General features: G+C 57.0%; 51 protein-coding genes, 1 pseudogene and 1 riboswitch (1 of these 53 running past the window's edge). Of the genes and pseudogenes, 30 read left to right on the forward strand and 22 right to left on the reverse strand.

What is annotated here, in order from left to right; genetic code table 11:
• Positions 1–145: 145 nt before the first annotated feature.
• Entirely contained in the window at positions 146–871 is a 726-nt protein-coding gene (locus ABLV64_RS02565; protein ID WP_205608534.1) for a type 1 glutamine amidotransferase, read from the reverse strand.
• A gap of 92 nt (positions 872–963) precedes the next feature.
• Between ABLV64_RS02565 and ABLV64_RS02570 the strand changes: the two genes are divergently transcribed.
• A complete protein-coding gene (locus tag ABLV64_RS02570) occupies positions 964–1,764 on the forward strand; it encodes a helix-turn-helix transcriptional regulator (RefSeq protein ID WP_172970834.1) in 801 nt (266 codons plus the stop codon).
• Positions 1,765–2,225: 461 nt separating this feature from the next.
• On the opposite strand, the gene ABLV64_RS02575 is transcribed toward ABLV64_RS02570, so the two are convergent.
• The 3 genes from ABLV64_RS02575 to ABLV64_RS02585 form a co-directional block, all read right to left on the reverse strand.
• Positions 2,226–3,125: a hypothetical protein gene (locus ABLV64_RS02575; RefSeq protein ID WP_074447399.1), complete on the reverse strand. Its 900-nt coding sequence runs from the start codon at positions 3,123–3,125 to the stop codon at positions 2,226–2,228.
• 203 nt (positions 3,126–3,328) lie between these two features.
• The gene (locus ABLV64_RS02580; protein WP_074194074.1) at positions 3,329–3,685 is read right to left on the reverse strand and encodes an ASCH domain-containing protein; all 357 of its coding nucleotides are present in this window, start codon (positions 3,683–3,685) and stop codon (positions 3,329–3,331) included.
• 251 nt (positions 3,686–3,936) lie between these two features.
• Positions 3,937–4,872 (reverse strand): LysR family transcriptional regulator, encoded by a 936-nt coding sequence (locus ABLV64_RS02585; protein WP_002905496.1) that lies wholly within the window; start codon positions 4,870–4,872, stop codon positions 3,937–3,939.
• Positions 4,873–4,970: 98 nt separating this feature from the next.
• Between ABLV64_RS02585 and ABLV64_RS02590 the strand changes: the two genes are divergently transcribed.
• From ABLV64_RS02590 to ABLV64_RS02615, 6 genes are all read left to right on the forward strand, one after another.
• Positions 4,971–5,405 (forward strand): DMT family transporter, encoded by a 435-nt coding sequence (locus ABLV64_RS02590; RefSeq protein WP_065904294.1) that lies wholly within the window; start codon positions 4,971–4,973, stop codon positions 5,403–5,405.
• Between the two features lie 9 nt (positions 5,406–5,414).
• On the forward strand, positions 5,415–5,906 hold the full coding sequence (locus ABLV64_RS02595) for a DMT family transporter (protein ID WP_004205809.1): 492 nt from the start codon (positions 5,415–5,417) through the stop codon (positions 5,904–5,906).
• Between the two features lie 841 nt (positions 5,907–6,747).
• Positions 6,748–8,343, forward strand: a complete 1,596-nt coding sequence (locus tag ABLV64_RS02600) for a carbohydrate porin (RefSeq protein ID WP_348842943.1) — start codon at positions 6,748–6,750, stop codon at positions 8,341–8,343.
• Positions 8,344–8,614: 271 nt separating this feature from the next.
• The gene (locus ABLV64_RS02605) at positions 8,615–10,483 is read left to right on the forward strand and encodes a beta-glucoside-specific PTS transporter subunit IIABC (RefSeq protein WP_348842944.1); all 1,869 of its coding nucleotides are present in this window, start codon (positions 8,615–8,617) and stop codon (positions 10,481–10,483) included.
• 4 nt (positions 10,484–10,487) lie between these two features.
• On the forward strand, positions 10,488–11,948 hold the full coding sequence (locus ABLV64_RS02610) for a family 1 glycosylhydrolase (protein WP_186384146.1): 1,461 nt from the start codon (positions 10,488–10,490) through the stop codon (positions 11,946–11,948).
• A 23-nt stretch (positions 11,949–11,971) separates the two neighbouring features.
• Complete coding sequence (locus ABLV64_RS02615) at positions 11,972–12,805, forward strand: PRD domain-containing protein (RefSeq protein WP_004205815.1); 834 nt, start codon at positions 11,972–11,974, stop codon at positions 12,803–12,805.
• A gap of 71 nt (positions 12,806–12,876) precedes the next feature.
• Here ABLV64_RS02615 and ABLV64_RS02620 read toward each other — a convergent pair whose 3' ends face one another.
• On the reverse strand, positions 12,877–13,752 hold the full coding sequence (locus tag ABLV64_RS02620) for a LysR family transcriptional regulator (protein WP_348842945.1): 876 nt from the start codon (positions 13,750–13,752) through the stop codon (positions 12,877–12,879).
• Positions 13,753–13,881: 129 nt separating this feature from the next.
• On the opposite strand from ABLV64_RS02620, the gene gstA reads away from it, so the two are divergent.
• Positions 13,882–14,496 carry a glutathione transferase GstA gene (gene gstA, locus ABLV64_RS02625; RefSeq protein ID WP_186384145.1) on the forward strand — a complete coding sequence of 205 codons (615 nt, stop codon included), beginning with the start codon at positions 13,882–13,884 and terminating at the stop codon, positions 14,494–14,496.
• Positions 14,497–14,544: 48 nt separating this feature from the next.
• On the opposite strand, the gene ABLV64_RS02630 is transcribed toward gstA, so the two are convergent.
• The 5 genes from ABLV64_RS02630 to ABLV64_RS02650 all read right to left on the reverse strand — a co-directional run bounded on the left by ABLV64_RS02630 (position 14,545) and on the right by ABLV64_RS02650 (position 19,558).
• Complete coding sequence (locus ABLV64_RS02630; RefSeq protein ID WP_004205818.1) at positions 14,545–14,859, reverse strand: hypothetical protein; 315 nt, start codon at positions 14,857–14,859, stop codon at positions 14,545–14,547.
• Positions 14,860–15,123: 264 nt separating this feature from the next.
• Positions 15,124–16,398 carry a beta-ketoacyl-ACP synthase II gene (gene fabF / locus ABLV64_RS02635; protein WP_048324267.1) on the reverse strand — a complete coding sequence of 425 codons (1,275 nt, stop codon included), beginning with the start codon at positions 16,396–16,398 and terminating at the stop codon, positions 15,124–15,126.
• A 19-nt stretch (positions 16,399–16,417) separates the two neighbouring features.
• A complete protein-coding gene (locus tag ABLV64_RS02640) occupies positions 16,418–17,980 on the reverse strand; it encodes a DHA2 family efflux MFS transporter permease subunit (protein WP_348842946.1) in 1,563 nt (520 codons plus the stop codon).
• Positions 17,977–19,017, reverse strand: a complete 1,041-nt coding sequence (locus ABLV64_RS02645) for an HlyD family secretion protein (RefSeq protein ID WP_004205823.1) — start codon at positions 19,015–19,017, stop codon at positions 17,977–17,979. The genes ABLV64_RS02640 and ABLV64_RS02645 overlap by 4 nt, the downstream gene beginning before the upstream one ends.
• On the reverse strand, positions 19,001–19,558 hold the full coding sequence (locus ABLV64_RS02650; protein WP_032426151.1) for a helix-turn-helix domain-containing protein: 558 nt from the start codon (positions 19,556–19,558) through the stop codon (positions 19,001–19,003). Before ABLV64_RS02650 ends, ABLV64_RS02645 begins: the two co-directional genes overlap by 17 nt.
• Before the next feature lie 307 nt (positions 19,559–19,865).
• Between ABLV64_RS02650 and asd the strand changes: the two genes are divergently transcribed.
• Entirely contained in the window at positions 19,866–20,984 is a 1,119-nt protein-coding gene (asd, locus tag ABLV64_RS02655; protein WP_004205825.1) for an aspartate-semialdehyde dehydrogenase, read from the forward strand.
• Positions 20,985–21,124: 140 nt separating this feature from the next.
• Here asd and ABLV64_RS02660 read toward each other — a convergent pair whose 3' ends face one another.
• The 5 genes from ABLV64_RS02660 to hpxW form a co-directional block, all read right to left on the reverse strand.
• On the reverse strand, positions 21,125–21,547 hold the full coding sequence (locus ABLV64_RS02660) for a GNAT family N-acetyltransferase (RefSeq protein WP_032426163.1): 423 nt from the start codon (positions 21,545–21,547) through the stop codon (positions 21,125–21,127).
• A gap of 86 nt (positions 21,548–21,633) precedes the next feature.
• The gene (gene hpxZ / locus ABLV64_RS02665; RefSeq protein WP_002905421.1) at positions 21,634–22,020 is read right to left on the reverse strand and encodes an oxalurate catabolism protein HpxZ; all 387 of its coding nucleotides are present in this window, start codon (positions 22,018–22,020) and stop codon (positions 21,634–21,636) included.
• Positions 22,017–23,414: an AtzE family amidohydrolase gene (locus ABLV64_RS02670; protein WP_004151874.1), complete on the reverse strand. Its 1,398-nt coding sequence runs from the start codon at positions 23,412–23,414 to the stop codon at positions 22,017–22,019. The genes hpxZ and ABLV64_RS02670 overlap by 4 nt, the downstream gene beginning before the upstream one ends.
• Entirely contained in the window at positions 23,411–23,596 is a 186-nt protein-coding gene (gene hpxX, locus ABLV64_RS02675; protein ID WP_002905357.1) for an oxalurate catabolism protein HpxX, read from the reverse strand. The genes ABLV64_RS02670 and hpxX overlap by 4 nt, the downstream gene beginning before the upstream one ends.
• 10 nt (positions 23,597–23,606) lie before the next feature.
• On the reverse strand, positions 23,607–25,193 hold the full coding sequence (hpxW, locus tag ABLV64_RS02680) for an oxamate amidohydrolase (protein ID WP_217324872.1): 1,587 nt from the start codon (positions 25,191–25,193) through the stop codon (positions 23,607–23,609).
• Positions 25,194–25,372: 179 nt separating this feature from the next.
• Between hpxW and hpxU the strand changes: the two genes are divergently transcribed.
• The 7 genes from hpxU to hpxK all read left to right on the forward strand — a co-directional run bounded on the left by hpxU (position 25,373) and on the right by hpxK (position 31,774).
• A complete protein-coding gene (gene hpxU, locus ABLV64_RS02685; protein ID WP_004176115.1) occupies positions 25,373–26,212 on the forward strand; it encodes a MurR/RpiR family transcriptional regulator HpxU in 840 nt (279 codons plus the stop codon).
• Between the two features lie 214 nt (positions 26,213–26,426).
• Positions 26,427–27,212, forward strand: coding sequence for a transporter substrate-binding domain-containing protein (locus tag ABLV64_RS02690; protein WP_012968181.1), 786 nt, complete (start codon positions 26,427–26,429; stop codon positions 27,210–27,212).
• A 9-nt stretch (positions 27,213–27,221) separates the two neighbouring features.
• Positions 27,222–27,887 (forward strand): amino acid ABC transporter permease, encoded by a 666-nt coding sequence (locus ABLV64_RS02695; protein WP_099441758.1) that lies wholly within the window; start codon positions 27,222–27,224, stop codon positions 27,885–27,887.
• Positions 27,887–28,543, forward strand: a complete 657-nt coding sequence (locus ABLV64_RS02700) for an amino acid ABC transporter permease (RefSeq protein ID WP_002905295.1) — start codon at positions 27,887–27,889, stop codon at positions 28,541–28,543. The genes ABLV64_RS02695 and ABLV64_RS02700 overlap by 1 nt, the downstream gene beginning before the upstream one ends.
• Positions 28,524–29,261 (forward strand): amino acid ABC transporter ATP-binding protein, encoded by a 738-nt coding sequence (locus ABLV64_RS02705; RefSeq protein WP_002905293.1) that lies wholly within the window; start codon positions 28,524–28,526, stop codon positions 29,259–29,261. The genes ABLV64_RS02700 and ABLV64_RS02705 overlap by 20 nt, the downstream gene beginning before the upstream one ends.
• Before the next feature lie 15 nt (positions 29,262–29,276).
• A complete protein-coding gene (locus ABLV64_RS02710; protein WP_043519588.1) occupies positions 29,277–30,518 on the forward strand; it encodes an alanine--glyoxylate aminotransferase family protein in 1,242 nt (413 codons plus the stop codon).
• Entirely contained in the window at positions 30,515–31,774 is a 1,260-nt protein-coding gene (gene hpxK / locus ABLV64_RS02715) for an allantoate amidohydrolase (protein WP_217324875.1), read from the forward strand. Before ABLV64_RS02710 ends, hpxK begins: the two co-directional genes overlap by 4 nt.
• A 32-nt stretch (positions 31,775–31,806) precedes the next feature.
• Here hpxK and ABLV64_RS02720 read toward each other — a convergent pair whose 3' ends face one another.
• A complete protein-coding gene (locus ABLV64_RS02720) occupies positions 31,807–32,784 on the reverse strand; it encodes a nitronate monooxygenase (protein WP_217324876.1) in 978 nt (325 codons plus the stop codon).
• Between the two features lie 174 nt (positions 32,785–32,958).
• Between ABLV64_RS02720 and ABLV64_RS02725 the strand changes: the two genes are divergently transcribed.
• Both ABLV64_RS02725 and ABLV64_RS02730 read left to right on the forward strand, forming a co-directional pair.
• The gene (locus tag ABLV64_RS02725) at positions 32,959–33,864 is read left to right on the forward strand and encodes a LysR family transcriptional regulator (RefSeq protein WP_072206860.1); all 906 of its coding nucleotides are present in this window, start codon (positions 32,959–32,961) and stop codon (positions 33,862–33,864) included.
• A gap of 88 nt (positions 33,865–33,952) precedes the next feature.
• Positions 33,953–34,441 carry a hypothetical protein gene (locus ABLV64_RS02730; RefSeq protein ID WP_004205841.1) on the forward strand — a complete coding sequence of 163 codons (489 nt, stop codon included), beginning with the start codon at positions 33,953–33,955 and terminating at the stop codon, positions 34,439–34,441.
• Between the two features lie 229 nt (positions 34,442–34,670).
• Here ABLV64_RS02730 and ABLV64_RS02735 read toward each other — a convergent pair whose 3' ends face one another.
• Entirely contained in the window at positions 34,671–35,771 is a 1,101-nt protein-coding gene (locus ABLV64_RS02735) for an NADH:flavin oxidoreductase/NADH oxidase (RefSeq protein ID WP_217324877.1), read from the reverse strand.
• Positions 35,772–35,878: 107 nt separating this feature from the next.
• Complete coding sequence (locus tag ABLV64_RS02740) at positions 35,879–37,486, reverse strand: FAD-NAD(P)-binding protein (protein WP_100050858.1); 1,608 nt, start codon at positions 37,484–37,486, stop codon at positions 35,879–35,881.
• A gap of 276 nt (positions 37,487–37,762) precedes the next feature.
• Between ABLV64_RS02740 and ABLV64_RS02745 the strand changes: the two genes are divergently transcribed.
• A complete protein-coding gene (locus tag ABLV64_RS02745) occupies positions 37,763–38,995 on the forward strand; it encodes an MFS transporter (RefSeq protein WP_348842947.1) in 1,233 nt (410 codons plus the stop codon).
• A gap of 39 nt (positions 38,996–39,034) precedes the next feature.
• On the opposite strand, the gene ABLV64_RS02750 is transcribed toward ABLV64_RS02745, so the two are convergent.
• Positions 39,035–39,949 carry a DMT family transporter gene (locus tag ABLV64_RS02750; protein WP_017900280.1) on the reverse strand — a complete coding sequence of 305 codons (915 nt, stop codon included), beginning with the start codon at positions 39,947–39,949 and terminating at the stop codon, positions 39,035–39,037.
• A gap of 202 nt (positions 39,950–40,151) precedes the next feature.
• Here ABLV64_RS02750 and ABLV64_RS02755 point away from each other — a divergent pair, with 202 nt between their 5' ends.
• Entirely contained in the window at positions 40,152–41,252 is a 1,101-nt protein-coding gene (locus ABLV64_RS02755; RefSeq protein WP_130944717.1) for an iron-containing redox enzyme family protein, read from the forward strand.
• Here ABLV64_RS02755 and ABLV64_RS02760 read toward each other — a convergent pair.
• Entirely contained in the window at positions 41,228–41,806 is a 579-nt protein-coding gene (locus ABLV64_RS02760) for a TetR/AcrR family transcriptional regulator (RefSeq protein ID WP_004205853.1), read from the reverse strand. The genes ABLV64_RS02755 and ABLV64_RS02760 overlap by 25 nt on opposite strands.
• Before the next feature lie 152 nt (positions 41,807–41,958).
• On the opposite strand from ABLV64_RS02760, the gene ABLV64_RS02765 reads away from it, so the two are divergent.
• Together ABLV64_RS02765 and ABLV64_RS02770 are read left to right on the forward strand one after the other, a co-directional pair.
• Entirely contained in the window at positions 41,959–42,561 is a 603-nt protein-coding gene (locus ABLV64_RS02765) for an HAD-IB family hydrolase (RefSeq protein ID WP_023318284.1), read from the forward strand.
• 71 nt (positions 42,562–42,632) lie between these two features.
• Positions 42,633–43,169, forward strand: coding sequence for a GNAT family protein (locus tag ABLV64_RS02770; protein ID WP_017900284.1), 537 nt, complete (start codon positions 42,633–42,635; stop codon positions 43,167–43,169).
• 38 nt (positions 43,170–43,207) lie between these two features.
• Here the strand turns inward: ABLV64_RS02770 and oxlT are convergent.
• Positions 43,208–44,464, reverse strand: a pseudogene (gene oxlT, locus ABLV64_RS02775) (oxalate/formate MFS antiporter).
• Between the two features lie 701 nt (positions 44,465–45,165).
• Here oxlT and ABLV64_RS02780 point away from each other — a divergent pair.
• Entirely contained in the window at positions 45,166–45,597 is a 432-nt protein-coding gene (locus ABLV64_RS02780) for a DUF4354 family protein (RefSeq protein WP_017900286.1), read from the forward strand.
• A gap of 513 nt (positions 45,598–46,110) precedes the next feature.
• On the opposite strand, the gene ABLV64_RS02785 is transcribed toward ABLV64_RS02780, so the two are convergent.
• Positions 46,111–46,461 (reverse strand): hypothetical protein, encoded by a 351-nt coding sequence (locus tag ABLV64_RS02785; RefSeq protein WP_064183385.1) that lies wholly within the window; start codon positions 46,459–46,461, stop codon positions 46,111–46,113.
• A 540-nt stretch (positions 46,462–47,001) separates the two neighbouring features.
• A riboswitch (guanidine-I (ykkC/yxkD leader) is annotated at positions 47,002–47,100 on the forward strand.
• A gap of 56 nt (positions 47,101–47,156) precedes the next feature.
• Here ABLV64_RS02785 and ABLV64_RS02790 point away from each other — a divergent pair.
• From ABLV64_RS02790 to atzF, 7 genes are all read left to right on the forward strand, one after another.
• Positions 47,157–48,215 (forward strand): putative urea ABC transporter substrate-binding protein, encoded by a 1,059-nt coding sequence (locus tag ABLV64_RS02790; protein WP_023318281.1) that lies wholly within the window; start codon positions 47,157–47,159, stop codon positions 48,213–48,215.
• 24 nt (positions 48,216–48,239) lie between these two features.
• Positions 48,240–49,055 (forward strand): ABC transporter permease, encoded by an 816-nt coding sequence (locus tag ABLV64_RS02795; RefSeq protein WP_043519578.1) that lies wholly within the window; start codon positions 48,240–48,242, stop codon positions 49,053–49,055.
• On the forward strand, positions 49,052–49,828 hold the full coding sequence (locus ABLV64_RS02800) for an ABC transporter ATP-binding protein (RefSeq protein ID WP_004205863.1): 777 nt from the start codon (positions 49,052–49,054) through the stop codon (positions 49,826–49,828). The genes ABLV64_RS02795 and ABLV64_RS02800 overlap by 4 nt, the downstream gene beginning before the upstream one ends.
• A 4-nt stretch (positions 49,829–49,832) precedes the next feature.
• The gene (locus ABLV64_RS02805; RefSeq protein WP_065905137.1) at positions 49,833–50,561 is read left to right on the forward strand and encodes an urea amidolyase associated protein UAAP1; all 729 of its coding nucleotides are present in this window, start codon (positions 49,833–49,835) and stop codon (positions 50,559–50,561) included.
• 10 nt (positions 50,562–50,571) lie between these two features.
• Positions 50,572–51,207 carry an urea amidolyase associated protein UAAP2 gene (locus tag ABLV64_RS02810; protein ID WP_065905139.1) on the forward strand — a complete coding sequence of 212 codons (636 nt, stop codon included), beginning with the start codon at positions 50,572–50,574 and terminating at the stop codon, positions 51,205–51,207.
• 166 nt (positions 51,208–51,373) lie between these two features.
• On the forward strand, positions 51,374–54,979 hold the full coding sequence (gene uca / locus ABLV64_RS02815) for an urea carboxylase (protein ID WP_348842948.1): 3,606 nt from the start codon (positions 51,374–51,376) through the stop codon (positions 54,977–54,979).
• A protein-coding gene (gene atzF, locus ABLV64_RS02820) for an allophanate hydrolase (RefSeq protein ID WP_117263126.1) crosses the window boundary here: on the forward strand, positions 54,976–56,542 show its 5' portion. 230 nt of this gene lie beyond the right edge of the window; only the first 1,567 of its 1,797 coding nucleotides appear in the window; its start codon is at positions 54,976–54,978; its stop codon lies off the right edge, out of view. The genes uca and atzF overlap by 4 nt, the downstream gene beginning before the upstream one ends.

Below are 56,542 nucleotides of genomic sequence, written 5' to 3' on the forward strand. Positions count from 1 at the left end.
TAAGACGTGGCATTGCATGCAGAGCTAGCACTATCCGATGGCCGCTTTTCGCTCATAGCGGACCTTCAACTCAGGTAGCTTGTCTGCTCTGTGCCAGGAGCGGAGACTAAAATCAAAACCGATGACAAACTTACCGAGCATGACATTATGCTTGCGCTGCTTTGTAACGTGCTTCCAGCTTATTCAAAAAGCCAAAAAGTACTTGATTCATTTCACTGTAATCGTGCGCCCGGAGCGCTTCAGGCGTGTCAACGAAACGATATTCTGCTGCACGGCTCAGGTCTTTCTCAGAATGAGCGATCAGCCGCTCTACAACGTCCAATGTGAGCTCCATGTGGCACTGGAAACCAAAGACGCGGTCTGAATAGGCAACGATCTGCCGCGGACAGCCTTCGCTGTAAGCAATAATTTTGGCCTCTGGCGTCAAACCCGGCATATCGTTATGCCAGTGACCCACTGCCAGTGTTTTCCCAAAGTTAGAGAACATCTCATCCTTCCTGCCGTCTTCGGTCAATGTAATCGGGAATTTACCAATCTCTTTTTCCGGGCTATGAGAGAAGGGCGCGCCCAGCGCTTCACCGATTAGCTGTGAACCCAGGCAAATACCGATCACCGCCTTACCGGTTTTAACCGCGGAAGCAATCAGCGCCTGTTCCGCTTTAGCATTAAAGTGCGGGCACGCTTCAAGCGTTGTGTTCGGATCTTGCGGACCGCCCATAACGATAAGAAAATCGATGCCTACGGCGTCAGCAGGTAGCCGATCGCCTGCATAGACGCGTGAGTAAGTTACATCATGACCCTGGTTTATTGCCCAGGTTTCATATGCGCCCGGGGATTCAAAACTTTCATGTACGATAAAGTGTACACGCATGAGGTTAAGCTCCTGTAATATCTTTGATGATCAGAATGATAAGTCACGCACCCATTGCCTAAGGCTCTTCTACGGGTGGTTCCAGTTTCGATATGATAATGGCAGGGGCTAAATCTGAAATGCCAGGTAGTATAGATAAAGCGCCAAGACATGATGAGGCCACAGGCTGGTCCAGTACTGCGATAAGCTATCAGCGCGGCGAGGCAGATCCTCCCCATCATCATGTTGAGGGGCAGCTACTCTTCGCCACCAGAGGGGTTATGCTGGTGCAAACAGAGAGCGACCGGTGGGTGATCCCTCCTCAGCGGGCATTATGGCTACCGCCTTTGCATATCCATAGTTATCATCTGATTTCACAAACCGATCTGAGGGCGATCTATTTCAGCAGTAGCCTTATCGCAGAATGTACGAGCTTTACGAAGAGTCAGCAGGTGCATGTGATCACGGCTACGCCGTTAGTCAAAGAACTTATCGCTGGGCTGTTCAGTGAGGACTACGCCAGACCGAGTCAACGGAAGATAGCTTTGTTGCTTCTGGAAATTCTCAGCGAGGCTCCACCTTTAACGATGGCGCTTCCCATGCCGAATGATGAGCGATTATACAGCGCGGCCAGATCGCTACTGGTCACTCAGCGCTGGGAAGCATCGCTGAGCGAGCTGGCTTTTATGTCGGCCATGTCGGAACGGACCTTTTCCCGCTTGTTTATGAAGGATACAGGCTTTAGTTTTAGAACATGGAAGCAGAGAGCCAGAATTTGCGCTTCGTTGGATCTTCTTGCGAACGGCGTTCCAATCAAACAGGTCGCTTACCAGCTTGGTTTCTCATGCCCGGCGGCCTTTACCGCTGCTTTTCGCTGCATTTTGGGGGCAACGCCGCGCGATTATGTGCCTTAAACCGGGAAACCCTCAAAGCGGTCTTTGAGACTGTCATGGGCATATTACCAGACGCAGAAACCCTGCGAGGGTAGGCGTATCCCGCCTTTGCTGTTGAGAAAGGTAGTTTAATTTGCACCCGACACACTCTCATTGATTAAAGCACGGAGTGGAGATTACTGCGGTCCACAGTTCTGACAAACCGTGAAAGAGAAGGCCTGCGTCAAGAAAAAAGGTGTCGCGATACGTTATGAAATTACCTTATGACAGACCTTGCGGTGATTTACGGCACCGGGTGGATTCCGGACGCTGTGAACCGACTCATTGCTACGAAGCCTGATTCTGCTGTACCTCAGGCCATATGATAGCCTGCACAACAATCACATACCGCCCATTAGTGCGTCCAGGGGAGTACACCCGGGCCCTTGACGTCCCCTGTGTGCCAAAAGCGGAAGTAGGCTGAAGATAAATTAGCATTGCTGTTAGCCGTGGGTTCTGCAGATGGGTAGAAATTGATAACTTAGGATGCAAGTTCGTCCCGCTCTTTCTGCAGTTTTCATCGAGGGGATATTCTCCGGAATAATTGTGCCCATATACAAAGATAGTTCAGAATCGGAATGAGTTAATAATCGGTACAGCAGGCGTTGCGCTCGGGCTGACAATGATCGACCACGAAAAGCAGGAAGTATTACTTTGTCAGTAATACGATATCCTCTCAGAAAAGCGATGTTTCCTTTCTGGCATATTAGCAACCCGGCGCGAACGTCGTTTTCATAGATAATATATACTTCTCTCTCAGAAATATGGTCACACAACTCTTTGTCATCAACTGCTACCAAATTGTTTGCAGAAAGTTCGCGAACTGTCTGCCATGTATGCTTATAGGCATCGCCCAGAGCCTGACAACACCAGTCAAAATCTTCGTATGTCGCCACTTGCAAAGTAAGAGATTTATCATTGAATTCAGGGGGTTCAGAAAAAGAGGTGGCGTATATATACTGGTCGGGAATACCCTGTGGGAAGGACTGGCCGGGTACAAGAATGCGGACATACTGAGCTCTGAGTTGTGACCATTCCTTACTAATGAGTTCTAATGCAGTATGATTTAGGTCAGAATCCATACCTACAATATCAATAAAAGGTTTGTTAATATTTCCGCCCTGATAACGGGGGCCAGTAAGAAATTGCTTTCCATCAATTTTGAGTTTTCGTTGTAAAAAATATTCCTGACATAATCCAGTTTCTCTCCAGGGAAATCGCGCCGAGAAACTTCTGTCTGTACACCTCGATTCCTGCTCTGACAACCATTGTTTTAGCCATGAACGTAGGGTAAATTCAGGCACAGGTAGCCTGGCATATTGAGATAGCATGTAAGATAGCATAAAAAATATTTCGCCCTTGGATGTAAAAATGTTCTTTATAAACAAATCAGAATAGCTCTACTCTCATTTTATTACCAATTATAGCTGGCACGTCCGCTCCTTGCTCAATGCGGACCTTTAGCTCGATAGCTTGTCCGCTCCGCGCCAGAAGCGAACAGTGTTATCAGTGGCGATTGATAAAACGTCAGCCCGTAAACCTTGTCTCACAGCACCTCAACCACTTCAAATTCTTCTGCGATCAACTCCATATCCTCAGAAAAATGACCTTCGGAGCTGAAAAATCTCTGATGCTCTTTCTTCCAGTATTCAAGGCTTAAATCGCCTTCACCTTCTTTGCGGGCGAATGCTTCAGTCACATCACAAAAACGAACCAGCTGCATCGAAATCAGTCTGATCACGCAAACTGGAACATTCTGGCCATCAAGAATAATGTTATAACTCCCTATCCTCGGGGCAGCTTTTTCCTGCTGGTAAGAGGCAAAAGATCCGCAAGAGGCCGTTTTTATCCCTTTTTTGATCAGGTCAGCAAGCTCGTTAGCCAGCTCCGGACTGTCACCCATTTGCCAGGCATCTGCGCCGGGATACTTCTTTTTTATTTCCTCAACCTCAACCATGAAAATCCCTTCGTTATCGTCAATGAAAAGAAATGGCATACCTTTTTAACATGAGCGGTCCCAACATTATCAGCGATATCTTTCTTTAGATAGTGTGGTCCGTTTTTCGCTCAAAACGGACCTTAAGGGCATTGAACGCGTTTGCTCTGCGCCAGAAACGGCAGTTAACTTCAAGACGAACCATAAAGTCGCCTGTCTTATTCAGACTGCCAGTAAAGCGGTGAACCGAACGCGTCGATGTAGTAATCGATAATCGCCCGCACGTTCAGCGGAGGGTGGCGGGCATTCGGATAGATTGCCGCGATATGCTGTGGCTCCGTTTTTATGGACCTATCCAGCTCCGGCAGCAGTTCGATAAGTTCGCCGCTCTTTAGCCGGTCTCCAATCAGCCAGTCAGGAAACAGCACAATCCCCATCCCTCCGAGTGCGGCAATCAGCAGGGTTTCAGCATTATTCGATGACATCAGGGGTGAGACAGGGTAGTGCACCCATTCCTCACCGTGCCGGCGCAGCAGCCATTGGTTTGGTCCTGACGAACCGCGGTAGACCAGGCATTTATGCCGGGCGAGCTCTTCGGGCGATCCCAGCATGCCGTGCCGGCGGATATAATCCGGTGACGCGGCAAGATGATAGCACTGCTGGCCAAACACGCGCGCATGAAATGCGGAATCCGTCAGTACGCCAATCCGGAAAATCACGTCAGCCGGCTCACGGTGCGGATCGATGTAATCATCAGTCAGCGTAAGCTCAATGCTGAGCTTCGGATATCGCTCCGTCAGGCCCGGTAACGCGGGTGCGACATGGCGCTGTCCAAAGAATACGGGTGCGTTTATGCGGACCATTCCGGAAGGCTCAAGCGTTCTCTCGTTGAGTTCCCGCCGCGCCTCCTCCATGCTGCCAGTCATCGCTCGCGCATAGCGGATAAAAAGATGGCCGCTTTCCGTCGGGATTATCGCCCGGGTATTGCGGTAAAAAAGCTGCTGGCCGAGCACATCCTCCATCTGATGGATGACCCGCGATACCTGAGAGGCCGATATCCCTTCCCGCCGGGCCACCACAGAGAAATTCTGCGTCTCATAGACGTCTATAAAAATCAGCAGAGCGCGAATACTGATGTTCCCAAGCTCATTCATTAATGCATATCCTGCACAGGTGTTTATCTCATTATGGCATTTTTCTCATCCATATTAAGCCGTAATCTCCTCCGCCTGGACTACTGGAGATGATTGCTATGCAGCTAATATTGATTTTTATCGTCATTGCCGGGGGCATGGGACTGTCCATAGAGGCAGGATTGCTCGGACCATTGGGTGGGGAGGTCGGTGACCTCTGGGCGACCTTCAGCATATTCGGCGTGGGCGCGGCGCTGACCTTTCTGCTGATGCTTTTTTTCAGCCCGCGCAACAGCCCGTCGTTATTTGCGCAACCAGCGTGGCAGCTGCTTGGCGGCGTGCTTGGCCCGATTTACGTCATCATTCTGACCGTGGTAACGCCGGCAATCGGCATTGCCATGACGATGATCGGCATCCTGGCAGGCCAGGTGTTCAAGAGCCTGATTATTGATCACTTCGGCCTGCTCGGTACGTCGCGCCGAAAAATTGACAGTAAACGTATCATTGCGCTGATTTTCATCATTGCAGCGCTGGTTATGGTTGCACAGGGGTAAAGTAACATTATGACTATTATCATGATTCTGCTCGCCGTCGCCGGTGGCGCCATGCTGAGTATCCAGGCGGCTATCAATGGCCAGCTGGGCAGCAAGGTCGGCGTATTTAAAAGCGCGTTCCTGACATTTTCTGTCGGCGCCCTGGTGACGGGGCTGCTGATCTTCTTCTTCGAACCCAAACACCCCCTGACGCTGATGGACGTGCCTAAATGGCAGCTGCTGGGCGCAATGTTTGGCGTACCGTATATCGTCATTATGGTACTGGCCGTCCAGCGTATTGGCGCGGCAGTGGCTACGGTCGCTGTCATTTTTGGCCAGTTAACCATGAGCATGCTGATCGATAACTTCGGCTGGCTGGGCAATGCGTCGATTCCATTCTCGCTGAGCCGAATCGGCGCCATTGTCTGCCTGGGTATCGCGCTGTTCTTCATTTACTCCAGCAGTAAGTCAAACGCCGCCACGGGGAAAATCCCCCGGCAGCAGGAAAACGCTAACACATAAGCCCAGGCAGTTCAGATGATCTCTCTGAAGAGTGCCAGAAATATCCTGACACTCTTCAGGTGTTACACAGCGATGCCATGGGCATATTACAGGGACAGAAACCCGGTGCGGGTAGGGTTTATCCCGCTTTTGCTGTTGAGAAACGTCGTATAATTTGCATCCGACACGGTTTAAATTTGTAAGACATGTCACATTTTAAAAAAAATTCAAAGTAAGCTATTGTAAAACCTTCCGACAAAATATTTAAATACACAGGCAGAACGACAGGCGTGTAACTGGTAAAACAGGCAAGACCTGAGATGAGCGATGAATTTAGACCTATTCATTGTTCATCTCAGGTCTTTTTTTTGCTTCTGGGGTAGAAAATGGACTACAAAAAAAAGGCGCAGAAAATACGTAAATTGAACAGCGGGGCAAGCAATTTTGAACATATTGAACATGGTTCTACCCGACAACGGCTTAGCTTAAATGAAGAAAAACGCTGCTCCGGATAATCCAAATAGCGTCAAGCTTACTTTTATCGGGCAGGGCGGTCATTTGGGTTCATTTGTAAAAACAGAACTGTTGTGACGAGATAAGGCAAGAGAAGTCTCCGTTCACGTTGCGAATCGGCACAGTTAAAGGAGCGACAACAAGCAAATAATTTTTTTGAAACCAATTTTTCATTTCAGAATTCAATATTAATGTTAAGCATCGCTCCATTTCGCTGGAGTCAAATAGCTATGAAATGATCAGGCTAAACAGGCTTGCTTACTATATATATTCCTACCCTGGGAAGGTGAGGTATGATTTTATTTTAATAAACGCTTTACCCCTGTAATCTACATGAGAATTTTAAAATATGAACAAGACTATTCTATTTTGCCTTATCTCTGCCATGTTCAGCAATGCTTATGGACAGAGTTTAACAGTGGAAGAGAGACTGGCTTTGCTTGAAAAACAACTCCAGGAAAACACTGCAGAATTAAAAAGTACAAAAGCAGAATTAACCAGGTATAAGCAAGCTGATAAAACAAACAGAAACCCGGTCAGCTCAGCAGATGAAAAGATTCAACCAACAACAAATTCTGCCTCTTCAACTGTTGCAGTAGCATCCAGTAATAGCAACCAAACAGGTAATAGTGCCACAACTAAAGTTAATAATGATCTTACGTTGAAAGAAATTAGTGACTTTGTTAAAAACGATATTGGTTTTTCGTACAATGGCTATTTCCGTTCTGGTTGGGGAACGGCTAATCATGGATCGCCAAAAGAGTATGCTATTGGATCTCTTGGCCGTTTCGGCAATGAATATACCTCATGGTTCGATCTTCAACTCAAGCAGAAAGTGTACGACCAGGATGGTAAAACTGCACATGCTGTTGTTATGCTGGATGGTAATGTGGGTGAGCAATACAACAATGCAGTCTTTGATAAGGATACAGAGAGTAACTTACAATTTTCTGATATCTATCTCACGACGAAGGGATTTCTTAATTTTGCCCCTGAAGCTGATTTTTGGGTAGGTAAGCACTATCTGCCTAAGTATGAGATACAGATGCTTGACTGGAAAAGCGTCAGAACAGAAAGCGGAGCAGGGCTCGGTATAGAAAACTGGAAAATGGGTCCAGGCAAATTTAACGTTGCTGTAGTGCGTCAGGACCTGAACGCGCGCGCTCTTGATTATGATACATCAGGAAATTCATTACAGATCAATACGAATGCGCTTGATATACGTTATCGTGAAATTCCCTTATGGGACAAGGCAACATTAGAACTTGATGGGCGCTATAACATGGCAAACAAATCAGACGTCGTGAAGTCAGGGGAGGCTGATGGTCAGTATTATCATGTAAAAGATGCCTGGCTGGTAGGTGCGATTTTAAGGCAGAAGTTTGACGCAGGGGGTTATGACGAATTAACCCTGCAAGCTGCCAATAATTCTATTGCCAGTTCTTTTGCAAAAATTTCTGAAGCAAACCCAACATTTGGGAGTGGTGATAACTATTATGGGAATCACACAAATGGCAAGGCATTCAGAATAATTTCTCAAGGGGAATTTTATCCCACGGAAAACACTATTGTTGCACACGCACTAGTATATTCAAATGGTAATGATATATTTAGCTATGATACTGGTGCTCATACAGATTTTGAAAGTTATCGAAGTGTCATCCGTCCCGCTTATATCTGGGATAAATTCAACCAGACCGGGATAGAACTCGGATGGTTTAGACAGGATAACAAAACTCAAGAGCAGACATATAGTGAATCCGGTTACAAAACAACATTGTATCATGCACTTAAAGTTAATACATCAATCCTAACCTCAAGGCCAGAAATTCGGTTCTATACGACGTATATCCGGGCAAACCAAAACGAGATATCGAATTATACATTCAACGATAATAAAAAAGATCAATTATCTATTGGCGCTCAGGCTGAGGTGTGGTGGTGACTATCGGTTAATATAAAGGAAATATAATACAGGAAGAAAATACTCCTGGGAGGTTTTTTATATCGTGGTCATTTACGAGGATTATTATGTGATAAATGTCACATTTTGACAAAAGATGGGTTAATTTTATTGCCTGTAACTATGTATATAGTATATTGTTGGCAAATATGTAGTACAGGCGTGTAACTGGTAATGCAGGCAAGACCTGAAATTCTCCCCCATCATTTGGGGTGAGAATTTCAGGTCTTTTTTTTTGCTCATGAGGCAACTTATGGATCATCTAAATACTGGGCGTACAATTCTCAAATTAGTCGGTGGAGCAGGCAACATCGAACACATTGAACATTGCTCAACCAGATTACGATTAAGCTTGTATGACAATGCTAAAGTTGAAGTGTCTGACCTCAAAAAATTACCTGAGGTAATGGGTGTCGTGACAAATGTGCAGTGTCAGATAGTCATTGGCAAAGACGTTGTTAAAGTGTTTGATGCAATTAGATCGTTAATGGCTAATGATGCTGACGCGAAACAGAAACCAGTAACAAAGAAAAAATGGAATACATGGTTGATTGATTTTGTTATCAGTATCTTTCAACCACTCATACCTGCAATCGCAGGTGGCGGCGTGCTGAAATCCATTTTAATCATTTTGAATATGGCTGGATGGCTGACTAAAGACAGTTCGACATATCAAATTTTGGACTGCATCGGAACCGCGCCTATTTATTTTTTACCCTTACTTATCGCCATCACTACTGCGAATAAGCTTAAAGTTAATCCCTTAGTTGCATTGACTGCTGTCTCAGTCTTGTTGTTGCCCACATTTACAACCCTGGCAAAACAAGGTGCAACGTTAATGACTTTCGATATTACGAACGTCTCCTATGCAGCGCAGGTGTTTCCCGCAATTCTTTGTGTTATTTTTTATGCACAAACGGAATCTCTTTTTAATCGTTATACGCCTAATGCATTACGTGGTTTCTTATCGCCCATGTTATCGCTGGTTACGACGGTACCCGTCACATTGCTTATCCTTGGACCATTAGGTTTTGAAATGGGTTCTCTGTTAACGCATCTGATCCTTTGGATGCATGGCAAATTTGGATTCATCGCAACAGGCTTACTTGCGGGCGGGCTACCATTTATTGTAGCGGCTGGAATGCATAAACCTTTCCTACCTTATGCCATAATGTCAATGGGGCAGACAGGTAAAGAATCTTTGTATAACCCAGCTTCCTTAGCTCACAATATCGCTGAAGCAGGAGCCTGCCTTGCCGTTTCGCTAAAAAGTAAAGATAAAATGTTTAAAGGGACTGCTCTTTCCTCTGGAATATCAGCTCTGTTTGGCATTACTGAACCTGCACTTTACGGTATTACTTTACTGCATAGGCCAGTACTGATCTCCGTGATGTTGGGTGCAATGGTGGGTGGATCCTTCATGGGATTTATGATGGTCTCAGCTTATGCAATAGTAGCGCCGAGCCTTGCCAGTATCTCAATTTTTGCGTCACCGGATAATCCAACCAGTTTGATATATGCAATCATCGGTGCACTTGTTTCATTCTGCCTGGCATTTTTATCAACATTATTCTTCTGGAAAGAAAAAACGACAACGCCCCATCCAGCGGAGGACATGCCAAAATTTGAGAAGACTGAAGTCACTGCTCATCCAGTCTTAATGAATGACTTTACCTTTACCAGCCCGGTTGAAGGGAAAGTTATCCCCTTGACAGATGTCAACGACGATGTATTTTCTTCAAAAATCATGGGGGATGGTATCGCTATCGTTCCAACGGTGGGAGCACTCTATGCACCTGCCGATGGCGTAATTGAGCATGTGTTCGAAAGTGGCCATGCAGCCAGCATGATGACTACCCATGGAGTAGAGGTCATCTTTCATATTGGAATTGATACGATACAAATGAACGGTGAAGGCTTTCACCCGAAAATTACAGATGGCCAACGCGTTAAAGCGGGTGAGCTATTAATCGAATTTGATATTGATGAAATAACCAAAGCGGGTTATGACCCAGTCGTTATAATGGTTATTACCAATAGCGATCGTTTTATAATGAAGCCGTCAAACGATCATACCAATACACTCCAGCAGTTTAATATTTTTTCATTAAAAGAGGCTTAATATTATGTCGAAAACTATTCTTCCCGAGAATTTTTTATGGGGTGCAGCCATTGCAGCCAATCAGGCAGAGGGGGCATGGAACGTTGACGGCAAAGGGCCTTCCGTTGCAGATGCAGTTGCCTACAAGGCGCATTTGAGTACAAGCGACTATGCCGGCCATATGGCCGTATCTGATCAAAACGTGAGCGATGCGCTTGAGGGGAAGAATGATCACAATTACCCTAAACGCAGAGGCATCGATTTTTATCATCGTTACAAAGAAGACTTAGCGCTTTTTGCCGAAATGGGTATAAAAGTCCTGCGCGTATCAATCGCGTGGTCACGAATCTTCCCAACAGGTGAAGATGAGCAACCGAATGAAAAGGGATTACAGTTCTATGAAAATATGTTCACTGAAATGCGCAGACTTGGCATTGAACCACTGGTTACGCTCTCACATTATGAAATGCCATTAGCATTGAGTGAGAAATATAATGGCTGGGTCCACCGAAATGTTGTTGATGCGTTTGTACGCTATTCAAATGTGTGCTTTGACCGTTACAAGAATTTGGTACGCTACTGGTTAACATTCAATGAAATTGATAGCATTCATCGACATCCTTTTACGACAGCGGGTGTCCGCGAAGAGAAAAGTTTACCAGGAGAAAGCACGCAGGATATTTATCAGGCGCTGCATCATCAGTTTGTTGCTTCGGCGTTAGCGACAAGAGACTGCCACGAAAAGATACCTGGCAGCCAGGTCGGATGTATGCTTACCAAGTTAACAACTTACCCACTGACCTGTCATCCTGCTGACGTGGAAGCCACTCTGAAAAAAAATCTCGAAAACTATTTTTATTCAGATGTACAGATTAAAGGCGAATATCCACCATTAATTAAGCGGGACCTGGAACTGCGGAATATCAAGATAAAAATGCAGCCGGATGATTTGGAAACGTTACGTCGCTATACTGTAGATTTTCTTTCATTCAGCTATTATATGTCCATCACGGAATCTGTTCAGTCCGATGCAGAGCGCACGGCAGGGAATACTATCATGGGTGTAAAAAATCCACATCTACCGGCTTCTGAATGGGGATGGCAAATAGATCCTGTAGGGCTTAAAATTTCGCTGCTGGAGCTTTACGATCGATACCAAATCCCTTTATTTATTGTTGAAAACGGGTTTGGTGCAAAAGATACAGTGGTTGATGGGAAGATACATGACGATTATCGTATTAATTATTTTCGTGCGCATTTTGAGCAGATGATTGAAGCTGTCAAAGAAGGTGTCGATTTAATTGGGTATACGAGTTGGGGAACAATTGATATTATTAGTGCCGGAACATCGCAAATGACCAAACGCTATGGTTTTATTTATGTAGATCAAGATGACGAGGGGAACGGTTCATTGAATCGGTTACGCAAGGACTCCTTCTATTGGTATCGCAAGGTTATAGCGACTAACGGGACTGATTTAAGTTAATCATTGCTACCGCGGGAACTGAGATGAAAGTTAAAAAGTCCTTAAATAACAGCATGTTGCTTGCTGAAAATGACGGAAAAGAGATGATACTCTTTGGCAAAGGTATCGGTTTTAACACCAAGCCAGGGACAATTATCGACTTGCAAAGTGTAGAACAGGTCTTTATGCCTTTGGATACCCTCAAGTCGCGACATTATCTGTCACTAACGGACACAATTCCCGCGGATTTCTTTGAGATCACTCATGAAATTGTCAAGCTGGCTCAAGCTCATTACAGCGAAAAGCTTAATTCAGTTTTATTATTCACCCTCGCGGAACACTTGCATTTTGCTGTTGAACGCTGTAAAACAAATACGAATATTGCGAATAAACTGACCTGGGAAATAAAGCGGTACTATCAGAAAGAGTATAGCATTGGCGAGTTGGCAAGAGATTTGGTATCAGCTAAGTTTGCGGTGAGCCTTCCTGATGACGAGGCTGTACACATTGCTTTTCATATTATCAATGCAACTTTTCAATTTGATGAGACTAATGCACATAAGCAAGTAGAATTAGTGAACAGAATTGCTGAAATTGTTCGTTATAAACTCAATCAAAATATTGATGTGAATTCAATTCACTATGCCAGGTTTATTACGCATTTAAGATATTTCGCTGAAAGGGTATTAAATAATAGCCTTGCCACAGAAGAAACTGACGACTTCTATAATGAGTTAATTCGTTTCCATCCAAAAGCGATGGTGGTTGCTGAGGTGATTCGTGACTTTATAAAAAGCAATTACGCTATTGCTATTCCTAATGATGAACTTACCTGGTTAGGCATACATATCAGTAAACTCAGTAAATATTCAAAGTGAAATTTTGTTTGGGAACAGGAGTGAGGTTGGAGATTGATGCCATGGCGATAAGATGATTCACTCTTGAGCGCTCATCTTCGTTTACGCAGCGCATTAAGCAGCGCCTGTGTGGCATCAGAAGATGATCCGGATGGCGAACAAACCAGCCCAAATTCACGATGAATGGCCGGCGTAACTGGCACCACGCACAGGTTGCGCAATGTCTCCGGCAGGGCGGACTCCGGTACCAGCGCAACGCCCATCTCTTCGCCGACCAGTTTACAGGCGCTTATCCAGTCGCGAACCGTCACGCGGATATCAGAGAGTTGCAACCCGGCCTTTTCCATCAGGCTTTTGCCATTCACGACACAGCCCCCCGTCGCCAGAACAAAGGGCTGGTCCGCCAATGCCTTCAACGTTATGCCATCAGCTTTCGCATGCTGTGCCAGCCGATGGCTGGCGGGCAGGACCGCGACCCACGCATCCTGTCCTAATACCACCTCTGCACGTCCGGGAACGGGATTCATGACCACTCCAAGTTCAATGGTGTCTGCGGCAAGCCACGCTTCGACTTCTTCGTCAGAGCCTTCCAGCACGACAACGTCAATACCCGGATGCAGGCGCTTAAAGTCGCGCAGCAGGCCGGGCAACAAGGTAGACGTCACGGAGGGAAAACTGGCCAGCCGAATGCGCCCGCGGGTCACGTTCCGGCCCCGATCAGCCAGTTCGCGGATGGCGTTCAGCTGCGAAAGCATGTTTCTGGCATGTTCCACCACCTGCTCACCCAGGGCGGTAATCCCGATATATCGTCGCTCACGGGTAAATACCGGAAAGCCCAGAGAAGCCTCAAGCTGGGCAATGGCCTGGCTGGCGCCAGACTGGGTCATGCCTATCTCCTCGGCAGCGCGTGAGATATTGCCAGCATCCGCCACGGCTACCAGCAGGCGCCAGTGTAAAAGATTCATCATGATTATCAGTAGCTCAGCTAATAGTTCTTTTCTATATCATTAATTTTACAGTGCGATCGGCGTTAAATACAGTGTGCTGAGGATCGTTCAGGACGTTGTCCGACGGCTTTACACATTAACGGAGACGAGATGAAACTTTATTACGCGCCAGATACCTGTTCATTATCACCGCACATCGTGCTGCGCGAGCTGAACCTTGAATTTGAACTGGTGAGAGTCAACAACAGAAGCAAGATCACCGCTGATGGTCGCGACTTCCTCACCATTAACCCGAAAGGGTATGTTGCTGCGCTTGAGCTGGATGATGGGCAGATCCTCACGGAGGGGCCGGCGATGGTGCAGTACCTCGCCGATCGTAAACCCGAATACGGCCTGGCGCCGCGCGCGGGCAGCTGGGAAAGGGTGCGCCTGCAGGAATGGCTTAACTTTATCTCCAGTGAAATACACGCGGGTTCGGCGCCGCTGTTTAACTCCGCGCTGGCGGAAGATGTCAAAACGATGTTCCGGGACAAGCTATTCCGACGTTTCGATTTTCTGCAGACGACGCTCAGCGAAAAAAACTATCTGACGGGGTCATCCTTTAGCGTGGCGGATGCCTACCTCTTCACGGTGCTGGGATGGTGCAAATTCTTCGCGATCCCACTGGATCGCTGGCCAGCGCTATCGTCGTATATGGAAATAATAAATGCCCGTCCTGCTGTACAGGCGGCATTACTGGCTGAAGTGTCTCAACAGGGCAGGTAGGAGGCGACATGCGTAGAGAAGGCCGCACAAGAGAGGCGGCCTTCTGTGTCAGATTGCCAGTTCAGGCATCTGCGCCATCACAAACGCGAAAACTTTTTCCGCGTCAAGTGAGGCATAGGGCAGACTTTCAATCACCGCAATAGAACGAGCGTCGCCAACGATCCCTCTTATCTCCGCGACCTTATACTGAATATGCGGCGCAACGAGAAATCCGTCGAAAGCGGGCGCCACGCTGGCAAAATTTTCCAGGCCCACTGCGCTGACAATGAGAGGATGGCCCTTTTTTTCCGCCAGCAACTGTATCTTTTTGGCGAGAGAATTGGCGGTGTTGCCAAACAAACAACATATCAGAAGCTTTTTCATGATTTTACCTCCTGAGAATTAGTCACAGGATATGACTCGCCATGCGCATAAAATGAGCGCCGCCTCATAATTGCGTGAAGAATTCATCATGGTGTTGCTGACCTTTCTGGCAAAGATGACCGATAGCGAAGATCTTGATAAAGGTCACTGCCACGCCGTGGCGGCGCTTCGTCGTCTGCTGTGCCAGAAGAGGGAGATCATTGACTGAGTAGGGTGTCCGGGTGGAGCTCCCCCGCCAGCCCGCGCCGGCGGGGGAGTTGACGATTATTCCCAGCGTTTCAGCAGCAGGCTGGCGTTAACCCCGCCAAAGCCAAAACCGTTCGACAGCGCATAGCGCATCTTCTGCGGGCGGGCCTGCAGCGCCACCAGGTTCATGCCTGCCGCCTCTTCATCGGGGTGATGCAGGTTCAGCGTCGGCGGCACCACCTGATCACGCAGCGCCTGAATGGTGAAGATGGCCTCAATCCCGCCGGCCGCGCCTAACAGATGGCCGGTGGCGGATTTCGTCGAGGTAATGGCGACCGGATGCGCGCCAAACAGCGTTTTAATCGCCGCCAGTTCACCTTTATCACCGACCTGCGTCGAGGTGGCGTGGGCGTTGATATGGTCAATCTCGTCGACGGTCACCCCGGCCTGGCGAATAGCGGTCTCCATGGCCCGACGCGCGCCGTTCCCGTCTTCCGGGCCTGCGGTCAGGTGATAAGCATCTGCGCTGGTGCCGTAGCCGACCAGCTCGGCCAGCGGCGTGGCGCCGCGCGCCAGCGCGTGCTCCAGTGACTCGATCACGATAAGCCCCGCGCCTTCTCCCATCACAAATCCATCGCGGTCGCGGTCAAAGGGGCGGGAAGCGGCTTCCGGCTGGTCGTTGGAGGCGCTGGAGAGCGCCCTTGCCGCGGCAAACCCGGCCAGGCTAACGCGATGAATTGCCGCTTCCGCGCCGCCGCAGAGGGCAATATCCGCCTCGCCGCTGCGGATCATCCGCGCCGCATCGCCAATGGCCTGTGCACCCGCTGCGCAGGCGGTGACCGGCGCGCCGATGGGGCCCCGGAAGCCGTGAGCGATAGACACATGCCCGGCGGCCAGGTTGGCCAGAAAAGAGGGGATAGTGAACGGCGAGAGGCGACGCGGCCCGCGTTCATCGGTGGTATGTACCGCATTGGCGATCTCGCTGAAGCCGCCGATCCCGGTGGCGATCACCGTGGCGGTGCGTTCCTGTTCGGCCGCAGATGCTGGCGACCAGCCGGCCTGGGTCAGCGCTTCACGGGCGGCGACCAGCGCAAACTCGATAAAGCGATCCATCTTTTTGCGCTCTTTCGCCGGGATGGTCGCCAGTGGGTCGAAGCCGTGCAGCGGATCGCTTTCAATGGACGGCACCTGGCCGGCCACTTTGCAGGGAATATCCGCGACCAGCTGCTCGCTGAGTCTGGTGATCCCTGACTTTCCTGCCAGCAGCGACTGCCAGACGTGCTGTACGCCGCAGCCCAGCGGGCTGACAATCCCCATCCCGGTGACGACAATGCGTTTAACGGAAACGCCCATAGTTTACTCTCCTGTAGTATCAGTGTGCCGGCGGCTTTTTCATCAAGGGAACCAGCATCGCGGCAAGCAAAAAACCCATCATGATGAGGTAGAAAGCATCGGAAAAGGCCTGGGTTCGCGCCTCCCGCAGCGCCAGCGCGGAAAGATTTTTCAGCGCCGCCGTCTGCGCGGCATCCGGCGAGATCCCCTGGACGGTGAAGTTTGCCGCGCTGCGCTGAACAAAATCGCTCATCGCCAGGTTGGCGTTATTCAGATGGTCCGCCAGGCGGTTGTAGTGCAAATTGGTTCTGTCGTTAAGCACCGTGCCGCACAGGGCGATGCCGATAGCGCCTCCGAGGTTGCGCATGAGATTAAACAGCCCGGAGGCCAGCTTCAGGCGCGCGGGCGGCAGGCTGCCCAGCGTCAGGGTCACCGTTGGCGCGACGGCAAACTGCTGCGCCAGTCCACGAAACGCCTGCGGGAGCAGCAACTGGTCCGCCCCCCAGTCATGGGTTATCGGGACGAAGCTGTACATCGACACCGCAAAACCGATCAGCCCGGCCATCAGCAGCCAGCGCAGGTCAACGCGGTTGGCGAGCCACGAATAAAACGGAATAGACATGACCTGGAACAAGCCGGTGGAAAATACCGCCAGGCCGATCTCCAGCGCGCTGAAACCGCGCACGCTACCGAGATACATCGGAGTTAAATAGATGGTGGCGAAGATGCCGACGCCGGCCATAAACGAGAAATAGCAGCCGAGGCTGAAAGTTCGGTCCTGCAGGGCCCGCAGATCCATCACCGGCTGCGGATGGCGGAGGGTGCGGATAACAAAAGCCACGCCGCAGAGCAGGGCGACCCAGGCGGTGGTCGTCAGGGTCGCGTCATCAAACCAGCCCCAGCGAGGACCTTCTTCGAGGGTATATTCCAGGCAGCCGAGGGACACGGCCAGCAGCAGAATACTGAGATAGTCGGCGCCGCGCAGCAGAGTGGGGTCGGCGCTGTCTACTTTCACCAGCAGCGGCACTGCCACCGCGATGTAAATCCCCGGAACAACGTTGATAAAGAACAGCCAGTGCCAGTTGTAGTTTTCGGTGATCCAGCCGCCCACCGTCGGGCCCAGCGTCGGGGCGAGGGAGGCCAGGCCGCCGATTGTCGCCGCGGCAATGACCCGCTGTTTGCCCTGAAAAAAGGCGAAAGCGGTGGTGAACACCAGGGGGATCATCGACCCGCCCGCCAGCCCCTGCAGGGCGCGGAAGGCGATCATACTCTGGATGTTCCACGCCCAGCCGCACAGCAGGCTCATCAGTGTGAAGCCCGCCGCGGAGGCGGCAAACAGCCAGCGGGTCGACATGACCCGGGCCAGCCAGCCGGAAAGCGGGATAATAATGATCTCGGCGATCAGGTAGCTGGTTTGTACCCAGACGGTCTCATCGTCGCCCGCCGACAGGCCACCGCCGATATCCCGCAGCGAGGCGGAGACAATCTGGATGTCGATAAGGGCGATAAACATCCCCACGCACATGCTGGCGAAGGCAAAGATTTTCTTCGCCGTCGGCATCGACAGACTTTGCGGGGCGGACAGCGCCTGAGCGGTGCTCATCGAGGGCTCTTTTCATTCACGGTAACGATCACCGACAGTCCCGGGCGCAGGACGTCAAGCTTTGCCCCGTCACCTTCCAGCGCAATGCGAACCGGCACCCGCTGCACGATTTTAGTGAAATTCCCGGTCGCGTTCTCCGCCGGCAGAATGCTGAAGCGTGAGCCGGTCGCCGGCGCCAGGCTGGCGACATGGCCCTTAAAGGTATGGTTCGGCAGCACATCGGCGACGATGGTCACCGCCTGGCCGGCGCGCATATGCGCCAGCTGGTTTTCCTTGAAGTTGGCGTCAATCCACAGGCCGTGCGCGGGCACCAGGGAGAGCAGCTGCGTGCCGCTGCTGACGAAGGAGCCGGACCACGCGCGGCGGTTGCCAATCACCCCATCGAACGGCGCGCGAATGTCGGTATAGCTGAGGTTCAGCCTGGCCATCTCGAGGTTAGCCTGGGCCTGCGCCAGGGCAGCCAGGGTTTGCTGCTGGCGAGCATCCAGCACCGTCAGCTGACGTTCGGCCACGGTTTTATCCGCTTTGGCTTTCTCCTGCTCGGCATGCGCCCGGCGATAATCGGCGGAGGCGTTATCGCGGATCTGTGCGGAAATCGCGCTCGACGCGGCCAGGGCGTTATAGCGTCGGTTGTCGTTAGCCAGTTTTTCGGTTGCCGCCGTGGCGGCCAGTAACGAGGCCGTAGAGCCGGCAATGGTCGCCTGCTGTAGCTGGCGGGTAGCCTGAATATCGGCCAGCGCGGCCTGCTGCGCCGCCACTTCTCCGGCGGCTTTCGCGAGGGCGGCGCGGTAATCGCGGTCGTCAATGCGGATCAACAGGTCACCTTTTTTCACCGCCATATTGTCCTGCACCGCCAGCTGCTGGATATAGCCGGAGACTTTGCTGGAGATGGCGCTAATGTCGCCGCCAACATAGGCGTCATCGGTGGTCTGCAGAAAACGTCCGGTTTGCCACCAGTACGCGCCGTAGCTCGCTGCCGCCAGAACGGCGGAGAGGGCCGCCAGGACGAGGACGCTTTTCTTACTGGCCAGCTTCATGGTTGGCATCTCTGTAGGGTTCAGGCTGGAATTTTTGCCCGCTATCGCCTTCGCGTTTGCGCAGCAGATATTCATGACGATATTGCATCAGCGGCGAGGCTGCGGGGCCCGGCACCATGGCGTATTTACCAGGGATAATCTCTTCCCCGGTCGCTTTATCCACCATGACTGGCTCCACGCGGCGCTGGGTGGCGGTTTCCACCAGCTGCATCTGACGGCCTTCGGGAGCGAAGTGGCGGTTACCCCATTCCGCCAGCGCCAGCAATACCATGCGAAAATCGCGGCCCCGCGGGGTGAGGTGGTATTCGTAGCGCGGCGGGGTGCTGCTGTAGCAAACCTTCTCCAGCAGCCCGTCGTCGACCAGCGCCTTCAGGCGGCGCGACAGAATATTGGGCGCGACGTTGCTGCTCTTCTGGAACTCGTCAAAGCGGGTAAAGCCCGCGAACGCGTCGCGCAGGATCATGATGCTCCAGCTGTCACCGATGCGTCCCAGGCTACGGGCGATGGGGCAGGGAGCGTGGCAAAGCGGTTCATTTTTCATGGGCTGTCCAGTAACAAGGTGGCTTTTGCCAGCAAATTGACATAGTCACTATCAAAATGCAAGTAACCATTTATGGCAGCCAGGGGAGAAGCCACTGCCGTTCCGCTACGTCGTTTCTCCCTTTGAACAGTCTCCGCCGCCTTATATCTGCCTGACCGTAATAAGAGATAACTATCGCTGATGGCAGATGAAACATTTTAATAATGATAAAAATCGATGTGCTGGGTAATGACCTTTATTGGGGGATACGATATAAGGTATGGCGACACTCAAATTAACATTCTCATAACTTTTTAAGGTTAAATAAATGAAGCAGGTGGGTATTGTTGGCTGGCGGGGCATGGTTGGCTCAGTATTGTTGCAGCGCATGATCGAAGAAAATGATTTCGACGATATTTCAGCGCATTTTTTTAGTGCCTCCAGTGCGGGTGCCGCTGGCCCGGTTATTAATGGTAAAAGCGACAAACTGAAAGATGCGAATTCCCTTAGCGCCCTCGCCGAAATGGATATTATTATAACCTGTCAGGGCGGGGATTATACCAAAGCCATCTATCCTGCGTTAATTAACTCTGGCTGGCAAGGGTACTGGATTGACGCCGCTTCGGCGCTGCGGATGGATGACAACGCCTGCATTATTCTCGACCCGGTCAACCGCGATAATATCGATCGCGCGGTAAGAGCGGGAATGAAACTGTTTGTCGGCGGCAACTGCTCCATCACGCTGAGCCTGATGGGGCTGGCCGGGCTGATCAAGGCTGACCTGATTGAATGGATGAGCGTGATGACCTATCAGTCTGCCTCCGGGGCGGGCGCCAAACAGGTGCGGGAATTCATCGCGCAAAGCGCGTATATCAGTCAGCATTTATCTGCGGATGAACTGACGGCATCAGGTTCCGTGCTGCCTTTAGTCAATAAAGTGAGTGAGTTGATTAATAGCGCCGGCATGCCGGTGGAGAATTTTGGCGTCCCGCTGATGGGCAGCATCATTCCGTGGATCGACAGCGATCTTGGCGATGGAAACAGCCGCGAAGAATGGAAGGGCGAGGCGGAAACCAATAAAATTCTTGGCCTTGCGCCCGGCACCATTCCGGTCAATGGCTTATGTATTCGGGTCGGCGTAATCCGCTGCCACAGCGCTGCCATTACCCTTAAACTGAAACGTGAGGTCAGCGAAGCGGAATTTGCTGAGTTAGTGACCCATTCCCATCCGTGGGTAAACTATATCCCCAATAATAAGCAAGAGAGTGTCAGTAAATTGACCCCGGCTGCTATTAGCGGCTCGCTGCAGGTGGGTATTGGTCGCTACAAGAAAATGTCGCTAAATAATGAACCGATTTATTCAGTATTGACGGTGGGCGATCAGCTGTTATGGGGCGCGGCGGAACCTTTACGCCGCATGTTAAATATCCTGCTGGGCAAAGTGTAACTGATATTATCCGGACAAAAAGCACCTGCCTCAGGTGCTTTTGTTATATCCGGAAGGCACCCGGGCTGCATTACCGCAATATTAACGAACATGTTGCTGTTCATGCGCCGCAATCGCTCCGTTTAAAGACTTCCTGGCGGCTAAGACAAACGTTTAACGAAGCGTTTGCGGACTTCCTTATAGCCGTTAGTTTCATAAAATTGATGCGCTCTGGTTCTGTTTTCACTGCTTGAAAGCTCAATATGAGCGCATTGTTTATCGCGGGCGAGGCGCTCTGCGGCATGGAGAAGCTGGTGGCCTATCCCTGAACCCCGTGACGATTCCTCTATCACCAGCGCGGAAATTAATGCCCACAATCGGTTTTCATGTACCGGTAAGATAAAATTGATAACGACCACGCCACACACGGTGTTTTCTGCTTCAGTCACCAGCGTATGCATCATACTTTGGGGTTCAGTGATGCGTTGCGCTAAGATCGCCGTCTCCGTCTGATAGCCCAGCTGCAGAAATAGCGTTTTCAGCGCGGGGATATCTTTTGATTCAGCAGCCCTGATTAACACCATGACCATCGTCTCCTCACGTATTGATACCGGGCGGGTGCGGGCCGGTGGATAGCCACATTCCCCCGGCCCGCGTCAGTGTATGCCTCTCAGTCCATCAGACTGACCTGGGCGGCGACAATCCGCCAGCCGTAGGGAAAGCGCACCCACGTTTGCTGCTGACGCCCAAGGCGCGCGCTGCCTTCGCGGGTAAACTCGGTGCTGCATACCGCCATGTCCGCGCCAAAGGTGGTGATGGTGGTATGGCGCAGGTCGCGGGCCAGACCGGCGGCGGGGCGGGCGGCGCGAAAGGCGCGGATCGCCTCAATGCCATACAGATTTTCGCCGGCCCCCAGCCGCACGGTGCGCGGATCGTGCCAGAACAACGCGTCCAGCGCCTCGATGTTATTGCTGACCAGCGCCTCTTCATACTGATAAAACGCCGCCGTCACCTCGGCGAGGATCGCCGGGCGGTCTACATTGTCCAGATTGATCATGCTGCACTCTCCGCCACTCGGGCATCGGTAACGCCCATCGCTTCCAGCGCTCGCGCGGCGCGAAGACAGGCTTGTTCGTTAAACGGCGCGGCTATCAGCTGCAGGCCAATCGGCTTGCCGCTGGCGGTACGCAGGGGCACGGTCACCACCGGCAGCCCGAGGAAGGAGATCGGCTGGGTCAGCATACCCATGCTGGCGCGCACCGGCAGCGGCTGGCCGTTAATCACCATCTCCTCGGCGCCAATCGGCGTAGCGCTGCATGGGGTGGCCGGGGCGATCAGCACGTCGGCCTGACTGAACAGGGATTTCATCGCCTGACGGGCATGACGGCGGAAGCGCTGGGCCTGCAGATACCACGCCGAGGGGATCATCGCCCCGGCCAGCAGCCGCTCGCGGGAGTGGGGTTCAAAGCGCTCGGGCGACTGGCGAAGATCCGGCAGATATTGATTGCCGCCTTCGCTGGCGCTGATGATAAAAGCCGCCGAGCGTGCCAGGGCGGCATCCGCGAACTGCAGCTCGCTGTCGGCGCCCAGCGCGTGGGCGACCCGATCCACGGCCGCCCGGGCGTCGTCATCGCACCAGGTGGTGAAATAGCCCCCCAGCCGCGCGCAGCGCAGACCCTCCAGCTCCCGATCCAGCAGGTTGCCGGTGCGCTCGCTGGCTTTATCGGCCTGAAAGTCATCGGCCGGGTCGCGCCCCTGCAGGGCGTCATACACCGCGGCGAGGTCGGCCACCCGGCGGGCAAAGGGACCAATATGATCCAGACTGGCGACAAACGGATGGCTGCCGGAGCGGGAGAGGCGGCCGAAAGTGGGTTTCAGGCCAAAGATCCCGCACAGCGACGCGGGGACGCGGATCGAGCCGTTGGTGTCGCTGCCGAGGCTGAAATGGACCAGCCCGGCGGCCACCGCTGCGGCCGAACCGCCGGAGGATCCGCCGGCGATCCGCGACAGATCGTGCGGGTTGCGCGTCGCGCCATAGTGGCTGTTTTCGGTGGTGAAGCCATAGGCGTAGGCATCCATATTGAGCATCCCGCTGAGCAGGGCGCCGGCGCTGTGCAGCTGGCGCACCGCCCAGCTGTCGCTGGCGGCCGGCGGCCGGCCGCTCAGCAGCTCCGCCCCGGCGAGGGTGGTGTGCCCGGCGACATCAAACAGATTTTTCACCGCGTAGGGAATGCCCGCCAGCGGCGGCAAGGGGCGCTTTTCCCGGCGCAGGGCGTCGATGCTGTCGGCCTCCGCCAGCATGCGCTGGGCGGTGACCTCGGTCCAGGCGTTGATCTGCGGATTAACGCGGGCGATATCGTCCAGCGTCTGGCAGGCGATCTCCCGGGCGCTCAGTTCGCCATCGTGCAGCGCACGCTGGATCTCGGCGATGGTGAAATGGTGAAGTGTCATGCTTTATACACCCCCGCAATGTCGTCGCGCGGCCCGAGGGGATAGTCCATCAGCGGCTGCGCCATGGCGGCGATACGGGAAAACTGGCGCTCCAGCTCCTCACGGCGCGGCGCCTCCAGCTCCAGGCGCAACAGGTGGGTCATCTGCGTCAGATACTCGCTCCAGTCTGGCTGTGTGGTCATGGTCTGCTCCTTAGTATCCGGCGGCGGCGCCGTTGCTGCGTGGATCGGTAGCCCCTTCAAGCAGGCCATTGGGATGGCGGACAATGGCCCCGGCGTGGCCCATCGCCTCGCTGAAATCGGCCAGCACTTCCACCTCGTGCCCCAGATCGCGCAGACGCGCGATGCAGGCGGGGGCAAAGCGTCCCTCCAGCTTCAGTGAATCCGAGGACTGGCCCCAGGTGCGGCCCAGCAGCCAGCGCGGACGGGAGATGCTCTCCTGCAGCGGCGCCCCCTGCAGGATATAGCGGGTAAACAGCGCGGCCTGGGTCTGCGGCTGACCGTCGCCGCCCATCGAGCCATAGACCATCACCCGGCCATCGTTCAGGCGCGCCGCGGCGGGGTTGAGGGTATGGAACGGCTGTTTGCCAGGGGCCAGCGCCAGGAGATGCTGCGGATCGAGGCTGAAGGCCGCCCCGCGGTTTTGCCAGACGATCCCGGTGTCCGGGATCACCACGCCGCTGCCAAACTCGTGATAGATGCTCTGAATGAATGACACCGCCAGCCCGCTGTTATCCACGACGCCCATCCAGACGGTATCGCCCGGTCCTTTGCCGCCGCCCCAGGGAGAAGCGCTGGCGTCGTCGATGCTGTCGGCCAGCGGCTGCAGGGCTTCCGGGGTGAGCAACGCCTGAACATCCACATCCAGATGGCGCGGATCGGTGATATGCGCATCGCGCAGGGCAAACGCCCGCTTGGTGGCTTCGACGATACGGTGCACCGTTTGCGCCTCGTCGGCGTCGGCCATGTTCAGACGGTCGGTGATGCCGAGGATCGCCAGCGACACCAGCCCCTGTGTGGGCGGGGCGAGGTTCCACAGCGTGCCCTGCCGGTGCTGAAGGGTCAGCGGCGCCGGACGCCGGGCGCGGTGGGCCTGCAGGTCGCCGAGGGTGACGGGCATCCCCAGCGCGGCCATCCCCTGGGCGAGACGTTCAGCCAGCGGACCGCGATAGAAACTGTCGAGACCGTCGCTGGCCAGCATGCGCAGGGTACCGGCGAGGGCGGGCTGGCGAAAGCGGCTGCCGGTCCGGGGGGGCTCGCCCGCCATCAGCCAGGTTTCGCTGAAGCCTGGCTGATGGCGCAGCTCTTCCAGTTTGCTGGCGGTGGCATGGGCCTGCGAGGCGGTGACCGGAATGCCGTCTTCGGCATAACCGATCGCATCGGCCAGCAGGCGCGCCACCGGCAGCGCGCGGCCGGTTAAGTCCCGTGAAATCCGCAGCGCCTCGTCCCAGCCGCTGACGGTGCCGGCGACGGTCAGCGCGGCCTGCGGCCCCCGGTGGGGGATATGCCGCTGCCCGGCATAGGCCGCGAGGGTGGCCAGCGACCCGGCCGCACCGCTGGCGTCAATGGCGATGGGGTCTCCCTCAGGCGGCACGATCAGCCAGAAACCATCCCCACCCAGGCCGTTCATGTGGGGGTAGACGACGGCGATGGCCGCGGCGGCAGCCACCATCGCTTCAATGGCGCTGCCGCTCTCGCGCAAGATGGCCAGCGCGCTCTGGCTGGCGAGGTGGTGGGGAGCGACCGCCATGCCGTGGGTCGAAACGTTGCTACTGTGCATAAATTATCCTTTCTGAACGAATCACCCGCAGAACACTGCAAAAGCTGTTCCAGCTCTGAACGTTTCGTTTCATTGATAAAAACAATGATCAGAATTTTCCCGCTGGCACGCTATGTGTAAGGCATAGCAGATACAGTATGATGAGGGATGGATGATGAAACGAAAGTTACAGGGGCGCTATGCAACAACTCGATGAACGACTGAAAGGGCAATACGCCTCGCTGTCGCCGCAGGAACAGCGGGTGGCTGATTTCATCTTTGACCACTTTGATGACCTGATAAGCTACAACAGCGCCGAGCTGGCGCAGCTGAGCGGTGTATCGAAAGCCACCGTCAGCCGGCTGTTCAAGCGCCTGGGCTATGACAAATATAAGGACATGCGCGATGAACTGCGCACCCTGCGCCAGAGCGGGATGCCGCTGACTGATCAGCGCGACGCGGTGCAGGGTAACACGCTGCTGGCGCGTCATTATAAGCAGGAGATGGCGAACCTCACCCAATGGGTCAACGCCCTTGACGCGCGCCAGTTTGCCGAGGCGCTGACGGCGATGGTGGCCGCGCGTCGTATTGTGGTGATTGGCATGCGCAATGCCTATCCGGCGGCGCTGCACCTGCGCCAGCAGCTGCTGCAGGCCCGCGGTCAGGTGCTGGTGCTGCCCCAGCCTGGGCAGAGCCTCAGCGAAGAGCTGGTCGATCTGACCGCCGATGATCTGGTGGTGATGATGGCATTTCGCCGGCGGCCGCGGATCGTCCGCCCGCTCCTGCAGCAGCTGCAGCGAGATGGTGTGCCGGTCCTGTTAATGTGCGAGCCGCAGGCCCACAGTCTGTTCCCGCTCTCCCGCTGGCAGCTCTGCGCGCCGTTGGACAGCGTCTCGGCTTACGACAGCTATGCCTCGGTCAACAGCCTGATCAATCTGCTGGCCAATGCCTTTCTGCACGAAACGCTCGATAGCGGTCGTCCGCGCATCCACGATATCGCTACGCTTTACCAGCAGCTGGACGAGCTGGAACAACGCTGATGGGGCGCCAGCGTGGTGCTGTGCATCAATATGGTGCATATTGTTCCGCGTTCTGGCGCCGTCGTTTTTTGTTCTTCGGCTCCTTACTGCCTGTCCTTTCTCACTTTTAGCTTAAATTCCTCGCCAACCCGCGCATCGACCGTATCTGGCACATTAGTTGCAAAAACAGATTCAAAGAATCTTTTGTTTCATGCTAACGTAACGGGTAAACATCATGAAGAAACTGTTGATCGCACTGGCCGGGGCCGCTTGTCTCCTTTCGTCTGTTTCTGCCGCGCAGGCTGACCAGCTCCAGGATATTGAAAAACGCGGCGTCATCCGCATTGCCGTGCCCCAGGATTTTCCGCCGTTCGGCTCGGTGGGGACTGACCTGCAGCCGCAGGGGTATGACATCGATATGGCGCGCTATCTGGCGAAGTCGATGAAGCTCAAGCTGCAGCTGGTCCCGGTGACCAGCGCCAACCGCGTGCCGTATCTGCAGACCGATAAGGTGGACCTGGTGATCTCCAGCCTCGGCAAGAACGCCGAGCGCGAGAAAGTGATCGACTTCAGCCGCGCCTACGCCCCGTTCTTCCTCGGGGTGTTTGGCCCGAAAGGGGCGGAGCTGAAGGACGCGGCCGCGCTGAGCGGTAAAAGCATCGGCGTGACCCGTGGGGCGGTGGAAGATATGGTGCTGACCAGCGTGGCGCCGCAGGCGGCGCAGATTAAGCGCTACGAGGACAATAACACCACGCTGTCGGCCTATCTGTCGGGCCAGGTGCAGTATGTCGCCACCGGTAACCTGGTGGTGGCGGCCATCTCCCGGCAGAACGCTGACAAAGCGCCGGTGCCGAGCTTTATGCTGAAGGACTCGCCGTGCTTTATCGGGCTGAAAAAGAACGAACCGGCGCTGAAGGAGAAAGTGGATACCCTGATCGAGCAGGGCATTAAGGACGGCACCCTCAACGGTTTGTCTGAGAAGTGGCTGAAAGCGCCGCTGCCTGCCAGCCTCGGCGCGTAAGGTCTGTGGATGACGGAGCAACTTCATTTTTCTGAGCTCTGGCCGCACTGGCCGGAGCTGCTGGCCGGTCTGTGGGTGACGGTGCAGCTGACGGTGCTGGCGACGATCGGCGGACTGGCGATTGGGATCCTCGGGGCGGCGATCCGCAGCGGCCGCCCGGGCGTCCTCAGCCGGATCTGGGGCGGATATGTGGAAATCATCCGTAACACGCCGTTCGTGGTGCAGCTCTTTTTTATCGTTTTTGGTTTACCGAACCTGGGTCTGAAGATGACCGCCGGCGAAGCGGCGCTGCTGGCGATGGTGGTTAATCTTGGGGCTTACAGCACCGAGATCGTGCGCGCCGGCATCCAGGTGACGCCGAAAGGCCAGTGGGAGGCCGGACGCGTGCTCGGGCTCAGCCGGACGCAAACTTTCGTTCGCGTGGTACTGCCCCCGGCGCTGCAGCGGATTTATCCGGCGCTGGTTAGCCAGTGCATCATCGTGATGCTCGGCTCGTCGGTGGTGTCGCAGGTCTCCTATGAGGAGCTGACCTTCGCCGCCAACCTGATCCAGTCGCGGACTTTTTTGAGCTTTGAGGTCTATCTGGTGACCACCGGGATCTACTTAGCGTTATCGATAGCGATGCGCCAGCTGCTGATGGCGGCGGGGCGTAAATGGCTGGGGGGGCAGGCATGATGACCACCTTTACCGACTGGGACATTATCCGCAACCTGCTGCTGGCCGGTCGCTGGACGGTGCTGCTGTCGCTGGTCGCGTTCACCGGCGGGGCGCTGGTGACCTTACCGCTGCTGCTGCTGCGCCTGACCGGCGGACGGCAGGTGAAACGGCTGATCCGCGGCTACGTCGAACTGTTTCAGGGGACGCCGCTGCTGATGCAGCTGTTTCTGGCATTTTTCGGCGTGGCGCTGTTCGGCATCGACGTCTCGGCATGGACCGCGGCGTCGGTGGCTCTGACGCTTTATACCAGCGCCTTTCTGCTGGATATCTGGTTCGGCAGCATTCGCGCGCTGCCGAAAGGCCAGTGGGAAGCCTCGCGCTGTCTCGGGCTGAGCTTCGGCCAGACCCTGTACCGGGTGGTGGCGCCGCAGGCGCTGCGCATCGCCATCGCGCCAACGGTGGGGTTCGCCGTGCAGGTGATCAAAGGCACGGCGCTGGCATCGATTATCGGCTTTGTGGAGCTGACCAAGGCAGGAACCATGCTGACCAACGTCACTTACCAGCCGTTTAAAGTGTTTGCCCTGGTGGCGCTGGGCTATTTCATTCTGTGCTATCCGCTGTCCCGCTACAGCCGTTATCTGGAGAACAAATTCAATGCCTCTCATCACCATTAATCAGATGCAGAAGTACTACGGCGACAACCATGTGCTGAAGGGCGTCGATCTGGATATCGACATGGGGGAAGTGATCTCGATCATCGGCCGCAGCGGCTCGGGCAAAAGCACCCTGCTGCGCTGCATCAATGGTCTGGAGGGGTACCAGGAGGGGAGCATCAAGCTCGGGGGCATGACCATCACCGACCGCGATTCCCAGGCCCGGGAGATCAGCCGCTCCATCGGCATGGTGTTTCAGAACTTTAATCTCTTTCCGCACATGACGGCGCTGGAGAACGTCATGCTGGCCCCGCGGCGGGTGCTGAAGAAGTCTCAGGCCGAATGTCGCGAGCTGGCGCAGCGGATGCTGGAGAAGGTCGGTCTTGGCGATCGTCTGGATTACTATCCGGCCAACCTCTCCGGCGGCCAGCAGCAGCGCGTGGCCATCGCCCGGGCGCTGGCGATGTCGCCAAAAGTTTTACTCTGTGACGAAATCACTTCGGCGCTTGACCCGGAACTGGTGGGCGAAGTGCTGAAGGTGCTGGAGCAGCTGGCGGCGGAAGGCATGACGCTGATCCTCGTCACCCATGAAATGAATTTTGCCCGCGAAGTGGGCGACCGCGTGGTGTTTATGCATCAGGGGCGCGTCTGGGAGCAGGGCGACAGCAAAACGCTGTTCGCCAGTCCGCAGACAACCGAACTGAAACAGTTTATCTCCTCGGTGCGCGGTCTTAACTAACGTAAGGAATGGCAGATGGATATCACTCAGTTTTCGCAAATTAACCCGCCGCAGCGCCTGCTGATGGGCCCGGGGCCGATCAACGCCGACCCGCGCGTGCTGCGCGCCATGGCGAGCCAGCTGGTGGGTCAGTACGATCCGGCGATGACCCACTACATGAATGAAGTGATGGCGCTGTACCGCGGCGTATTTCGCACCGAAAACCGCTGGACGATGCTGGTGGACGGCACCTCCCGCGCCGGTATCGAAGCGATTCTGGTGTCGGCGATCCGGCCGGGTGACAAGGTGCTGGTGCCGGTGTTCGGCCGGTTTGGTCATCTGCTGTGCGAGATTGCGCGCCGCTGCCGGGCAGAAGTACACACCATCGAGGTGCCGTGGGGGGAAGTCTTTACCCCGGACCAGGTTGAAGACGCGATCAAGCGCGTGCGACCGCGCCTGCTGCTCACCGTGCAGGGCGATACCTCGACCACCATGCTGCAGCCGCTGGCGGAGCTGGGAGAGATTTGTCGTCGCCACGATGTGCTGTTCTATACCGACGCCACCGCGTCGCTCGGCGGCAACCCGCTGGAAACCGACGCCTGGCAGCTGGACGCGGTGTCCGCCGGGATGCAGAAGTGCCTGGGCGGCCCCTCCGGCACCTCGCCCATCACCCTCAGCCCACGGATGGAAGAGGTCATCCGCCGCCGCCGCTGCATTGAGCAGGGGATCCGCACCGATGCCCACCACGATGGCGTCGACGAGATGATCTACTCCAACTATTTCGATCTCGGCATGGTGATGGATTACTGGGGGCCGGAGCGCCTTAACCACCATACCGAAGCGACCTCGGCGCTGTTCGCCGCCCGGGAGTGCGCGCGCCTGATCCTTCAGGAGGGACTCGACAACGGCATCGCCCGCCACAAGCTGCACGGCGATGCGCTGCTGAAAGGGATCCAGGCGATGGGGCTCGAGACCTTTGGCGACCTGCGGCACAAAATGAATAACGTGCTGGGGGTGGTGATCCCCAACGGGATCAACGGCGATCAGGTGCGGAAGCTGATGCTGGAAGATTTCGGCATTGAGATTGGCACCTCGTTCGGCCCGCTGCACGGTAAAGTCTGGCGCATTGGCACCATGGGCTATAACGCACGTAAAGACTGTGTGATGCAGACGCTCAGCGCGCTGGAGGCGGTGCTGAACTACCTCAAGTTCACCACCACCCAGGGCGCGGCGATGCAGGCGGCCTGGGATCACTACCGCAACGAGGCCACCCTATGAGTGATACCGTCCGCCAGCTGGCGGAGAGAGAGGCGGCCGCCAGCCGGGTGATGGCGCGCGCCGACCAGCTGGCCGCCCTCAGCGAAACCGCCGACGCCCTGACCCGGGTCTATCTGTCGCCGGAGCATCTGCAGGCCAACCAGCTGGTGGGCCAGTGGATGCAGGCCGCCGGCATGATGGTATGGCAGGACAGCGTCGGTAATATCTGCGGTCGCTATGAAGGCGTGCAGGAGGGCGCGCCGGCGGTGCTGCTGGGCTCTCATCTCGACACCGTGCGCAACGCCGGGCGCTACGACGGCATGCTGGGCGTACTGGCGGCGATTGAGGTGGTCCAGCGTCTGCACCAGCAGGGGCGACGGCTGGCGAAGGCTATCGAGATCGTCGGCTTTGGCGATGAAGAGGGCACCCGCTTCGGCATCACCCTGCTCGGCAGCCGCGGCGTTACCGGCACCTGGCCCGAAAGCTGGCTGTCACAGTGCGATGCCGACGGGGTGAGCGTCGCCCAGGCGCTGGTGAATGCCGGACTCGATCCGGCGCGGATCGCCCATGCCGCCCGCAACCCGCAGGATATCGCCGCCTATCTCGAACTGCATATCGAGCAGGGGCCGTGCCTGGAGCAGGCGGGTCTGGCGCTCGGCGTGGTGGAGGCGATTAACGGCGCCCGCCGCCTGACCTGCCGCTTTACCGGCGAAGCCGGCCATGCCGGCACGGTGCCGATGCTTCATCGTAAGGACGCGCTCGCCGCGGCGGCGGAATGGATGGTGCAGGTGGAAAGCCTGACCCGGCAGCGCGGCGGCAACCTGGTGGCGACGGTCGGCACCCTGCGCTGTGCGCCGGGCGCGGTGAACGTGATTCCGGGCGAGGTGCAGCTGACGCTGGATATTCGCGGCCCGCAGGATGCACCGCTTGCGGCGCTGCTGGAAGAGCTGCTGGCGCAGGCGCAGGCCATTGCCGGGCGCCGCCAGCTGAGCTTCACCGCCGAGGAGTATTACCGTATCGCCGCCACCGCCTGCGACATTCAACTGCAGGCGGTGCTGAGCGAGGCGGTGACGGCGGTGCAGGGGCGTTCACTGACGCTGCCGAGCGGAGCAGGGCATGACGCCATCGCCATCGCCGAGCGCTGGCCATCGGCCATGCTGTTTGTGCGCTGCCTGGGGGGCGTCAGCCATCACCCGGCGGAGTCGGTCACCGCCGCCGACGTCGGGCTGGCTATCGATGCGTTCTCCTGGGCGGTAGAGAAGGTAGCTGACGCCTGATCGCGCCCGTTGCCGAGCCCCGGCTGGCGGTTTCACACCGCCAGCTGGTTGACTACCTCGGCGACGGAGGCGATGGCATGGATGTTGCCGATCCCCGCCCCCAGCGAGATATACCCCTCATCGGTATTCCCCTCCAGCATGCCCAGCCGCATTCCGCGCAGACCGCCCATCGCCTGGGCCAGCTCGGCCTTTGAGGCTCCGGCCCGGTCCATGGCCACCAGCTTGTCGCTCAGTTTGCCAGGCAGGGCGCGGTAGTAGTCCGGCAGCGTGCGAAACAGCCGCAGATCCAGGCCGTTGGCGGCGAGAATTTTCGCTTTCACCGATTCGGGAACGCGACTTTCAACGGTGCTGATGAATACCGAACCGGCGAAGACGCCCTCCGCCCCCAGGGCATGAGCGGCGCGCGCGCCCCGGGCGTCGGTGATGCCCCCCGCGGCCATGACCGGTACCCGCTGAACGGCGTCAACGATCAGCGGGACGATGGTGAAGGTCCCGAGGGCGGTACCCGGCAGCGTGCCGCCTTCGTCAAAGCCGGTGGCGACGATGATGTCCGCTCCGGCCTGCTCCGCGCGACGGCTGTTCTCCGGCGTCGGGTTAATATCGCGGTAGATAATGGTGATCCCGGCGGTTTTCAGCTCATTGAACAGCGCCGGTTTTAACGAACCGTCTCCGTAGCCGGTGTAGACCACCACCTTAACGCCTTCCTCTTTGATCACCGGCAGGATCGCCGGCGTCCAGATGTCGTTTTCCGCCGTCGGGATCAGGTTGACGCCAAAGGGTTTCTCAGTCAGCTGTTTGGTTTTGCGGATCTCTTCGCGCATTTTCTCTGCCGTCGCCTCCGGCGTGGAGACGGCGGTTGCCGCCGTCAGGCCGGCGTTCGGGCCCAGCACCCCGAGACCACCGGCGTTGCCGACGGCCGCCACCAGACGAGCATCGGTCAGCCAGGAGAGCGGGCCCTGGACTACTGGTTTTTCAATACCCAAAATGCGGGCCACACGGTTAGTTTGCATGATATTTTTCCTTGTTCGTTAATGAGTTATCAATTTCTTCGCCCCAGCGATGCGGCAATGAGGGCAGTGTAGGCGCCTTTATTGTTTTTAAAAATGAGCAAAAACTTTCATCACTGTTATTAAATTGGTAATAATTGAGGCAGACGAAGAGACGGGGAGCGGGCCGTTATGCAGATGAATCTGTTTGAAAATATTAAAATCTTTATTGAAATCGTCGACGCCGGCAGCTTTGCCCAGGCGGCGGAAAATTTGCAGATCCACCGGCCGGCGGTGACCAAAGCGCTGCAGCAGCTGGAGCGGGAGAGCGGTGTCAGGTTGCTGCAGCGCACCACCCGCCGCCTGTATCTCACGCCGGAAGGAGAAGAGTTTTATCGTCGCAGTAAACCGCTGCTCTCCCAGGCCGACGATCTGCTGGAGTCGTTCGCGCCGGACCGGCCGATCCGCGGCCAGCTACGCGTCGATATGCCAATCGCTTTTGCGCGGCTGCTGGTGATCCCGCATCTGGCGGATTTTTATCAGGCCCATCCGGAGGTGGAAATTGTCCTCAGTAGCTCCGATGTGCGCCGGGATATGCTGCGCGATGGGCTGGATTGTCTGCTGCGGGTGGGGGATCTGGAGGATGGCGACTATGTGGCGCGCTCGCTGGGGGAGGTGGCGTTAACCACCTGCGCGAGTCCTGCGTATCTGGCTCGCTATGGAGCGCCCGCCACGCTGGAGGAACTGCAGTCGCACCTGGCGGTGAACTGGGTAAACAGCAGCAGCCGACAGATTATGCCCTGGCGATTCCAGACCCCGGAGGGCATCAGGCAGATCGCCATCCCCGGTAAACTGGTGCTGGACAACTCAGAAGTTTTTACCGCCGCCGGGCTGGCAGGGCTGGGCATGCTGCAGGGAATGCGATTCTTTCTACAACCCTATATCGACAGTGGGGAGCTGGTAGAAATTCTGCCGGACTTCCCGGCGCCGCGTCGGCCACTGTCGCTGCTCTATCCGCACCGGCATCTCTCGCATAAGGTGCGGGTGTTTGCCGAGTGGCTGCAGGGGCTGGTGGCGACGCTGGATCGACCGGTGTCGCCTTGACTCTGCTGGCTGAGCGTTTATATATAAAATGTGAATGCTATTAAGGCAATAAATCACAAGGCTGGATAATGACTCAACCTGTAAGGGAATGCTGATGAAACTCTGGAATAAAACACTGCTTGCTTCCGCCCTGTGCCTGACCCTGTTTGGCTGCGACGATGCGTCGAAAGTGGATAACAAACTGGATAAGGCCAAAGATAATGCGGAGCAGATGAAGGATGCCGCGGCGGACAAAGCCCAGGCGATTAAGCAGGATGCGGATAAGCAAATTGATACGCTGAAAAGCCAGGCCGACGCCGAGGCCGATCGTCTGAAGGATCAGGCCAGCGCCATCAAGGCGGAGGCGGACAAGAAAGCGGATGCCATCGCCCAGCAGGCGAAAGCCCAGGCCGATGCGGTGAAGCAGAACGCAAAGCAGGAAAGTGACCGCATAGTCAAAGAGGCGGGTCAGATTAAAGACAACGCCATCGGTGATGCCAATCAGCTTTCGGCGGAAGCGGCGAGCAAAACCAAAGCCATTCAGGACAGTATCGCGAAGGATAAACAGAACACCACGCCACCGCCCGCCCAGCAGTAACTCGCGGTGTTTGCCGGGCCGTCGCCCGGAAATATAGGGAGCGGAGCCTGATAGATTGCCCGGCGGCGCTGCGCTTGCGCGGGCCTACGCAGGGGGCGGGTTGGCTGCGCAATGACCGGGCATCACCCTTTTGTAGGCCGGGCAAGGCGACGCCGCCCGGCATATGGACCGCAATAACATCCTGCTGAGGGGTATCTTACGATACCCCTTTTTTATGCCCGCCGCGGGTTCAACGGTTTGGCAGCAGGGTGCCTTTCAGGCCGTGTGGCTCGGAGCGCAGATATTGCGAAGGAACGTGAACCTGGGCGCCGAGGCTGGCGGCAGCGTGCCATGGCCAGTGCGGATCGTAGAGCACGGCGCGGGCGAGGGCGATCAGGTCGGCATCGCCATTCTCCAGCGCCGCTTCCGCCTGCTGCGGGTCGGTGATCAGCCCTACGCCAATCACCGGGATGGCTACCTGCTCGCGAATGTCGCGGGCGAAAGGCAACTGGTAGCCCGGCCCGACGGTGATGGCCTGCAGCGGCGACAAACCGCCGCTGGAGACATGGATATAGTCGCTGCCCAGCGCTTCCAGCTGCTGGCTGAACTGAATGGACTGCTCGCCGTCCCAACCACCTTCAACCCAGTCGGTAGCCGACAACCTGATGCCCACCGCCATGGCGTTGCCCACCGCCTCGCGGATTGCCTTAAACACTTCCAGCGGATAGCGCATTCGGTTTTCCAGCGAACCGCCATACTCGTCACGGCGCTGATTGCTGAGCGGTGAAAGAAACTGGTGCAGCAGATAGCCGTGAGCGGCGTGCAGCTCAATCAGCTCAAAGCCCAGGCGTTGGGCGCGCAACGCGCTGGCGACAAAGGCCGCTTTGATGCGTGCCAGATCGGCATGGCTCAGCTCGGCCGGGGCGCGGTCGCCGTCGTGAAACGCCACCGCGGAGGGGGCGACGGTTTGCCAGCCGCCCTGGTTGAGCGCCAGCTGATGGCCACCCTGCCAGGGGGCTGCGCAGGAGGCCTTGCGCCCGGCATGCCCCAGCTGGATCCCCAGACGGATCGGTGACCAGGCCCGGATATCCTCCACCACGGCACGCAGGGCGTTTTCGGTTTCATCATCCCATAGCCCCAGATCCCCAGGCGAGATACGTCCCGCCGGCTCTACTGCCGTGGCTTCCAGAATTAACAGGCCGGCGCCGGAGAACGCCAGCTGCCCGAGGTGGATCCGGTGCCAGGAGGTTGCCTTCCCCTCGTCGGCAGAATACTGACACATGGGGGCGATAACGATACGGTTATCCAGCGTCAACTGACCAATACGCGTCGCGCTAAAAAGATGACTCATGAGTACCTCGTAAATGTTAGACGTGGTCTTGCACGGGGGCGAACAGCCACTGTTTATAGCACGCCTGCTGGCCCCCCTTTATTCGGATATTGCGTTTAAACGTCCTGCTATTCGATAAACCAGAGACGACGCCGCCGGCCAGTTGCCTGCTGGGAGACCGCGCGGGCCATTGCGCTGCCAATCTCGGCGCTGGCCGTCAGCCCCTGGACAAAGGGGCGATCGTGCATCAGCCAGGGAAGAGCGCCGAAGGCGACCCGGCCGCGCACGGCCTCCGGCGCCTGCAGCGTGTAGTCATCGCCAACGTCAGGAATAGCGTCGCCGCAGGCCAGCAGCTGCTGGCGCAGTGAAGGAAAGGGCAGATCACGGGTTTTCAATGCTTTCTGTCCGCGGGCATCGATAAAGACATCGAATTCACAGCGCTGCTGATGATGGACAATCAGCGTCCGGTCAGACTCGCGCTGCAGCTCGTAATCCTCACCCAGCGCCACAATTCGCAGAATGCCCGCCCGGTGCAGAGCCAGCAGCCGGCGAATGGACTCCGGCGGGATCGCGGCGTAGTTATCAATAAACACGCGGGCGAGCCCCTGGCGGAAGCGACGGCTGTCCTCGTCGTTGAGCTGCGGCACCACGGTTTCAATCGCCTCGTGCAGGCGGAGAATGGCATAGCGCCAGGGCACCGTGTGGCGCTCACGCTTATTGCGCTCCACCTCCTGCAGATTGTGCTGCGCCCACTGGAAGGGGTCATGGGTGAGACGATCAGCAAACCAGGCGTCGGCGATGCTGTCAGGCGTCAGCTGGCGCAGCCCCGTCGCCTCGCACCATGCCGGGGCGGCATATTCCAGCTCATGGACGATCAGCTGGAACACCCGATCCAGCAGGCCGTCGCAGCCCTCAGCGACGGCCGCCTCAAGGGCGGCGGGGGTGGCTATCTCCAGCGGCTCCCACGGGATCGGGCAGTAAAAATCGGCCTCCGGCAGCACGCCGTTACGTGACATCAGCGTGATCTCCAGCGCGTCGCTGCCGGGATGCAGGGAAAAATGGGTGGTTTTGTCGTGCTCAGTATGGAAAACGCCGTGGCGGGCCACCACCGCCACGGCGGCATCAATCGCGCTTAAGGAGGTCCCGAGGATCCCGACCCGACAGGGGGCGATGCGGGCCTCCATCAGGCCGGTCCACGGACTGGGGAAGTACTGCCGGCTGGCGCGTTCTTCTTCAGGCCACAAATGGCCGGTGGCAATCACCACCAGATCGACCATTACCGGCTGTGCCGCGCCGTCGGTGTGGATGGCGATCCCGACGGGCTGCACCGCAATATCTGTGACCTCACAGGACTCGCAGACGCTCACCACGAAGCCGGCGTCTCTGGCCCGTTGCACAAGATATAGAAAGCGGTCGCGGTAGTACTCGCCGAGGATCACCCGCGGCAGAAACTGGCGCTCATGCAGAGCCTGCCGTTCAAGACCGCGCGCCGCCAGCCAGTCGTCGCTCTGCTGCTGCAGCCATTGCAGATAGGTCAGGTCAATAGGGGGGATCTCAATGCTGGCAATATTGGCCAGCATCTGCGCCGCGGTATTATCGTCGCTATAGGGCATACCCACCCCGGCCTGCGCCTCTTTTTCAAACAGCGCGATCGATAGCGGCTCACCACGCTTCACCAGTTCATACAAGGTGTAAATCCCCGTCGGCCCGGCGCCGACGATGGCGATTCTCTTCATGATTCTCTCCCTTCCTGTGGGTGGATGCGGCATCTGGGGCAGTGCACTGAAGCCAGCCTGTCCTTAATTCTGGTCGAAAATTAGCGAACCGGTGGGCCGTCGCACGCAATTTGAAACAAATTAGCGTGCTAATAAACTTGCCGACGGCTGGAAAAGGGGTGTAATTAACAAAAGAGCAACTTTCTATACAAACAATTTACACAAGCGGTGGCACCAGCCTGCTCTGCCGGACGCCGCGCAAGCTCCCGGCAACGCCGTCGGGATAGGGATGACAAGATGCACGGCTGGACTTCACGACAGCGCAACGCGGCGATCGCCAGTTTTTTAAGCTGGACGCTCGATGCTTTCGACTTTTTCCTGTTGGTTTTTTTACTGAGCGATATCGCCCACTCGTTTCACGTCGACCTTGAAGAGGTCACCCTGGCGATTCTGCTGACCCTTGCCGTGCGGCCTGTCGGCGCGCTGATCTTCGGCAGGGCGGCGGAAAAGTTTGGCCGCAAACCGATCCTGATGCTCAACATCGTTTTCTTCTCCGCCTTTGAGCTGCTCTCCGCCGCGGCGCCGTCGTTGATGCTGTTTTTTCTGCTGCGGGTACTGTACGGCGTGGCGATGGGCGGGATCTGGGGCGTGGCTTCGTCGCTGGCGATGGAGACGATCCCTGACCGCTCGCGCGGCCTGATGTCCGGTCTGTTCCAGGCGGGGTATCCTTTCGGCTATCTGCTGGCGGCCGTGGCCTACGGGCTGTTGTTTACACAGCTCAGCTGGCGCGGGATGTTTGTCATTGGCGCCGCCCCAGTGCTGCTGTTGCCGTTTATCTATTTCTGCGTCGAGGAGTCCCCGGTCTGGCTGGCGGCACGGCAGAGTAAAGCGAGCACGGCTCTGCTGCCGGTGTTGCGTAGCCACTGGAAGCTGTGCCTGTACCTGGTGGTGCTGATGGCGGCCTTTAACTTCTTCTCCCACGGGACGCAGGATCTCTACCCGGTCTTTTTGAAAGTCCAGCATGGCTTCGAGCCTAAAACGGTCAGCATTATCGCGGTGTGCTACAACATCGCCTCGATCATCGGCGGGGTTTTCTTCGGCTCGCTGTCGGAGAAGATTGGCCGGCGCAAAGCGATTATGAGCGCCGCCCTGCTGGCGCTGCCGGTGATCCCGCTGTGGGCTTTCGCCAGCGGCTCGCTGGCGCTGGGGGCCGGGGCGTTTCTGATGCAGTTTATGGTGCAGGGCGCCTGGGGGGTGATCCCTACCTGGCTCAACGAACTGGTTCCGGCCAACACCCGGGCAGTGCTGCCCGGCTTCGTCTATCAGTTGGGGAATCTGCTGGCCTCGGTGAATGCCACCCTGCAGGCCTCCATTGCCCAGCACCACGGGCATAACTACGGCCTGGCGATGGCCCTGGTGGCCGGGACGGTGGCGATCGTCATTACCATTCTGACCTTCTTTGGCCGTGAGGGCCGGGTGGCGCAACCTGCCGGGACGGCGCCTCACCAGCCGCTCTCCACCAGCCGTTAAGTGCTGACGCCGGGCGTTGTCAGACGCCCGGCAGACAAGCTAACCGCGCAGGCGAACCGTCGCCGCCTGGCGTTTCTCCAGCGAGCAGATGCCAATCCCCAGCATAATGAACAGCGCGCTGAACAGGTGCCAGGCATGGGGCTGGGTATGCAGGAAGAGGATGCTCAACACCCCGCCGGAGAGCGGGATGATATGGGTGTAAATTTCCCCCCGCGTGGCGCCAATCGTAGCGATACCTTTATTCCAGAAAAGATAGGCCAGCCACGACGGGAAAATCACCAGATAAGCCAGACCGCTAAGGAAAAACGGCTCGCGCCAGGCGGTCCAGTCCTGCGCCGGGTGGCGCATCAGCCAGAAGGCGACGATTGGTAGCAGGAGCAGGGCGCCGAGCAGCGAGCTGACGGCGACAAAGCCATTCGCCGGGATGCGGCGGTCCTTCAGACGTAACAGCGAACAATAGAGCGCCCAGCTCAGCGCCGAACCCATCGCCCACAAATCGCCGACGGAAAAAGTATGCAGCGAGGCGGCATGCAGCGGATTCCCCTGGAATAAGAGGATCATCACGCCAAGAGTGCTGAAGACCACCCCCAGCCAGTTGCGGGCCGATACCGGGTCGCGAAAAATCAGCCGGTTAATCAGCAGCACCATGCTCGGCGTGGCGGACATATAGATGGCGGCGTTGAGGGCGGAGGTAGTTTGCAGACCGATATAGAGCGTGAGCGGGAAACTGACCTGACCGCACAGGGTGAGCACCAGCACCGCCGGGGCGTTTTCCTGCAGCAGGTGACGACTGTCGGCAATCTGCCGGCGGTAGAGCAGGCCCAGCAGCAGCGCCGTCAGCGCCCACCGCGCTTCGGTCATCAGGATCGGATCCACGCCCTGAACCAGCACGTGACCGACAACGTAATTCCCCCCCCAGAACAGGGCGGCCAGCGTCAGTAACAGATAGGGCATAGTGATTCCTTGTGTCGTTTGTCACTGTACTTGATGGTAACGTTATTATTTTTATAATATCAATAATATTTTAGTGGTTTTTGTTTGTTTTGTTTAAATTTTTTAACAAACAGAATGTTAGTAATATGAATGAAATTTACGTTGCCGCATTGTGAGCGGTACTATACCGTATAGTCGCCATGCATTTCACAGGGATAAATTCATGCGTAATACCGACAATGGGGTCATTGGTCGTGACCAAACCGCGGTGATGGCCAGGCTGGCGCTGGATGAGTTAATTGACCAGCTTCTGCACAGTAACGCGCTGTCGCTGAAGCTGACGGCCAATCCGCAGGTCGCCGACAGAGCCTGGCATCTGGCTGAGAATACCTGCATCCGCGCCTTCTCTGCTGACGACCCGCAGGCCAAAAAGCGCGCGCACCATGCGCTGTTCATCCTCTATCAGTCCTGGCTTGCCGACCCGCTCTCGCCGGCGGCTGCCAATCAGTTTCATCCGCTGCTCTCCGGGATCCGAAATTACATTGAGTCTGAGTGGCTGCGGGCGGAAAGCAAACGTTTCCATCGCCAGAGACCGGTGCTCAATGCCGGCAATATCGTCGACGAACTGCGCGCTCTATGCCAGCAGCACCCGGCGTCTCATCATCCGCTGTTCGATTTCCTTGCCAGCGAGGCCTCCGCCGCGCAGATCGACTATTTCTTCAAAAGCGACAGCGCGCTGAATCTGCTTTTCTTCGATCTGGTGGCGATGGGGCTGGTGGGCTCGTTGCCGGAAACCCGCGCCGAGATTGCGCAGAATCTGTGGGATGAGATAGGTCAGGGCAGCACTGAGATCACCCACGTCAATCTGTATAAGGATTTACTGAAGCGGCGGAATATCGCCTTACCGGACAATCATTTCGCCCATCTGTACGAGTGGCAGGGGCTGGCCGGGTATAACGCCTTTATGGTCGGCGGCGTAAATCGTCAGCATTACTACAAATCACTGGGGGTGATGGCGATGACCGAACTGCTCGACCCGCCGCAGTATGAAAAACTGGTGGCGGGCTGTCGGCGGATTGGGCTTTCCGATCGCGACGTGCATTACTATGCCGAACATATCACGGTCGATATCGGCCATGCGGACGGTTGGCTGAACAATGTGATTGTGCCGATTGGCAAAAAACATCCGGCGGCGATGGAGGAGGTCTACTTTGGCGCCGCGCTGCGCCTGCAAACCTGCAACGATTACTATGATGGCCTGCTGGCGGCGCTGCAGTCGCTGGACGGCAGCGCATCATCTCACAGCGTACCGCCTTCTGAGTAAATAAGCGCTTTGGCCGCGCTCCAGGCGGTCGTCCCCGGCGGGATCTCCCGGCATTCGGCGGACTCGGCCTGCTGGGCGGCGATGGCGCCATCGATGAGCATCACCATCATCATAGCGACCCGTTCGGCAGGCTCTGGTTTTAATACCAGAGTCAGGATATCGCGGAAAAACTGCCACAGGCGCGACTTGAACCGGGAGCACTGCTCCCGGATCGCCGGCGATGACGCGCCATATTCGAACAGCGCGCGGGTGAACATGCAGCCGTGGAACGTTTCGCAGGTCAACCAGCACTGATAGTAGTCGAACACGGCGAACAACTTCTCCCGCGCGGTGGCTTTATCCGCGGTGATCTGCGTCAGATCCTGCATAAACTCGCTCTCTTTTTGCCGGAGGATAGCCAGAATGAGCGCCTCTTTATCGGCATAGTAGCGGTAGAAGGTCATTTTGGAGATGCCGGCATGCTCAGCAATCCGCTCAATGCTGGGGGACTGATATCCTTCGCGATTAAACAGCGCGCTGGCGTGGCGGAGAATGTCCGCTTGTTTTGGCTTCATGCGTTTTCCTGTCGACTGGTTCGCTGTCACGACGGCCGGAGACACGGCCGTCCTGCGACAGCGGTGCATTATGCCGGATATTGCCGCCAGGCGGAAAAAAGTAAATCAGCCGCACCTTAGCGGCGCCGGTGTGTCTGTATAAGGTTACAAGGATGAAGAAGAACATTGCCTTTTTTGACTTCGATGGCACGATCACCCACGAAGATACGTTTACCCCTTTTATTTATCAGTCCCTCGATGCGAAAGCCATTCGTCAGGGCAAATTGCGGCTGTTGCCGTATATTCTCGCCTGGAAAATGGGCTGGCTTTCCGCCTCTGCCATCCGGCAAAAAGTATTTCATTATGCTTTTGCCGGGAAATCGCAACCTGAGATTCTGCAGCGCGGGAACGATCATAGCCAGGTATTTATTCCCCATACACTGCGGGAGAACGCGATGCAGCGCATAGCCTGGCATCAGGCGCGAGGGGACACCGTGGTGGTGGTTTCAGCCTCGCTGGATGTCTATCTTCGACCGTGGTGCCAGCAGCATAATCTTGAGCTGCTGTGCAGCGAAGTGGAATTCCAAAACGGGGCAGCGACCGGAAAGTATCAGGGTGGAGACTGCAGCGGTCTGGCCAAAAAAGCGCGTATCCTGGCGAACTACTCCCTGGCCGATTACGAGGAGATCTTCGCCTACGGCGATACGCCGGAAGATTTCGCCATGCTGGCGCTGGCCACTACTCAAATCTATCGCTGGGATGAGGCTCCGCCATGAGCCTGGCAGCGCCAGGCTACGCAGGTTAAGATGGCGCGCGATTGCCCGTCTCACCAGGAAGAAGAGAAGAGATGATGTTACCCCTGACCACGCCCCGGCTGCTGCTGCGCCGGTTCAGAACGGAAGATCTGCCGTCTTTCAGCCATTATCGCAACCTGCCGGAGGTGGCCCGCTTTCAGAGCTGGACCCACTACAGCATGGCAGAGGCGACAGCCTTCTATGAACAACAGCGTTCGCTGGCCTTTGCTGAGGATGAAAGCTGGTTCCAGCTTGCCGTAGCGATCCAGGCCAACGGTGCGCTGGCGGGAGATGTGGGGATCCACTTTTTCGATCAGGGCAGACAGGCCGAGCTGGGGATGACCTTTTCCCCGGCATATCAGCATCAGGGGTATGCCCGGGAAGCCATGCGGGCGGTGATAGCCTTACTCTTTGAGCAGTTAGCCCATCACCGGCTGATAGCGGTGGTAGACACTCGCAATACCGGGGCGATCAAACTCCTCGAAGGGCTGGGCTTTCGTCGCGAGGCGCATTACCGGCAGAATATCTTTTTTAAAGGCGAGTGGGGCGATGAGTATCTGTACGCGCTGCTGCGCAGCGAATATCAGTGAAGTGACGGCATGGCCGTCACTTCTGTCCGGCCGGGCGATCAGCTATGCTGGCGGATAAAGCGCGCGCGCCACGGTTTTAGCACCCACAGCGCGAGGGCGGCGGTGATAAAATCCAGACCAATCGCGCAGCTGAAAACCACATGCCAGCCGTGGGTGTACTGATAGAGCAGCGCCGCCAGCGGGCCGCCGAAGATGGACCCGATGCCCTGCGAAATATACAGCCAGCCATAGTTGCTGGCGGCATTTTCGCTGCCAAAGGTATCAGTGAGCGTCGACGGAAAGAGCGAGAAGATCTCCCCCCAGCCAAAGAACACCACCCCGGAGAGCAGGACAAACAGCAGCGGATCTTCCCGGCACGCCAGCCAGAGCGTCATCGCCACTCCCTACAGCGCAAAGGCGATAAACATGGTTTGCTCGCGGCCGAAGCGGTCGGAAATAAAACCAAACAGCGGCCGGGTTAAGCCGTTGGTGAAGCGGTCTATCGTTAACGCCAGCGGCAGCGCCGCCATGCCAAACACCACCGCCTGGCTAATGCCGAAGTCCTCGGCGAACACCGCCATCTGCGAGGTGACCATCAGCCCGGAAGTCGACATCATTGCCATCATGGCAAACATCAGCCAGAACAGCGGCTGGCGCAGCATTTCCCGGGAGGTAAACGATCTGCTGCTCTGCGCCACCGTCTGGCTGACGGGCAGGAAGACAGCAGGCGGCGGCAGCTTCAGCCCCTGACTGGCGAGGAAGCCGACGAGGGCGAAAAGGATCCCGAAAGTTGTCAGCGTGTGTTCAAGGCCGTTAGTGGTCAGCGACAGGGAGATGGGGAAAGTGGTTATGATCGCCCCCATCCCGTAGCCCGCCGCCACCGCGCCGGCGGCAAAACCCCGCTGCCTTGGGAACCATTTAACCATCAGGCCGACAACGCCGATATAGACGATCCCGGTCCCGAGGCCGCCCATGCAGCCATAAACCAGCCACAGCGTCGCCAGGCCCTTCACCTGCGCAGAAAGCACCCAGCTCATTCCGGCCATCACCGTGCCGATAGCGATCAGCCGCCGTGGGCCAAATTTTTCCACTAACCGCCCCTGAAAGGGCGAAAAGAAGGTCTGGAGGATGATCAACAGCGAGAAGGTGACCTGCAGCTCGGGCAGACCGACGCCCAGCCTGGCGGCCAGGGGTTTCGTCAGCAGCGTCCAGACATATTGCGGGCTGGAGATGGCGGCCATACAGATCAAGCCCAGCACCAGCTGGCGCCATTTGTCATATTTCGGGGTAACCAACGGTTCGCTGAGTGTCGTCATGTTGTTCTCCGTTTTCAGTTAGCAGACTTCCGTGAAACGCATTCACCCTGGATGCCTCACGGAAAGGGGAAGGTGGCGACCGCAGAGTGACGACGTGTTGTGGCCATACGGCATACGATCTTGTCCACATCGCGGTATACAAGCGCACAGCATTAAACGTGCCAGTTAAAATAGTGCTTTATATACATGCAGTTAACATGGCGATGCGGGATTTGATGGGCTTCAGTATGGTGAACAGCCGGCACTGAGTCGGTGCAAATGGGTCATCGCTGTGCGCTTCACTTGCTGACTGGCACCAGGTCGATGGTAGGTCTGATGGAAAAATAGACATGGCATTCAAGCGGGGGACAGGAACTCTCCTGCTTATCCTGTTCAGGATCGCTGATGATATTCACGCCATGGATACTGGGGGCGCTAACCTGGCCGGTGCGAACGGCTTTAAATAGCATCCTGGTAAAGTAAAGATAAACCGTGCATAAACATGACGCAGAAAAAAGTGAACAACAAGTTACTGGTAACAATTTTTTAAATTCAAATTAGAATTGTTTTAATGGTTATTTTCTCAATGTGCTGATTTATAGGTTTAAATATATTTGCAGGCTGAATTTTGATCAGTGAGTGAACATGGATAATATCATTGATAATACCAATATCATGATCTATGGTAGCGCATGCTTAATAGTGAATTTAATGAGGTTGAAATGCATAACTATATTACGAAAGGTATTGCGCTGGCTGTAGCTATCGCTGCCTCAGGAATGGTGCAGGCTGATGAGAAAAAGAATCATGATCCTTATTTTTCGGGGATCAAGATTTTTGCGCAAAAGGAGTCCACCGGAAGTGAATGGGATAGCGTTACCGGCGAGGCGAAGTATCTGATATTCTATAAAGTTACGCTTGATAATTACTCTAATAAAAGCATTGAACCAGGCAAAGATAACAAAATGTGCTTCTTTTTGTATGATAAAAATGGCAAATCATTTATGAGCACCGGAATTCAAATGGAGATGCTGAAAAAATACAAACCCATTGAAAGCCGAACCGGAAGCGTGTTATTCAGCAGCGCCGATCCTGAAATACTGAATATACCTTTTGTTCGTCTTGCTTTCGGTAAAGAGTGCTTAACAAAATAACCACCATCCAGAGTGTGGATGATCTGCCTTATATGATGTTAGCGTAACACCGGGCGTCAGTCAGGTGTTACGAGACCTTATTATTTACCTGAACATTCCAACTGAATGATGAGGATGCGTGCGAGGCAGAGACCAGTGGTGAAAAGCACCGCGCTCACCTGAAGAGGGTCACTCGTATTTCGGTTTTACGCGGAGGAGGTGCGTCTGCCGGGAGGGGGATGCACTGGCCAGTTATTGGACAACCTTACGCGTCTTTTTTGCTCCGCTATCCCTGACGCTCCTGATGATTTTTCTCAGTTGGCATATGCCAAAACTCATAGCAAATTTATTAGGGTGCTTCGGTTTGCTTACTGCACCTGAAAAAAGGGATCGCTCGACAAAACTGCTATCCTGATACAAAACAGTATCAGCGTGTAACTCGCCAGATATCATCAGCACTGTTATTAGCAAAAGGAGAGATCTTTTCATCATTCGTTCTCTGATAGCTTAATTCTGTTGCTATTTATCTGCGCATTATGTGCACCGTTCAGCAATGGCAGTAACCGACCGATGTATATCCGGCGCATGCGGCGCATAATAAAATTCTACCGAAGTCTGCCTGCTGTTGAATTTGCTGATTTCAACCCACGCGACAGCCGTGGTTTCAGTATTTATCAGATTGTACTTATAAACATTTTCAGGGAGAGTGTCATCATATTCCAGTGATAGTTTCTCTTTAGTGGCTGCATAATGAAGGCAATCAACCACCTGGCTTTTTCCCTGATTAACATAGTAAGTTTTTTCTTCCGGATGTATGCCTACATCCCCGAGATCCACACAACCATTTAACAGAATAAGGGGTGGTAACATCAGCAATATTTTCATGGATCCTCTCTGTGTTAAATAACATTGGCGTGATTTTAACTTGTATTTAACAGGCTAATCATGCTGGATTAACGAATGGTGATTTCATTCCGCCCCTCTCCTTCACGTGGCGCAATATTATCATCGTGCGTTAAAACGCACAACCAGGAAATTTAGCGTTAGTAGGTATTCAACATTTAAATGCTTTACCGTCAGGCGGGTCGTACAGGCGGAAAAATAAGGATAACGCCCCCTGGCGACGGGGCAGCGGAGAAGTCCCTGCTACTTCCCAAATATCGAAGCGGCGTAATGGCAAACATTTACCCGCGCAATGATCATTAGTTACAGGACTCATCCCCATGACCAACGGCCGGTTGTTTGCCAGGACGCGGTTGGCTTTCCCTCTGCACCAAAGCCATGCAATGCCCCACTTTTACTCCCCATTTTTGGGAGGCGATGCCCCGGTTGGCGGTAAATCGCTGATGGAACGGCTATCTGGCTCCTGGCATGGTGCTTGCAAGAACATCGGCAGAAAGCAGCGCAACAGACAATTCAGATCACACAATAGCTGGCTAGGGTTCCGGTTCACCGCGGTGAACGTCTGGTCCGAGAGCTGGCGACCTCGGCGAGGTTACACGGCGGGATAAAAGCCCGGGAGACAGCAGCACCGTTGGGTGTCGCGCTGCTCCGTTTCTCGTGCTAACCAGAGGTCCACCATGAAAACATCGCCGCTCCTCCGCTCACTCGTCCTGTCGCTGACGCTGCTGACCAGCGTCCCGTCCTTTGCCGCCGTCAAAAAAGAGTTCAACGTCTGCTGGACCATCTACGCCGGCTGGATGCCCTGGGGCGCCATCAGCAATGAAAAGATCATTGATAAATGGGCCAGCAAATACGGCATCAAAATCAATATCGTTCAGCTCAACGATTACATCGAATCCATCAACCAGTACACCGCCGGGCAGTTTGACGGCTGCACGATGACCAACATGGACGCGTTGACGATCCCGGCGGCGGGCGGTGTCGACAGTACGGCGCTGATCACCGGCAGCTACTCCGACGGTAACGATGGGGTGGTCCTCAAAGGGGTGGATAAAAAGCTCAGCGACCTGAAAGGAATGTCGGTGTATCTCCCGGAGCTGTCGGTATCCCACTATCTGCTGGTGCGCGGCCTGGAAAAAGCCGGGCTACAGGAAAAAGACGTCAAGGTGGTGAATACCTCCGATGCCGATATCGTCTCGGCCTTCGGCACCAGCGGCGTGCGGGCGGCGGTGGCCTGGAATCCACAGCTGTCGGTTATCAAAAAGACCCCGCAAACCAGCGAAGTGTTTAGCTCCTCGCAGGTGCCCGGCGAGCTTATCGACATGATGGTGGTGAATACCCAGACCCTGAAAGATAACCCCGCGCTGGGCAAAGCCCTGACCGGTGCCTGGTTTGAAATGATGGCCAAAATGAAGGCCGGGGATAGCCAGGCGTTGAGCGCTATGGCCGCCGACGCCGGTACCGATCTTGCCGGCTACCAGGCGCAGCTGAAAACCACCCATCTGTTCTGGACGCCTGCCGACACCCTGGCGTTTATCTCCTCGCCGGATCTGGCGAAAACCATGCAGCGAGTGGCGCAGTTCTCGTTCGATAAAGGCCTGCTGGGTGAAGGGGCGCAGAGCGCGGACTTTATCGGCATGACCTTTCCGGGAAATGTCACCCTCGGCGATGCCGCCAACCGCAAACTGCGCTTTGACGACAGCTACCTGAAGCTGGCCGCCGCGGGCCAGCTCTAATGATTGCCGCCGGGAGACCACGCCATGCGCCACATTAACCGTTATCCCCAAAAGGGGATGCGCCTGACGCTGATGCTGCTGCCTTTTGTCGTGCTGATCGCCGCCTGGTTTATGGGATCGGCGGTGCGGCTGGAAGCCAATCCGCAGGACAAGTTGCTGCCAGGCCTGTCGCAGATGGTGGCAGCCATTGACCGGATGGCGTTCACCCCGGACAAACGCAGCGGCGAGTATCTGCTGTGGGCCGATACGCTGATCAGCCTGAGCCGTCTGCTGACGGGCCTGGCCGTCTCGTCGCTGATCGGCCTCGTCATCGGCATCGCCGCCGGCGTCTTCCCGATGTACCGCGCGGCGCTGTCGCCGCTGCTGACGGTGGTGTCAATGATCCCGCCGCTGGCGATCCTGCCGGTGCTGTTTATCGTCTTTGGCCTGGATGAGCTGTCGAAAGTGATGCTGATCGTCATCGGTATTACGCCGATGCTGGCGCGCGACCTGGAGCAGCGGGCGCAGGAGATCCCGGCGGAGCTGTTTATTAAGGCGCAGACCCTCGGCGCCAATAGCTGGACCCTGGTGCTGCGGGTGGTGCTTCCCCAGCTGCTGTCGCGGCTGATCACCTCCCTGCGCCTGCTGCTGGGCTCGGCATGGCTGTTCCTCATCTCCGCCGAGGCCATCTCCGCCACCGCCGGGCTGGGGTACCGCATTTTCCTGGTGCGGCGCTATATGGCGATGGACGTGATTATTCCCTATGTCATCTGGATCACTTTGCTGGCATGGCTGATGGATCTGGCGCTGCGCCAGCTGCACAAGGCCTGTTTCCCGTGGGCGGAAGGAGGTCGGGGATGAGTTTTATCGACATCAAAAACATCTGGCAGGAGTACGGCGACCACGTGGTGCTGGAGCGCATCAATCTGCAGGTCAAAGAGGGCGAGTTTTGCTCGATGGTCGGCGCGTCCGGCTGTGGTAAATCGACCTTTCTGCGCCTGCTGCTCGGTCAGGAAAAACCGACCCGTGGTGCCATCCTGCTCGACGGCCAGCCGCTGGCGGCGGAGCCGGACCGCAGTCGTGGTGTGGTCTTCCAGCGCTATTCGGTGTTTCCGCATCTCAACGTGCTGGATAACGTCGCCATCGGTCTGGAGCTGCCGGCGTCCCCGCTGCTGGGGCGCCTGTTTGGCGGCAGAAAGCGCGAGGCCCGGCAACAGGCCCAGCGGATGCTGGAGAAAGTGGGCCTGGGACACGCCCTGGATAAATACCCGGCGCAGCTCTCGGGCGGGATGCAGCAGCGGCTGGCCATTGCCCAGGCGTTCGTGATGCAGCCGCGGGTGCTGCTGCTGGACGAGCCCTTCGGCGCGCTGGATCCCGGCATTCGCAAGGATATGCATGCGCTGCTGCTCCAGCTGTGGAGCGAAACGCGCATGACGGTGTTTATGGTCACCCACGACCTGGCGGAAGGCTTCAACCTCGGCACGAGGCTGCTGGTGTTCGACAAAGTGCGCATCGACCCGCAGGCGCCCAACGCCTGGGGAGCGCGTATTACTTACGACATCCCGCTCAATGAAGCGCGGATGGCGCAGCTGGCCGCCGGTAGCGACACCAACGTTTACGCATTAAGGAGATAAATTGATGACTGAATTGCTTCACTCCACCCCCAGCCTGCGCGAAGAGCAGCTTCCCGGCGGGGCGCACACCTCGCTGATTTTGCGCAAAGGGCAGATCCTGCGCCTGACCGATATCGACGGCGGGGCGAACGTCAGCATGATGATGCTCAACCCCCATGAGAAAAGTGAGCGCCTTAACCTGCCGGATACCCTCAAGGGGCAGCATACCGCGCGTCTGACCACCGGGCACTGTTTCTACTCCGATATGGGCCGGGTGCTCGCCGGGATCGTCGCCGACAGCTGCGGCTGGCACGATCCGTTCGGCGGGGTCCTTAACGCCGAAGAGACGCACGACAAATATGGCGCCGGACGCTACCAGGAATTACGCAATGGTTTCTACCGCAACGGCGTCGATAACCTTCTGGTGGAGATGGGGAAATGGGATCTCGGTCTGGAAGATCTGCTGATGGTGGTCAACTTCTTCAGCAAAGTCACCGTCGATGACGAGGGGCGCTTTCACTTTGTCTCCGGCAACAGCCGCGCCGGGGATTACGTGGAACTGTATGCCCCGATGGACGTCCTGCTGGTGCTCACCGCGCTGCCGCATCCCCAGGATCCGGCCACCGAGTATGCCCCCCGTCCGGTGCAGCTGAGCTGGTATCAGGCCGACGATGAAGACGCAGCCACCCAGGCGCTCCTGACCCGCGATGAGAACCAGCGCGCGTTCCGCAATACCCAACTTTTTGCCCTGTAAGGAGGCGTTTATGACCCTTATCACCAGTAACCGACGCCCGGAAGAGGCCGTCTATCGCCATGTGATCCCCGCCGGGGAGCCGTGGCTGTTTGAGGTAAAAAAAGGGCAAATCCTGCGCCTGCTCGATCTTGAAGGCAACCAGGCGATTGATACTCTGTTTTACAACGCCGACAACCCGCGCGAGCGCTACGATGCGCAGCGCACGCTGCGCCGCCAGGGTAACGCCTACCTGACCGCCGGCAGCGTGCTCTATTCCAATCTTGGTCATCCGCTGATGACCATCGTGGCCGATACCTGCGGGCGGCACGATACCCTCGGCGGCGCCTGCGCCCAGGAGAGCAACACCGTGCGCTACGCTCTCGACAAGCGCTATATGCACAGCTGCCGGGACAATTTTCTCTGCGCCTGTCTGCACGATGGCCGTCTGCATAAACGCGATATCGGCGCCAACATTAACTTCTTTATGAACGTGCCGGTGACGCCGGAGGGTGGTCTGACCTTCGAGGATGGCATCTCGGCGGCGGGAAAATACGTGGAACTGCGCGCGGAGTGTAACGCCATGGTGCTGATCTCCAACTGCCCGCAGCTCAACAATCCCTGCAACGGCTGGAACCCGACCCCCGCCGAGGTGCTGGTATGGAACTGACCCGCTGGCAGCGCTGGCGTTTGCTGGCCTTTCGGCTGTTCGCCGTTCGCGCCGACCGCCTGAACCACACGCCGACGCGCCACCTTTAAGCGCCGGCTCTCCCGGGGACGACCTCAGGGGAAGACGAATTGTTGCGGGACGACCCGCTTCGCAGTGAGTTCCGCTTATGTTTGATACCTTACTGATTGCTAACCGCGGGGCGATTGCCTGCCGCATTCTGCGCACCCTGCGCGCCATGCAGGTGAAGGGCGTCGCCGTGTACGCCGAAGCCGACCTGAGCAGTCTGCACGTCCGCGAAGCGGATGAGGCGCTCAGCCTTGGCGAGGGGCCGGCAGCGCAAACCTATCTGATGGTAGAGAAGATCATTGCCGCCGCGCTGCAGAGCGGCGCCCGCGCTATCCATCCCGGCTACGGCTTTCTGTCGGAAAACGCCGCCTTCGCCGAAGCCTGTGAGGCGGCGGGACTGGCGTTTGTTGGCCCGACTCCGCAACAGCTGCGAACCTTCGGCCTGAAGCATACCGCCCGCGCCCTGGCGAAGGCGGAGGGCGTTCCGCTGCTGGAAGGCAGCGAACTGCTGGCCGACAGTGAGGAAGCCTGCCGGGCGGCTGAGGCGGTGGGCTACCCGGTGATGCTCAAGAGCACGGCGGGCGGCGGAGGGATTGGCATGCGCGTCTGCCGCGACGCCCGCGAACTGAGCGAGGCGTTTGCCACGGTACAGCGGTTGGGGCAAAACAACTTCAGCGACGCCGGGGTGTTTCTCGAAAAATATATCGAACGCGCCCGCCATCTGGAGGTGCAAATCTTTGGCGACGGGAAGGGGGAAGTTATCGCCCTCGGCGTGCGCGACTGCTCGCTGCAGCGACGTAACCAGAAAGTGATTGAAGAGACCCCGGCGCCAAATCTGCCGGACGGGATGGCGCAGGCGCTGTGTAGCGCGGCCATTGCCCTTGGAAAAGCAGTGAACTACCGCAGCGCCGGGACGGTGGAGTTTGTCTACGACAGCGCGGCGCAGCGTTTCTATTTCCTCGAGGTCAATACCCGACTGCAGGTGGAGCACGGCGTGACGGAGCAGGTCTGGGGCGTGGACCTGGTGCACTGGATGATCGCCCTGGCGGCAGGGGATTTACCGCCGCTGAGCGAGCTGGCCGCCGGGCTACAGCCCCGGGGCCATGCTATTCAGGCGCGAATTTACGCCGAAGATCCTGGCCGCCAGTTTCAGCCTTCTCCTGGACTGTTAACCGACGTCTCGTTTCCATCGGCGGACGGCGCCACCCTGCGCATCGATCGCTGGGTGGAGGCCGGGTGTGAGGTGCCGCCGTTTTTCGACCCGCTGTTGGCGAAAGCTATCGTCTGGCGCCCCAGCCGCGATGAGGCGATCGCCGGCCTGGCGCAGGCTCTGGCGGAGACCCGCCTGTACGGCGTCGAAACCAACCGCCAGTACCTGCAGCAGATCCTCAGCTTTGCGCCGTTTACTGCCGGCGAACCCTGGACCCGCTGTCTGGAGCAGTTGCGCTACCGGGCCGATACCGTGGAGGTTCTGAGCGCCGGCACCCAGACCAGCGTCCAGGATTACCCGGGACGTCTGGGGTACTGGGCGGTGGGTGTACCGCCCTCGGGACCGATGGATGACCGGGCGCTGCGCCTGGGCAACCGTCTGCTGGGCAATGCCGAGGGCGACGCTGCGCTGGAGATCACCCTTAGCGGACCCACCCTGAAATTTAATACCGCCGTACAGGCGGTGGTCTGCGGCGCGCCGCTGGCCGTAACGCTCGACGGCGTCGACCAGGAGATGGACTGCGTATTCACTATTCCGGCGGGGGCGACCCTCAGGCTGGGGGCAATAAGCGGGCCTGGGGTCAGAAGCTATCTTTGCCTGCGCGGCGGTATTCAGGTACCGGATTATTTGGGCAGTAAAAGCACCTTTACCCTCGGTCAGTTTGGCGGCCACGGCGGACGGGCGCTGCGCGCCGGCGACGTGCTGCATCTTGCACCTCCGGCTGAGACCACGGAAAGCGCGGCGCTTACTGCAGGGTTGCGCACTGAGCTTGCGGCAGTGCGAACGCTGCGGGTGATCTATGGTCCCCACGGCGCGCCGGAGTTCTTTGCCCCGGCGTATATGGCGACCTTTTTTGCCACCGACTGGGAGGTGCATTTTAACTCCAGCCGCACCGGCGTGCGCCTGATCGGGCCCAAGCCGGTCTGGGCCCGCGACAGCGGCGGCGAAGCCGGGCTGCATCCGTCGAATATTCATGACAACCCCTATGCCGTGGGGGCGGTGGATTTTACCGGCGATATGCCGGTGATCCTCGGGCCGGACGGCCCAAGCCTCGGGGGCTTCGTCTGCCCGGTGACGGTGATCGAAGCCGATCTCTGGCAACTGGGCCAGCTTAAGGCGGGGGATAAAGTGCGCTTTGTGGCGGTGGACGTCCCCACCGCCCGGCGGCTGGCGGCAGGCCGTCGCGCGGAGCTGGCGACCCTGCAGGCGCAGGACGTTGCCTGGCAGCCTGTGCCGCTTACCTCGCCGGTGGTGATGACCTGCGGCGACGCTGACAAACGCCTGGTGGCGCGCCTCTCCGGCGATACCCATCTGCTGCTGGAGGCCGGTGAGGCGGAGCTGGATCTGGTGCTGCGCTTTCGCATCCATGCCCTGATGCAGGCCCTTGAGGAGCAAGCCCGGGAAGGGATCATTGATATCACGCCGGGGATCCGCTCCCTGCAGCTGCATTTCCAGCCGGAAACGTTGGCGCTGGAGACCCTGCTGGCGTGGGTCCGCGAGGAGTGGGCCACGGTCTGCATGAGCGACGATCTGCAGGTGCCTACACGGGTGGTGCATCTCCCGCTCTCCTGGGACGATCCCGCCTGCCGCAAGGCGATCGACAAATATATGACCACCGTCCGCCCGGACGCCCCCTGGTGCCCAAGCAACCTCGAGTTTATTCGCCGGATAAACGATCTCCCGGATGAGCAGGCGGTGTGGCAAACGGTGTTTGACGCCAGCTATCTGGTGATGGGGCTCGGCGATGTTTATCTCGGCGCACCGGTGGCCACCCCCCTTGATCCGCGCCATCGGCTGGTCACCACCAAGTACAACCCGGCGCGAACCTGGACGGCGGAAAACTCGGTGGGCATCGGCGGAGCGTATCTGTGCGTTTACGGCATGGAAGGCCCGGGTGGCTATCAGTTTGTCGGCCGCACCCTGCAGATGTGGAGTCGCTATCACGAGGTGGCTGATTTTGCTGGCAAGCCCTGGCTGCTGCGCTTTTTCGACCAGCTGCGTTTCTATCCGGTCTCGGCGGAGGAACTGCTGGAGATTCGCCGCGATTTCCCGCTCGGACGCTACCCGCTGCGCATCGAGCACAGCACGCTGCGGCTGGCGGAGTACCAGCAGTTTCTCGCTCGCGAGGCGCAGAGCATTAGCGCATTTCGCGACCATCAGCAGCGGGCGTTTAACGACGAGCGCGAGCGCTGGATCGCCAGCGGCCAGGCTCATTTCGACAGTCAGGAGAGCGCGACAGAAGAGGCGGGCGATGCGCCGCTGCAGCCGGGGGAACAGGGGGTGGAAAGCCCGGTATCCGGCAATCTGTGGCAGGTGCAGACCGCGGCCGGCAGCCAGGTACGCGCCGGCGATGTGCTGGTGGTGCTTGAGTCGATGAAAATGGAGATCCCGCTGCTGGCGCCATGCGATGGCAGGGTTCAGCAAGTCAATGTGCAGCCAGGCAGCGCGGTGCGTGCCGGGCAGCGGGTGGCAGTGATTTTTGAGGAGAAGGCATGATGCAGCAGACGTTTGATTTACGCCTGGCGACCCTGGCGGCGAACTATCGTAACGGCAACACCACCCCGCGCGCCCTGCTGGCGGCGATCCGCCAGCGGGCGGAAGCGCTGAATCCCGAGTTTAATCTGTTTATTCATCTCCTGAGCGAAGCGGAGCAGGCGCCGTTTCTGGCGGCGCTGGAAGGCCATTCGCCAGAGACGCTCCCGCTGTACGGGGTGCCGTTCGCGATCAAAGATAATATTGACCTTGCGGAGATCGTCACCACCGCTGCCTGTCCGGCGTTTGCTTACCGGCCGACGCAAAGCGCGACCATTGTCGCTCAGCTGATTGCCCTGGGGGCGGTGCCGGTGGGCAAAACCAATCTCGACCAGTTTGCCACCGGCCTGAACGGGACCCGTTCGCCGTATGGCCGCTGCCGCAACGCGTACCATCCCGCTTATCCCTCCGGCGGCTCCAGCGCCGGCTCCGCGCTGGCGGTAGCGCTGGGCGTGGCAAGCTTCGCGCTGGGGACCGACACCGCCGGCAGCGGTCGCGTCCCGGCCGGGCTGAATAACCTGGTGGGGCTGAAAGCGACGAAAGGGGTGATCTCTACCGCTGGAGTGGTACCTGCCTGCCGGACGCTGGACTGCGTGACCTTTTTCAGCGCCACCGCCGACGAGGCCAGCCAGCTGCTGGCCCTGGTTGCCCGATCCGATCAGCAGGATAGCTACAGCCGCCGCAATCCCCAGTGGAACAGCCGTCAGGCCTTCGGCAGGCCGTCCGCCGGGTTTCGCTTTGGCGTCCCGCGGGAGCTTAACTTCCTCGGCTGCCGCGTCAGCGAAGCGCTGTTCGCCCAGGCCGTGCAGCGGCTGACGGCGCTCGGCGGCGTGCCGGTAGCGATCGATTTCGCGCCATTTCTGGCCGCCGCCCGCCTGCTATATGACGGACCATGGGTTGCTGAACGCTATGCGGTGGCAGGGCCGCTGATTGAGCAGCAGCCGGATGCCGTGCTGCCGGTCATTCGCGATGTGCTGGCGAAAGCGCCTGATATCGACGCGACGGCGACCTTTAAGGCGATGTATCAGCTGCAGGGGTATAAAGCGCAGTGCGATGCCATCCTCGAGACGCTGGACTGCGTGCTGACGCCAACCGTTCCGCGCCCGGTAACGCTCGACGAGCTGGCGGCGGAACCCATCGCCCGCAACGCCGACCTGGGCTACTACACCAACTTTATGAACCTGCTGGACTATGCGGCGGTGAGCGTGCCGTGCGGGTTTATGCCTGACGGATTGCCCTCCGGCGTCACGCTGTTTGGCCGGGCCTTTACCGATCAGTATTTGCTGAGCCTGGCCGACGCCTTCCAGCGCGCGGAGCGGCTGCCGCTGGCTGGCGGCGCGCGGCTGGAAAGCCCGCCGCCTGCACATCCCGCGGGCCATGATCGGATGGCTCTCGCGGTATGCGGCGCACATCTGTCCGGCCAGCCGCTGAACGGTCAATTGCTGGCGCGGGGCGGCAGGCTGCTGCAGGCGACCCACAGCGCGCCGCGCTATCGGTTGTATGCCCTTCCGGATGGCAAGCGCCCGG

The organism is Klebsiella sp. JB_Kp031 (assembly GCF_040064295.1).
Lineage (GTDB): Bacteria > Pseudomonadota > Gammaproteobacteria > Enterobacterales > Enterobacteriaceae > Klebsiella > Klebsiella quasipneumoniae.

What these genes read in the sequence shown, in the direction of transcription:
- ABLV64_RS02725 (WP_072206860.1), top strand. Translation starts at nt 32,959, where the DNA reads ATGAATCTGTTTGAAAATATTAAAATCTTTATTGAAATCGTCGACGCC.
- ABLV64_RS02695 (WP_099441758.1), top strand. Translation starts at nt 27,222, where the DNA reads ATGACGGAGCAACTTCATTTTTCTGAGCTCTGGCCGCACTGGCCGGAG.
- ABLV64_RS02790 (WP_023318281.1), top strand. Translation starts at nt 47,157, where the DNA reads ATGAAAACATCGCCGCTCCTCCGCTCACTCGTCCTGTCGCTGACGCTG.
- ABLV64_RS02640 (WP_348842946.1), bottom strand. Translation starts at nt 17,980, where the DNA reads ATGAGCACCGCTCAGGCGCTGTCCGCCCCGCAAAGTCTGTCGATGCCG.
- hpxW (WP_217324872.1), bottom strand. Translation starts at nt 25,193, where the DNA reads ATGCACAGTAGCAACGTTTCGACCCACGGCATGGCGGTCGCTCCCCAC.
- uca (WP_348842948.1), top strand. Translation starts at nt 51,374, where the DNA reads ATGTTTGATACCTTACTGATTGCTAACCGCGGGGCGATTGCCTGCCGC.
- ABLV64_RS02780 (WP_017900286.1), top strand. Translation starts at nt 45,166, where the DNA reads ATGCATAACTATATTACGAAAGGTATTGCGCTGGCTGTAGCTATCGCT.
- ABLV64_RS02740 (WP_100050858.1), bottom strand. Translation starts at nt 37,486, where the DNA reads ATGAAGAGAATCGCCATCGTCGGCGCCGGGCCGACGGGGATTTACACC.
- ABLV64_RS02585 (WP_002905496.1), bottom strand. Translation starts at nt 4,872, where the DNA reads ATGAATGAGCTTGGGAACATCAGTATTCGCGCTCTGCTGATTTTTATA.
- ABLV64_RS02575 (WP_074447399.1), bottom strand. Translation starts at nt 3,125, where the DNA reads ATGCTATCTTACATGCTATCTCAATATGCCAGGCTACCTGTGCCTGAA.
- ABLV64_RS02805 (WP_065905137.1), top strand. Translation starts at nt 49,833, where the DNA reads ATGACTGAATTGCTTCACTCCACCCCCAGCCTGCGCGAAGAGCAGCTT.
- ABLV64_RS02795 (WP_043519578.1), top strand. Translation starts at nt 48,240, where the DNA reads ATGCGCCACATTAACCGTTATCCCCAAAAGGGGATGCGCCTGACGCTG.
- fabF (WP_048324267.1), bottom strand. Translation starts at nt 16,398, where the DNA reads ATGGGCGTTTCCGTTAAACGCATTGTCGTCACCGGGATGGGGATTGTC.
- ABLV64_RS02745 (WP_348842947.1), top strand. Translation starts at nt 37,763, where the DNA reads ATGCACGGCTGGACTTCACGACAGCGCAACGCGGCGATCGCCAGTTTT.
- ABLV64_RS02660 (WP_032426163.1), bottom strand. Translation starts at nt 21,547, where the DNA reads ATGGTGTTAATCAGGGCTGCTGAATCAAAAGATATCCCCGCGCTGAAA.
- ABLV64_RS02720 (WP_217324876.1), bottom strand. Translation starts at nt 32,784, where the DNA reads ATGCAAACTAACCGTGTGGCCCGCATTTTGGGTATTGAAAAACCAGTA.
- ABLV64_RS02800 (WP_004205863.1), top strand. Translation starts at nt 49,052, where the DNA reads ATGAGTTTTATCGACATCAAAAACATCTGGCAGGAGTACGGCGACCAC.
- ABLV64_RS02730 (WP_004205841.1), top strand. Translation starts at nt 33,953, where the DNA reads ATGCTGATGAAACTCTGGAATAAAACACTGCTTGCTTCCGCCCTGTGC.
- ABLV64_RS02565 (WP_205608534.1), bottom strand. Translation starts at nt 871, where the DNA reads ATGCGTGTACACTTTATCGTACATGAAAGTTTTGAATCCCCGGGCGCA.
- ABLV64_RS02590 (WP_065904294.1), top strand. Translation starts at nt 4,971, where the DNA reads ATGCAGCTAATATTGATTTTTATCGTCATTGCCGGGGGCATGGGACTG.
- ABLV64_RS02645 (WP_004205823.1), bottom strand. Translation starts at nt 19,017, where the DNA reads ATGAAGCTGGCCAGTAAGAAAAGCGTCCTCGTCCTGGCGGCCCTCTCC.
- ABLV64_RS02710 (WP_043519588.1), top strand. Translation starts at nt 29,277, where the DNA reads ATGGATATCACTCAGTTTTCGCAAATTAACCCGCCGCAGCGCCTGCTG.
- ABLV64_RS02650 (WP_032426151.1), bottom strand. Translation starts at nt 19,558, where the DNA reads ATGAAAAATGAACCGCTTTGCCACGCTCCCTGCCCCATCGCCCGTAGC.
- hpxK (WP_217324875.1), top strand. Translation starts at nt 30,515, where the DNA reads ATGAGTGATACCGTCCGCCAGCTGGCGGAGAGAGAGGCGGCCGCCAGC.
- ABLV64_RS02690 (WP_012968181.1), top strand. Translation starts at nt 26,427, where the DNA reads ATGAAGAAACTGTTGATCGCACTGGCCGGGGCCGCTTGTCTCCTTTCG.
- ABLV64_RS02750 (WP_017900280.1), bottom strand. Translation starts at nt 39,949, where the DNA reads ATGCCCTATCTGTTACTGACGCTGGCCGCCCTGTTCTGGGGGGGGAAT.
- ABLV64_RS02615 (WP_004205815.1), top strand. Translation starts at nt 11,972, where the DNA reads ATGAAAGTTAAAAAGTCCTTAAATAACAGCATGTTGCTTGCTGAAAAT.
- hpxU (WP_004176115.1), top strand. Translation starts at nt 25,373, where the DNA reads ATGCAACAACTCGATGAACGACTGAAAGGGCAATACGCCTCGCTGTCG.
- ABLV64_RS02580 (WP_074194074.1), bottom strand. Translation starts at nt 3,685, where the DNA reads ATGGGTGACAGTCCGGAGCTGGCTAACGAGCTTGCTGACCTGATCAAA.
- ABLV64_RS02620 (WP_348842945.1), bottom strand. Translation starts at nt 13,752, where the DNA reads ATGATGAATCTTTTACACTGGCGCCTGCTGGTAGCCGTGGCGGATGCT.
- ABLV64_RS02810 (WP_065905139.1), top strand. Translation starts at nt 50,572, where the DNA reads ATGACCCTTATCACCAGTAACCGACGCCCGGAAGAGGCCGTCTATCGC.
- ABLV64_RS02610 (WP_186384146.1), top strand. Translation starts at nt 10,488, where the DNA reads ATGTCGAAAACTATTCTTCCCGAGAATTTTTTATGGGGTGCAGCCATT.
- ABLV64_RS02785 (WP_064183385.1), bottom strand. Translation starts at nt 46,461, where the DNA reads ATGAAAATATTGCTGATGTTACCACCCCTTATTCTGTTAAATGGTTGT.
- ABLV64_RS02670 (WP_004151874.1), bottom strand. Translation starts at nt 23,414, where the DNA reads ATGACACTTCACCATTTCACCATCGCCGAGATCCAGCGTGCGCTGCAC.
- ABLV64_RS02705 (WP_002905293.1), top strand. Translation starts at nt 28,524, where the DNA reads ATGCCTCTCATCACCATTAATCAGATGCAGAAGTACTACGGCGACAAC.
- ABLV64_RS02760 (WP_004205853.1), bottom strand. Translation starts at nt 41,806, where the DNA reads ATGAAGCCAAAACAAGCGGACATTCTCCGCCACGCCAGCGCGCTGTTT.
- gstA (WP_186384145.1), top strand. Translation starts at nt 13,882, where the DNA reads ATGAAACTTTATTACGCGCCAGATACCTGTTCATTATCACCGCACATC.
- ABLV64_RS02765 (WP_023318284.1), top strand. Translation starts at nt 41,959, where the DNA reads ATGAAGAAGAACATTGCCTTTTTTGACTTCGATGGCACGATCACCCAC.
- asd (WP_004205825.1), top strand. Translation starts at nt 19,866, where the DNA reads ATGAAGCAGGTGGGTATTGTTGGCTGGCGGGGCATGGTTGGCTCAGTA.
- hpxX (WP_002905357.1), bottom strand. Translation starts at nt 23,596, where the DNA reads ATGACCACACAGCCAGACTGGAGCGAGTATCTGACGCAGATGACCCAC.
- ABLV64_RS02605 (WP_348842944.1), top strand. Translation starts at nt 8,615, where the DNA reads ATGGATCATCTAAATACTGGGCGTACAATTCTCAAATTAGTCGGTGGA.
- ABLV64_RS02600 (WP_348842943.1), top strand. Translation starts at nt 6,748, where the DNA reads ATGAACAAGACTATTCTATTTTGCCTTATCTCTGCCATGTTCAGCAAT.
- hpxZ (WP_002905421.1), bottom strand. Translation starts at nt 22,020, where the DNA reads ATGATCAATCTGGACAATGTAGACCGCCCGGCGATCCTCGCCGAGGTG.
- ABLV64_RS02595 (WP_004205809.1), top strand. Translation starts at nt 5,415, where the DNA reads ATGACTATTATCATGATTCTGCTCGCCGTCGCCGGTGGCGCCATGCTG.
- ABLV64_RS02735 (WP_217324877.1), bottom strand. Translation starts at nt 35,771, where the DNA reads ATGAGTCATCTTTTTAGCGCGACGCGTATTGGTCAGTTGACGCTGGAT.
- ABLV64_RS02630 (WP_004205818.1), bottom strand. Translation starts at nt 14,859, where the DNA reads ATGAAAAAGCTTCTGATATGTTGTTTGTTTGGCAACACCGCCAATTCT.
- ABLV64_RS02700 (WP_002905295.1), top strand. Translation starts at nt 27,887, where the DNA reads ATGACCACCTTTACCGACTGGGACATTATCCGCAACCTGCTGCTGGCC.
- ABLV64_RS02770 (WP_017900284.1), top strand. Translation starts at nt 42,633, where the DNA reads ATGATGTTACCCCTGACCACGCCCCGGCTGCTGCTGCGCCGGTTCAGA.
- ABLV64_RS02755 (WP_130944717.1), top strand. Translation starts at nt 40,152, where the DNA reads ATGCGTAATACCGACAATGGGGTCATTGGTCGTGACCAAACCGCGGTG.
- ABLV64_RS02570 (WP_172970834.1), top strand. Translation starts at nt 964, where the DNA reads ATGATAATGGCAGGGGCTAAATCTGAAATGCCAGGTAGTATAGATAAA.